The organism is Klebsiella sp. GG_Kp175 (assembly GCF_040062325.1).
Classification (GTDB): Bacteria; Pseudomonadota; Gammaproteobacteria; order Enterobacterales; family Enterobacteriaceae; genus Klebsiella; species Klebsiella quasipneumoniae.
On sequence record NZ_JBEAFX010000001.1, the window covers coordinates 563,812 to 620,198 of the forward strand.

The window sequence follows — 56,387 nt, forward strand, 5'->3', positions numbered from 1 at the left end:
TGGGCTTATGTCATCGGCCAGATCCCGGGCGGCTGGCTGCTCGACCGTTTCGGTTCGAAGCGCGTCTATTTCTGGTCGATCTTCATCTGGTCGATGTTTACCCTGCTGCAGGGCTTCGTCGACATCTTCAGCGGCTTTGGCATTATCGTCGCGCTGTTTACCCTGCGTTTCCTCGTTGGCCTGGCCGAATCGCCGTCGTTCCCGGGTAACAGCCGTATCGTGGCCGCCTGGTTCCCGGCGCAGGAGCGCGGCACGGCGGTGGCGATCTTCAACTCCGCTCAGTACTTTGCCACCGTTATCTTCGCGCCGATCATGGGCTGGCTGACGCATGAGGTGGGTTGGTCGCACGTCTTCTTCTTTATGGGCGGCCTGGGGATTGTGATTAGCTTTGTCTGGCTGAAAGTGATCCACGATCCGAACAACCATCCGGGAGTAAACAAGAAGGAACTGGAATATATCGCCGAAGGCGGCGCCCTGATCAACATGGATCAAAAGAGCAGCGCGCAGAAGGTGCCGTTCAGCGTCAAAATGGGCCAAATCAAGCAGCTGATCGGATCGCGGATGATGATCGGCATCTATATCGGTCAGTACTGCATTAACGCCCTGACCTATTTCTTTATTACCTGGTTCCCGGTTTACCTGGTGCAGGCGCGCGGCATGTCGATCCTCAAAGCGGGGTTTGTCGCCTCCGTTCCGGCGGTGTGCGGGTTCGTCGGCGGGGTGCTGGGCGGGGTGATCTCTGACTGGTTAATGCGTCGCACCGGCTCTCTGAACATTGCCCGCAAAACGCCGATAGTACTGGGGATGCTGCTCTCCATGACCATGCTGATGTGTAACTATGTCAACGTGGAGTGGATGGTGATTGGCTTTATGGCGATGGCCTTCTTCGGCAAAGGGATCGGCGCGCTTGGCTGGGCGGTGATGGCGGATACCGCGCCGAAAGAGATTAGCGGTCTTTCCGGCGGCCTGTTCAACATGTTCGGCAATATCTCCGGTATCGTCACCCCGATCGCTATCGGCTATATCGTCGGCACCACCGGCTCGTTCAACGGGGCGCTGGTTTACGTCGGCATCCATGCCCTGGTGGCAGTGCTGAGCTACCTGGTGCTGGTGGGCGACATCAAACGTATTGAACTGAAACCTGTAGCGGGACGTTAATCATGACTACCCAATCCAGCCCGATTATCACAGAGATGAAGGTCATTCCGGTGGCCGGACACGACAGCATGCTGCTGAACATCGGTGGGGCGCATAACGCCTGGTTTACCCGCAATATCGTGGTGTTGACCGATAACGCCGGCAACACCGGCGTGGGCGAAGCCCCTGGCGGTGAGGTTATCTACCAGACGCTGCTGGCGGCGATCCCGCAGGTGGTAGGTCAGGAGGTCGCCAGACTGAATCGCGTGGTGCAGCAGGTACACAAAGGCAATCAGGCGGCGGATTTCGACACCTTTGGCAAAGGGGCGTGGACCTTTGAACTGAAAGTCAACGCGGTAGCGGCGCTGGAGGCCGCGCTGCTCGATCTGCTCGGCAAGGTGCTCAATGTGCCGGTCTGCGAGCTGCTGGGGCCGGGCAAGCAGCGTGATGCCGTCACCGTGCTGGGCTACCTGTTCTATATCGGCGATCGGCAGAAAACCGACCTTGGTTATCTGGACCATACGCCGGGCGATCACGAATGGTATCGCCTGCGCCACCAGCAGGCGTTGAGCAGCGAAGCGGTGGTGCGCCTGGCGGAAGCCGCTCAGGATCGCTACGGTTTCAAAGATTTTAAGCTGAAGGGCGGCGTGCTGCCCGGCGAGCAGGAAATTGACACCGCCCGGGCGCTGAAAAAGCGCTTTCCGGACGCGCGCATCACCGTCGATCCTAACGGCGCATGGCTGCTGGATGAGGCGATCGCCCTGTGCAAAGGGCTGCAGGATGTTCTGACCTACGCCGAAGATCCGTGCGGCGCCGAGCAAGGTTTTTCCGGCCGGGAGGTGATGGCCGAGTTCCGCCGCGCCACCGGGCTACCGGTCGCCACCAATATGATCGCCACTAACTGGCGCGAGATGGGTCATGCGGTGATGCTCAACGCCGTCGATATTCCGCTGGCGGACCCGCACTTCTGGACGCTCTCCGGCGCGGTACGAGTGGCGCAGCTGTGCGACGAATGGGGGCTGACCTGGGGCTGCCATTCCAACAACCATTTTGATATTTCCCTGGCGATGTTTACCCACGTCGGCGCCGCGGCGCCGGGTCAGCCCACCGCCATCGACACCCACTGGATCTGGCAGGAAGGCGAGGCGCGCCTGACCAAAAATCCGTTGCAGATTATTAACGGCAAGATTGCCGTGCCAGACGCGCCGGGACTCGGCGTGGAACTTGACTGGGAGCAGGTGCGCAAAGCCCATGAGGCCTATAAAGCGCTGCCGGGCGGCGCACGCAACGACGCGGGCCCGATGCAGTACCTGATCCCCGGCTGGACATTCGACCGCAAACGTCCCGTTTTCGGCCGCCACTAATTACAAAAGGATGATGCTATGACGACTTTCTCTTCCACGCCCGTTGTCACCACCATGCAGGTGATCCCGGTTGCCGGCCATGACAGTATGCTGATGAATCTGAGCGGGGCCCACGCTCCGTACTTCACCCGCAATATCGTGATTATCAAAGATAACGCCGGCCATACCGGCGTCGGTGAAATTCCGGGGGGCGAAAAAATTCGCCAGACTCTGGAGGATGCCATTCCGCTGGTGGTGGGCAAAACGCTGGGCGAGTATAAAAACGTGCTCGGTGCGGTGCGCAATCAGTTCGCCGACCGTGACGCCGGCGGCCGCGGCCTGCAGACCTTTGACCTGCGCACCACCATCCACGTGGTGACCGGAATCGAAGCGGCGCTGCTGGACCTGCTGGGCCAGCACCTTGGGGTCAACGTCGCCTCGCTGCTCGGCGATGGACAACAGCGCAGCGAAGTTGAAATGCTGGGCTACCTGTTCTTTATCGGTAACCGCCACGCCACGCCGCTGGCCTATCAGAGCCAGCCGGATGAACAATGCGAGTGGTATCGCCTGCGCCATGAAGAGGCGATGACGCCGGATGCGGTGGTCCGCCTCGCGGAAGCGGCGTATGAAAAATATGGCTTCAACGACTTTAAGCTGAAGGGCGGCGTGCTGGCCGGTTTTGAAGAGGCCGAAGCGATCGGCGCCCTGGCGAAGCGCTTCCCGAATGCCCGCGTGACCCTCGATCCGAACGGCGCCTGGCTGCTTGAAGAAGCCATTCAGATTGGCAAGCAGCTGAAGGGAGTGCTGGCCTATGCGGAGGATCCGTGCGGCGCTGAGCAGGGCTTCTCCGGCCGCGAAGTGATGGCGGAGTTCCGTCGCGCGACGGGCCTGCCGACCGCCACCAATATGATCGCTACCGACTGGCGGCAGATGGGCCATACGCTCTCCCTGCAGTCGGTGGATATCCCGCTGGCGGACCCGCACTTCTGGACCATGCAGGGATCGGTTCGCGTGGCGCAGATGTGCCATGAGTTTGGCCTGACATGGGGTTCGCACTCTAATAACCACTTCGACGTGTCGCTGGCGATGTTCACCCACGTTGCGGCTGCGGCGCCGGGCAAGATCACCGCTATCGATACCCACTGGATCTGGCAGGAGGGCAATCAGCGTCTGACCAAACAACCGTTTGAAATTAAAGGCGGAATGGTGCAGGTGCCGAGCACGCCGGGTCTGGGGGTTGAGCTGGATATGGACCGCGTAATGCTGGCAAATGAGCTATATAAGAAACATGGTCTTGGCGCCCGCGATGATGCGATGGCGATGCAGTACCTGATCCCGGGCTGGACCTTTGACAACAAGCGTCCATGCATGGTGCGCTAAAAGGCCGCCGGCCTCTGCGGGGGCCGGCATTGCGCGATAGCCACAAGGGTTAGCTCAGAGTAAGGACTGCAGATGAAAATAGTGATCGCACCGGATTCCTGGAAGGAGAGCCTGAGCGCGCTGGAAGTAGCCAGTGCGATAGAGCAAGGCTTTCGCGAGATTTATCCTGACGCGGAATATGTCAGGCTGCCGGTTGCCGACGGCGGGGAAGGGACGGTGGAAGCCATGGTGGCGGCGACCGGCGGGCATCAGGTTCCGCTGACGGTGACCGGGCCGCTGGGGGAGCCGGTAGAGGCATTTTATGGGCTGTCCGGCGATCGCCAGTGCGCCTTTATCGAAATGGCGGCGGCCAGCGGGCTGGAAAGCGTTCCCCCGGCGCAGCGTAACCCGCTGCTGACCACCTCCTGGGGCACCGGGGAGCTCATCCGCCATGCGCTGGACGCTGGTGTGCGGCAGATCATTATTGGCATTGGCGGCAGCGCGACCAATGACGGCGGCGCCGGCATGGCGCAGGCGCTGGGGGCGAAACTGCTGACCGCCGACGGTCAGCAGATCGCGCCAGGGGGCGGTGCGCTGGAGACGCTGGCGCGCATCGATCTTAGCGAGCTGGATCCACGGCTGGCAGATTGTCGGATTGAAGTGGCCTGCGACGTTACCAACCCGTTGACCGGCCCGCAGGGCGCCAGCGCGGTATTCGGCCCGCAAAAAGGGGCGACGGCGCAGATGATTGACCGGCTTGACGGCGGCCTGCGGCACTATGCCCGGATCATCGCCCGTGATTTAGATTGCGACGTGCTGAGCCTGGAAGGCGGCGGCGCGGCGGGCGGGATGGGCGCGGCGCTGTATGCGTTTTGCGGCGCTCAGCTGCGCCCGGGCATTGAGATTGTCACCGATGCGCTGCAGCTGGCGGAGCGGGTGGCGGATGCTGATTTAGTGATCACCGGGGAAGGGCGTATCGACAGTCAGACTATCCACGGTAAGGTGCCGGTGGGGGTGGCCCGGGTGGCGAAGCGATTTAACGTACCGGTGATCGGGATTGCCGGCAGCCTGACCGCCGATGTCGGCGTCGTGCATCAGCACGGGCTGGATGCGGTATTCAGCGTGTTGTACACCATCTGCACTCTGGATGAAGCGCTGGCCAATGCTGCCGCCAATCTGCGGATGACGGCGCGAAACGTCGCCGCGGTTTTGCAGATGGGCGGTAAGCTGTAATTGAGGGATCCCGGCTGGCGCGGCTTCCCGGGAATGTCTCAGTATTTGTAGCCCGGATAAGGTGCGTAGCACCGCGATCCGGGAACCATCCCCGGTGGCGCTTACGCTTACCGGGGCTACCAACCGAATACCGGACCGTAGGGCGTAGCCCGGATGAGGCGCATAGCGCCGCTATCCGGGGTTTACACCCCCATCCGGCACGATTCGCGCGCCACATTGTCCATCTCATCTAACAGCTCAAGCAGCTCCGGCTCCAGATCCTCGGCGGCGGTGCCTGCGCGCAGCTGGCTCTCCAGGGTGTGGCACAGCTTTTTCAGCCGCGGCACGCCGCTGTAGCTGCAGCTGCCATGCAGTTTGTGGATCAGATCCACCAGCCCTTCCGGCTGCTCGCCAACCAGTTGCTCTTCCACTTTGTTACGTACCTCCGGCATAAAAGCGATCAGCATCTGCAGCATCTCCCTCGCCAGATCTGGCTTCATCGCCGCCTGGCGCAGCGCCAGCTGCCAGTCGAGCGTCTGGTTATGGTCGATGACCGGCTCTGTGGGCGGTATCGCCGCCGGGGCGATGCTGTGTACTCCGGGCTGATAGCGCAGCAGCAGGGCGTGCAGTTTCTCTTCTTCGATCGGCTTCGCCAGATAGTCGTTCATGCCGGCGCTCAGGAGCTTCTCGCGCTGGCCCTCCAGGGCGTGTGCGGTGACGGCGATAACCGGCGTTAGCTGGTGATGCGGCAGATGATGGATAAGCTCACAAGCGCGGATGCCGTCCATATCCGGCATCTGAATATCCATCAGGATCAGATCCATCTGCAGTTGCTTGGCCTTGTCCACCGCCTGCTGGCCGCTGTCGCAGAGGATCACCTGCTGCACAAGGTCATCCAGCAGGGCGCCAATGAGCTTCAGGTTTGCCGGGTTGTCGTCGACGGCCATCACGGTCATCGGCAGCTTATGGCTGTCGGCCTGCGTCAACGGCGCGGAGGCTGTCGCATGATTGGTGGCCACCAGCGCTGGCAGTAAACGGGTGGTGGTGAGCGGTTTCAACAGGCAGGCGGCGACGCCATCGCGTTTCAGTGCTTCGGCGCTAACCTGGGCATGACACGGCAGAGCCAGCAGTACGTTGTCTGACATCGCGCAGGCTTTGGCCAATTTTTCCCGGTGCGGTGACAAATCGCGCATTGAGACCGGGATACCGACCAGCAGAATGTCGTACTGGGCTTCCGCTAGCGAGGAGAAGGTGGGGCTGTAGATCACCTCCAGCGGCGTGGCGGCCAGCATCTCCAGCGTGCACTGCGCCGCCGTCGCGTTGGCTTCCACATAGGCCAGACGCTTGCCCGCCAGCCCGTCGGTATTCAGCATATCCGGGATGGCGTTCGGGTTGAGATCGAGGTTGATATGGAACCAGAAGGTGGAGCCGCGGTTCGGCTGACTGTGAAACGAGATATCGCCGCCCATCTCCTTGACCAGACGCTGGGTGATCACCAGCCCGAGCCCGGTGCCGCCGTGGCGGCGTGAAATACTGGCATCGGCCTGACGGAAGGCCTGGAACAGCCGGGACTGATCGCGCTCGGGGATGCCGATGCCGGTATCGTGGATCTGAATTTCGATCTGCACCCGCGAATTACTGATGGCCCGCTGCTCCACCAGCACGTCGATATTACCGTGCTCGGTAAATTTGATGGCGTTGCCCACGAGGTTGGTCACAATCTGCTGCAGACGCAGCGGGTCGCCGATGACGTTATCCGGCACGTTGTTCTTAATGTTCAGCGTCAGCTCCAGCCCCTTATCATGCGCGGAATGCGCCAGCAGGGTGACCACCTCATCAAGCGAGGTGCGCAGCAGGAACGGAATGCTCTCCAGGATGAGTTTCCCCGCCTCCAGCTTGGAAAAGTCGAGCACGTCGTTGATGATCGCCAGCAGATTATTGGCCGAGCGTTCGATGGTGGTCAGGTGGTCGCGCTGCGTGGCGTTGAGATCGGTTTTCAGCGTCAGGCGGGTAAAGCCGATCACCCCATTGAGCGGGGTGCGCAGTTCGTGGGACATATTGGCCAGGAATTCAGACTTAATGCGCGCCGCCTCCTGGGCGCGCTTTTTCGCCAGGTCCAGTTCGACGTTCTGAATCTCCATCTGCTCAAGGGTTTCCCGCAGATCGGAGGTGGCCTGGTCGACGTTGTGCTGCATCTCCTCATGGTACGCCGCCAGCGACATGGCCATCGAGTTGATGCCGTTTTTCAGCATATCCAGCTCGCCGAGCATAAAGCCCTCGACCCGACTGTCCAGCTGCCCACGGCGGATGCGGTCGACGGTATTGACCATATTGCGGATAGGGCCGGTGACGTCGCGCATCAGGCGCCAGCCGAAGATCAGCGCAATGCCGATGCAGAACAGCATCATCACGCTGGAGATGAAAATCTCTTTGTACTGCTGCAGGCGGACCGATTTCAGATCCAGCTCCAGCGCGACGTAGCCCAGCATATTGCCCGGCATTTTGGCATCGGATTCGGGGGATTCATCCGGCGAATAACTTTCCGAGACGATCGGCGTGCGCAGGATCATCATGTCGCCGTCGCGGATGACGCTGAGACGACGGGGAAACGCCTCGCCTTTTGGGATCTGCAGGTCGCTGGGGTTGAGCTGGTAATTGGAGGTGACAAACAGGCGGTTATGCGAATCGTACACCGAGATGGCCCGCACGATCTCCGAGTGGCGACGATGCAGAACGCTGATCAACTGGCCGATGGATTCGCGGTTTTGCAGATTCATGCCATATTCGCTGGAGACCGCCAGCGGCTCAATAATGCTGGTGCCGGCGTCCTCCAGCTGACGTTGCAGGTCGTTATAACGGTGAGCGACAAAGAAAACACTGAGCAACAGCCCTATCAGGACGGTTGGCGCCAGAATCAGAATCATCATGCGAGCACGCAGGCTGTAGTTGGTCATGCGGTTCCATTATGGGAGAATATAGACATCATCGTTCGGTGCGCGTCGGTGCGCGTCGGTGCGCTTCGCGGCGCTGCCGCTCTGAACGAGCTCGTTTTATTTGATTGAGACAACTCTCTACGATGGCGCAATTCTACTCTGCAAAACGGCGTGTGACGACGCGCCAGATCATAACCGTTACAGTCAACGACCTCGATCCCTTTGGCCAGGGCGTGGCCCGCCACCAGGGGAAAGCGCTGTTCGTCGGCGGCGTGCTGCCGCAGGAGCAGGCTGAGGTGGTGCTGGTGGAAGACAAAAAGCAGTACGCCCGCGCTCAGGTAAAACGCCGTCTGACCGACAGCCCGCAGCGCCAGGCGCCGCGCTGCCCCCATTTTGGCGTTTGCGGCGGTTGCCAACAGCAGCATGCCAGCATCACGCTTCAGCAGCAAAGTAAACGCGCCGCGCTGGCGCGCCTGATGAAGCGCGAGGTGGATGAGATCATCGCCGGCGAGCCGTGGGGGTATCGCCGTCGCGCGCGCTTAAGCTTGAATTATCAGCCAAAGACCCAACAATTGCAGATGGGTTTTCGTCAGGCCAGCGACAAAGCGATCGTCGAGGTGGTGCAGTGCCCTGTTTTGGTGCCCCAACTTGAGGCGCTGCTGCCCGCCGTGCGCGAGTGCTTAAGCGCGCTGAGCGCATTACGCCACCTTGGCCACGTCGAGCTGGTGCTGGCGGACAACGGCCCACTAATGGTGCTGCGCCATACCGCTGCGCTGCCGGCCGCTGACAGGGAAAAACTGGAACGTTTTTCGCAAACTCACGGTCTTTCCCTGTACCTCGCGCCGCAAAGCGAGATACTGGAACATATTCACGGCGAAGCGCCATGGTATACCTCAGACGGACTACGCTTAGTGTTCAGTCCGCGGGATTTTATCCAGGTCAACGACGGCGTGAATCAGCAGATGGTGCGTACCGCGCTGGCGTGGCTGGATCTGCAGCCCGAAGACCGGGTGCTGGATCTGTTCTGCGGGATGGGCAATTTTACCCTGTCGCTGGCGACTCGCGCCGCCCACGTGGTCGGGGTGGAAGGGGTGCCGGCGCTGGTGGAGAAGGGGCGGGAAAATGCCGCCCTCAATGGTTTATCCAATGTCACCTTCTTCCATGAAAATCTGGAAGAGGATGTCACCCGCCAGGCCTGGGCGAAGCACGGCTTTGATAAAGTGCTGCTGGACCCAGCCCGCGCCGGCGCGCCGGGCGTGATGCCGCATATTATAAAACTGGCGCCGCGGCGGGTGGTGTATGTTTCCTGCAACCCGGCGACGCTGGCGCGAGACAGCGAAACCCTGTTGCAGGCTGGATATCAGATTCAACGCCTGGCGATGCTGGATATGTTCCCGCATACCGGTCATCTGGAATCAATGGTGTTGTTTGAGCGCAGGCTTACATAAGGTCATTCACAACGTCGCAGAAGAGCCGCCCCGGCCATCAATGCTGACGCGACCTGCAGGATGACATGTAGAAAGTTGAGGCTTGCCGACTTCGGCAGGCCGGTCCCTTAAGGAGAGGACAATGGTTGCGGTAAGAAGTGCACATCTTAATAAAGCTGGTGAATTTGACCCGAAGAAATGGATCGCGAGTCTGGGGATTTCCAGCCAGCAGTCGTGTGAGCGCTTAGCCGAAACCTGGGATTATTGTCGCGAAAAAACGCAAGGACACCCGCTGGCGGACCTGCTGCTGTGGCGGGGCGTCGAAATGGTGGAGATCCTCTCCACCCTAAGTATGGATATCGATACCCTGCGCGCGGCGCTGCTGTTCCCGCTGGCCGACAGCGAAGTCGTCAGCGAAGCGGTTATGCAGGAGAGCGTGGGTAAATCGGTCGTGACCCTGATTCACGGGGTACGGGACATGGCCGCCATCCGTCAGCTGAAAGCTACTCATACCGACTCAGTATCTTCCGAGCAGGTGGATAACATTCGCCGCATGCTGCTGGCGATGGTGGACGATTTCCGCTGCGTGGTTATCAAGCTTGCCGAACGTATCGCGCATCTGCGCGAGGTCAAGGACGCGCCGGAAGATGAGCGCGTGCTGGCGGCGAAAGAGTGCACCAATATCTATGCTCCCCTGGCGAACCGCTTAGGTATCGGCCAGCTGAAGTGGGAGCTGGAAGATTACTGCTTCCGCTACCTGCACCCGGCAGAGTACAAGCGTATTGCCAAACTGCTCCACGAACGCCGTATCGACCGCGAGCATTATATCGACGAGTTCGTCGGCCACCTGCGGGCAGAAATGAAAGCCGAAGGGGTCAAGGCCGAGGTCTATGGTCGGCCGAAGCATATCTACAGCATCTGGCGCAAAATGCAGAAAAAACACCTCGCCTTTGACGAGTTGTTTGACGTTCGCGCGGTGCGCATCGTGGCCGAGCGGTTGCAGGATTGTTATGCCGCGCTGGGGATCGTTCATACTCACTACCGTCATCTGCCGGATGAGTTCGATGATTACGTGGCCAACCCGAAACCCAACGGCTACCAGTCTATCCACACCGTGGTGCTGGGGCCGAGCGGCAAGACGGTGGAGATTCAAATCCGCACCCGGCAGATGCATGAAGACGCCGAGCTGGGCGTGGCCGCGCACTGGAAGTACAAAGAGGGCGCGGGAGCGGGTACCAGCGGCGGTCGCGGCTATGAGGACCGTATCGCCTGGCTGCGCAAGCTGATTGCCTGGCAGGAAGAGATGGCCGACTCCGGCGAAATGCTCGACGAAGTGCGCAGCCAGGTCTTTGACGACCGGGTGTATGTCTTTACGCCGAAAGGCGACGTGGTGGACCTGCCGGCGGGGTCGACGCCGCTCGATTTTGCCTACCATATCCACAGCGACGTCGGTCATCGCTGCATCGGCGCTAAAATCGGCGGCCGCATCGTGCCGTTTACCTATCAGCTGCAGATGGGCGATCAGATCGAAATTATTACCCAGAAGCAGCCGAACCCGAGCCGCGACTGGCTCAACCCTAACCTCGGCTACGTTACCACCAGCCGCGGACGCTCCAAAATTCACGCCTGGTTCCGTAAGCAGGATCGCGACAAAAACATTCTTGCCGGCCGGCAGATCCTTGATGACGAGCTGGAACATCTGGGCATCAGCCTGAAGGATGCGGAAAAGCACCTGCTGCCGCGCTACAATTTCAACGAGCTCGATGAACTGCTGGCGGCCATCGGCGGCGGCGATATCCGTCTCAACCAGATGGTCAACTTCCTGCAGGCGCAGTTCAATAAACCGAGCGCCGCCGAGCAGGATGCGGCAGCGCTGAAGCAGCTGCAGCAGAAAACCTATGCTCCGCAGAACCGCACCAAGGATAATGGCCGGGTGGTGGTGGAAGGGGTTGGCAATCTGATGCACCATATTGCCCGCTGCTGCCAGCCGATCCCGGGCGATGAGATCGTCGGCTTTATCACTCAAGGGCGCGGGATTTCCGTGCATCGCGCCGACTGCGATCAGCTCGCTGAACTGCAGTCGCATGCCCCGGAGCGCATCGTCGATGCGGTATGGGGCGAAAGCTACTCGGCGGGATATTCGCTGGTGGTCAGGGTGGAGGCGAACGATCGCAGCGGGTTACTGCGCGATATCACCACCATCCTCGCCAATGAGAAGGTGAACGTGCTGGGCGTTGCCAGCCGCAGCGATACCCGTCAGCAGCTGGCCACCATCGATATGACCATCGAGATTTACAACCTGCAGGTGCTGGGCCGGGTGCTCGGTAAGCTGAACCAGGTGCCCGATGTGATCGACGCGCGTCGTCTGCACGGCGGTTAATTCGTCTCCAGGCCGGATAAGGCGAAGCCGCCATCCGGCAATTTCGCAACGTCGGATAAGGTCGAAAGGCCTTATCCAGCCGACTTTTTTTTTGAATTTCCAGGATTGTCACATGACTCAAATTGACCGCTTGCTCGGCATCATGCGCCGCCTGCGCGACCCGGAAAACGGCTGCCCGTGGGATAAAGAGCAGACCTTTGCCACCATCGCTCCCTATACCCTCGAAGAAACCTATGAAGTGCTGGACGCTATTTCGCGAGAGGATTTTGACGACCTGCGCGGTGAGCTGGGCGATCTGCTGTTCCAGGTGGTGTTCTATGCGCAGATGGCGCAGGAAGAGGGACGTTTTAACTTTGACGATATCTGCGCCGCCATCAGCGACAAGCTGGAGCGCCGCCATCCCCATATCTTCGCTGATGCCACCGCGGGAAACAGCAGCGAAGTCCTGGCCCGCTGGGAGCAGATCAAAAGCGCGGAGCGGGCGGAAAAAGCCCAGAACTCGGCGCTGGACGACATTCCGCATAGCCTGCCGGCGTTGATGCGCGCGCATAAAATCCAGCGTCGCTGCTCGGCGGTCGGTTTTGACTGGACCTCGCTGGGCCCGGTGCTCGACAAAGTGCATGAAGAAATTGATGAAGTGATGCATGAAGCGCAGCAGGCGGTGGTGGATGAAGCGAAACTGGAAGAGGAAGTGGGCGATCTGCTGTTCGCCACGGTGAATTTATCCCGCCATTTAGGGGTCAAAGCCGAGGTGGCGCTGCAAAAAGCGAACCGCAAATTCGAGCGGCGCTTTCGCGAAGTCGAGCGCATTGTCGCCGCCCGCGGCCTGGAAATGACCGGCGTCGACCTCGATACCATGGAAGAAGTATGGCAACAGGTAAAACGCCAGGAAACTGATCTCTAACGAGTTTTCGTGATCAAGCGCGATTTGTGTGATTTTATAAATAACAAGCGCTTGATTTACGTCAAAAACATTTCGCCAAAAGCGTCTATTTTCTCTTTCCGTTATGTCGTTGAAACACCATGTAGCCTGCCTCTTCGAGTTGTTCGGGTCGCAACACAGGTGCAACTTGAAGAACGAAGGGGAGGGGAAGAATGAAAGTTTGTGGCGTCACGCATGTTCGGGTATACTACTTTCCCGTCCTGGTTATTCCATCGTTTTACCCTAACTTCTCAGGTTCAGCATGACAACGAACTATATTTTTGTGACCGGCGGGGTCGTATCCTCTCTGGGTAAAGGCATTGCCGCAGCCTCCCTGGCAGCCATTCTTGAAGCCCGTGGTCTCAACGTGACCATCATGAAACTGGATCCGTATATCAACGTCGATCCGGGCACCATGAGCCCAATCCAGCATGGGGAAGTGTTCGTTACTGAAGACGGCGCAGAAACCGATCTGGACCTGGGCCACTACGAGCGTTTCATCCGCACCAAGATGACTCGTCGCAACAACTTCACCACCGGTCGAATCTACTCCGACGTGCTGCGTAAAGAGCGCCGTGGCGACTATCTGGGCGCAACCGTACAGGTTATTCCGCACATCACCAACGCCATTAAAGAGCGCGTACTGGCTGGCGGCGAAGGCCATGACGTGGTGCTGGTGGAAATCGGCGGTACCGTAGGCGATATCGAATCCCTGCCGTTCCTCGAAGCTATTCGTCAGATGGCGGTAGAGATCGGCCGCGAGCATACCCTGTTTATGCACCTGACTTTAGTGCCGTACATGGCCGCCGCCGGTGAAGTCAAAACCAAACCGACTCAGCACTCCGTGAAAGAGCTGCTCTCCATCGGTATTCAGCCTGACATCCTGATTTGCCGCTCCGATCGCGCGGTTCCGGCCAACGAACGGGCGAAAATTGCTTTGTTCTGTAACGTTCCGGAAAAGGCTGTTATTTCTCTGAAAGACGTCGATTCCATTTATAAAATTCCAGGCCTGTTGAAATCTCAGGGGCTGGACGATTATATTTGTAAACGATTCAGCTTAACTTGTCCGGAAGCAAACCTGGCCGAATGGGAACAGGTAATCTATGAAGAAGCCAATCCGGCAGGCGAAGTCACCATCGGCATGGTCGGTAAGTACATTGAACTGCCGGACGCCTACAAGTCGGTGATTGAAGCGCTGAAACACGGTGGTCTGAAAAACCGCGTTACCGTCAACATCAAGCTGATCGATTCGCAGGATGTGGAAACGCGCGGCGTCGAAATCCTCAAGGATTTAGATGCTATCCTTATCCCGGGCGGCTTCGGCTACCGCGGTGTGGAAGGTAAGATCGCCACCGCGCGCTATGCGCGTGAGAACAATATTCCTTATCTGGGCATTTGCCTGGGTATGCAGGTTGCGCTGATTGAATTCGCGCGCAACGTAGCGGGTATGGAAAACGCCAACTCGACGGAATTTGTGCCAGACTGTAAATACCCGGTTGTGGCCCTGATTACCGAATGGCGTGACGAAGATGGCAACGTTGAAGTCCGCTCTGAGAAGAGCGATCTGGGCGGCACCATGCGCCTGGGCGCGCAGCAGTGCCAGCTGGATGAGGATTCTCTGGTACGCCAGCTGTACGGCGAGCCGACCATCACCGAGCGCCATCGTCACCGCTACGAAGTCAACAACATGTTGTTGAAACCGATTGAAGCTGCCGGTCTGCGCGTTGCGGGCCGTTCCGGGGATGATCAGTTGGTCGAGATCATCGAAGTGCCGAACCATCCGTGGTTTGTGGCCTGCCAGTTCCACCCGGAGTTTACTTCGACGCCGCGTGATGGACACCCGCTGTTTGCCGGCTTTGTGAAAGCCGCCAGCGAGTACCAGAAACGCCAGGCGAAGTAAAAAGAGTTAGAACGGCAATGCACCCATCCGGGTGCATTGTTTGTCTGGAGTTTTAGTTTAACTTGTACTGAGGAAAACCTAATGTCCAAAATCGTTAAAGTCATCGGTCGTGAAATCATCGACTCCCGTGGTAACCCGACTGTTGAAGCCGAAGTACACCTGGAAGGTGGTTTCGTCGGTATGGCAGCTGCTCCGTCAGGTGCTTCTACTGGTTCCCGCGAAGCGCTGGAACTGCGCGATGGCGACAAATCCCGTTTCCTGGGTAAAGGCGTAACCAAAGCTGTTGCTGCGGTAAACGGCCCGATCGCTCAGGCAATCCTGGGCAAAGATGCCAAAGATCAGGCTGGCATCGACAAGATCATGATCGACCTGGACGGTACTGAAAACAAATCTAACTTCGGTGCGAACGCAATCCTGGCCGTTTCTCTGGCGAACGCCAAAGCAGCTGCTGCCTCCAAAGGCCTGCCGCTGTACGCGCACATCGCTGAACTGAACGGCACTCCGGGCAAATACTCCATGCCGGTTCCGATGATGAACATCATCAACGGCGGTGAGCACGCTGACAACAACGTCGACATCCAGGAATTCATGATTCAGCCGGTTGGCGCGCCGACCCTGAAAGAAGCAGTACGCATGGGTTCTGAAGTGTTCCATCACCTGGCGAAAGTGCTGAAGTCCAAAGGCATGAACACTGCCGTTGGTGACGAAGGCGGCTACGCGCCGAACCTGGGTTCCAACGCCGAAGCGCTGGCTGTTATCGCTGAAGCGGTTAAAGCAGCAGGCTACGAGCTGGGCAAAGACATCACCCTGGCGATGGACTGCGCAGCGTCTGAATTCTACAAAGACGGTAAATACGTTCTGGCCGGCGAAGGCAACAAAGCGTTCACCTCTGAAGAGTTCACTCACTTCCTGGAAGAGCTGACCAAACAGTACCCGATCGTCTCCATCGAAGATGGCCTGGACGAATCTGACTGGGAAGGTTTCGCTTACCAGACCAAAGTACTGGGCGACAAAATCCAGCTGGTTGGTGACGACCTGTTCGTAACCAACACCAAGATCCTGAAAGAAGGCATCGAAAAAGGCATCGCTAACTCCATCCTGATCAAATTCAACCAGATCGGTTCTCTGACCGAAACTCTGGCTGCTATCAAGATGGCGAAAGACGCTGGCTACACCGCTGTCATCTCTCACCGTTCTGGCGAAACTGAAGACGCGACCATCGCCGACCTGGCTGTGGGTACCGCTGCAGGCCAGATCAAAACCGGTTCTATGAGCCGTTCTGACCGCGTTGCTAAATACAACCAGCTGATTCGTATCGAAGAAGCGCTGGGTGAGCAAGCGCCGTTCAATGGTCGTAAAGAGATCAAAGGCCAGGCTTAATCCTGTCCTGATGAAATAACCATGCCAGCCTTCGGGCTGGCATTTTTTTTATACCTGCGGCCATTATTTAAAGTCGACGGCCATTTGCTGAGGGATCGACAGCCCGCGGGTGGTTTCCACGCAGCGGTCGATGTAATCGGTAAAGCGCGGCGGTTTTGGCATCCCCATGCTCAGCAGCTTGTCGTTGCTAAAGCGCACGTTCAGCGTGGCGAACGCGCCATATAAGCGCATCGCTTTCAGCATCAGTCGCTCATTGCACGGCCCAAAAATTCCTTTCAGTTCGCGACGCATTTTGACCAGCGTTTCATAACTCACCTGGGCGTACTTATCTCCCACCGGCGCCTGCTCCAGCGCCAGGGCCATCGCCCGGTCGATGTCGGCAAACTTCACGCTGTTCTCCTCACCGGCAGAGATATGCACTACCTCGCCATGGGCCAGCGGCTGGTTAAGCAGCATCAGCAGGGCGTCGGCGCAGTAGTCCACCGGGATAACATCGATCCGGTCCTCCATCGCGCACATAAATTTCTGCAGCATCAGCCCCATGCTGAACACCCAGAAAATACTGCTGGAAGGCCGGCAGCCGTGATGAGTATGGCCCACCACAATAGAAGGGCGGGCAATGACCAGCGGTAGCGTAGGGCAGTGCTGCTGCATCAGTTGCTCGATGGCCGATTTCGAGTGGGTATATTCCACCAGATGCTCGGCGCGCTGCCGAAATTCCGCGCTCTCGGCGACCAGCGAATCCGGCTCCGGTGAGCAGGACATTGCGGTGCCGACGTGGAGAAAACGCTGCAGACCCGCCACCTGCGCCATCCGTTGCGCCAGACGCAGCGTACCCGTAACGTTAACCTTCCAGATGAGCGGGTTGCTGCCAAACGAGGCGACAGCGGCGCAGTTGAGAACATGGGTGACTTGCTCAAGCCGCGGATCGTTAAGAAAATGCTCCGGAGAGGCGAGATCGCCCAGCAGGATCTGCTGCGGTCGCAGCATCGCCAGTTTCTCCTCGGCGATGTTGAACTTACGCATGTTTTCCTTGACCCGTTCCAGGCCTGCCTCGGGGCTGTTGGCACGCACCAGTAGCAGCAGATCTAATTGGCTATCCTGATGGAGTATTTTCTCTAACGCCGCGCCGCCCAGAAAACCGGTGACGCCGGTAATGAATAATGTGGTCATAAACGCTATCTCATTATGGTTGGTCTGCGGGATTCTAGGAGGGCCAAAGTAAACGACGATTAAATAAAAAATGGCGGGCAGCAGGACTTTATTAAGAGGGGCTTAAGCTTATTTTCGGCGGCGGATTGGATTCGACTCTCAGACCAGGTAAATAATTCACTCTTTCATGTATCAATTTGTACATGCATGTATTTAAACATGTTTTTATTTTTCCGCTGACGTTTTTTATGTTCTGGTATATAACACGAAAAACATCTTCTGTTACATCTTTCTTCGCTGCAGTACGCTCCGCTGTTTATTTAAATCCTTACCACACTAATGAAATAAACGAAAACAGATGCATACTTTTAATTAACAATGAATAACGTCCGGGGTGAGAAAGCGACCCCGTGAGGGAAAAACGATCGCAGCGCAGGACAAGACCTGGACAGTGAAATCTGCGATAATAAGCGTTTATCACCCTAAACAGAGATGACTATGCAGTACCCGATTAACGAGATGTTCCAGACCCTGCAAGGCGAGGGTTACTTCACCGGCGTGCCTGCCATTTTTATTCGTCTGCAGGGATGCCCGGTAGGATGCGCGTGGTGTGACACCAAGCATACCTGGGACAAACTGGCCGATCGGGAAGTGTCGTTGTTCAGCATCCTGGCGAAAACCAAAGAGAGCGATAAGTGGGGGCCGGCAAGCAGTGAAGATCTGCTGGCGATTATCGGTCGTCAGGGGTGGACTGCCCGCCACGTGGTCATTACCGGCGGTGAGCCCTGCATTCACGACTTAACGCCGTTAACCTCGCTTCTGGAACAAAACGGCTTTAGCTGTCAGATTGAAACCAGCGGCACCCATGAAGTGCTTTGCAGCCACAACACCTGGGTGACGGTTTCCCCGAAGGTCAACATGCGCGGCGGGTATGACGTGCTGTCTCAGGCCCTGCAGCGGGCGGATGAGATCAAGCATCCGGTAGGGCGCGTCCGCGACATCGAAGCGCTGGACGAACTGCTGGAAACGCTGAGCGATGACAAACCGCGGATCATCGCCCTGCAGCCGATCAGTCAGAAAGAAGACGCGACGCGCTTGTGTATCGACACCTGCATCGCCCGTAACTGGCGCCTGTCCATGCAGACGCATAAATATCTGAATATCGCTTAAATATTTCGCCGGGTGGGCCATCGCCACCCGGCGTACCGGCTATGCGTTAGACCAGCTTTGAATGGTGTCAACGTTCTGCAGATCGCCGTGGATGACCTGATACGACTTCTTCAAAATGACATCGGTATACTGGGTTAACTCTCTGAAAATCCCTTTATTTAGCGCCTCATAGCGTCTGGCGTTTCGTTCAACCGGCATAAATACATCTTTCACCCTGACCATATTGTCGATGGCTGCTTCATAGGAAGGATACAGACCCAACCCCACTGCCGTGTTGATTGCGGCGCCAAGGCTTGCGCAGCCGTTAATAGCGTTGCGTCGGGCCGGAAGGTTGAATACATCGGCAAAGATTTGCATAAACAGGTCGCTGTTCGATCCCCCGCCGGTGATGATGATATGTTTAGCGAAGTGGTTCATTTCATTGCACATATTGTCGTAGTTATTCTTCAACGTCAGCGCAACGCTCTCCAGTATAGAGCGGTAAATCCAGGCATAGTCCATGCTGGAGTCAAAGCCGATCATAATACCGCGTTTGTAGGGTTCCCACGGGTTGGTCAGCCAGTCCAGTACGGTCATCAGGCCGTTACAGCCAGGAGGCACCGCTGAGGCCTTTTGATTGAGCAGATCTTCCGCTGAGAGTCCCTGTGCTTTGGCATCCTGAATCAAGGAGTCGCCCAACATGTCCCGCAGCCAGCTGACGGTCCACATCCCTTTACGAATACCGTACCCTTCATACAACAACGTTTCCGGAATGGAAGACATAATTGGCCAGTACGCAACCGGATCCTTCGGCAGTTGCTTTCCGTTCATCATTAGCGCGATATAGGTGCCTAACGAAATAACCGCCGTTTCATCATCCAGAAGCCCTGCGCCAAGTGCTTCGACCGGCTTATCGCTGGTGGTACAGACAACGGGCAACCCAGCCGGGAAGCCGGTGGCGAGAGCCGCCTGTGCGGTAAGATGGCCTAAGATTGTCCCCGGCATCTGCACATCAAAGAGCATGTGACGCGGGATATTAAACTTCTTCATCACCGCGTCATCATCGCTCCATGACCAAGATTTATAATCAACGGGCCACTGACCAAAGTAGTTGGCGATATTGTCTTTAAACTCGCCGGTTAAGCGGTGCGACAAATAGCCTGAAAATGACGTGACCCAGGCCACTTCTGGATTAGTGTGTTCGTAAGGCCGGGTAACGCGGGCGTCCTGCCAACTGATTAGCGGTTCTGCAGGCGTGCCGTCTGCTTTAAGCAACGCGCGACAGCAGCGGATAGAGCCGAGTCCGACACCGACAATGTCTTCTCTGCGGCCTGTAAACTGACTCATAAGATCTTTTGCGGCGTAACAGAGGGAAGTCCACAAATCGTCGTCAGGATGTTCAGCCGTGTTGGCGTCCGGGGTATGCATCGGCTGCAGCAGACCTTTGCCCTCGCAAACCACGTTTCCCTGCAGATCGTACATCACGACTTTGGTACTCTGGCTTCCACCGTCGATTCCAATGATGTATTTCTTGAGCATTGTTATTCTCCTTTAAATTTGCATCATCACTCGCCAGTGGTTTCAGCGGCCAGCGAGGTCTTGTTTTCTGGTGTGGCATCGGCGCCGCGGATTTTCCTGAATAGCAGGAAGGTAAAGAGGATCACCATGCACAGCGCGGCTAAGCCCATCAGCCACATATTGCGGTAGGCTTCTTCGGCAGGGAGGGTGTCCTGCCAGTGGCCAACAATCGGATAGACAAAAACGTCTGGCAGGAAGCCAATCACTGAGCAGATACCGACGGTCGTTCCCATGATGTAGCTGGGGGTTCTTGCTTCACCGGGACACGCCCAGTAAAGCCCGCGAGAGGCGTAGCAGGTGAATCCCAGCAGCAGAATCAGGCCGATCCCCATGGCAACGGACTGCGGATGAGAATTGGTCGCCAGCAGCGCGATAAGCGCCAGTACCCCAACGATCGACAGCAACTGAATGACGCGGGTCGGTGATTTTACCTTGCTATAAGTCGTGATAATGCCGCCCAGCGGGCCGCAGATGGCACGGAAAATTTTGTTAATGACAATTCCCATATAGCTCGCGGCCACCAGCGACATACCGTACATTTCCGTCAGATAGTTGGTGGAGTAGCTGAGAATGGCGTAGATAGTGAAGACGCCAAAAATCACCATGCTGCAGTACCAGGTGGTGCTGATGCGCAGGACAGCCAGAATGTCGCTTAACTGGAACGCTTTTTTTTCTTCTTTCGCAGTATTGCTATGCTGAGGGGCATCGCTGACGAAGAACCAGCACAATATACCCAACAGGATATAAACCACGCTGTAGATAATGATTACCGCTTTCAGGCTGTTACTGTCATCGGGGGCGAAGCGGGAGAATGCCCACATGGTAAATACCGCCAGCGACATGACGCCTACGCCGCGCAGCCCCTCCATCCAGCCCATAATTTTTCCCTGCTCGCTGTGGTCGCCAAGTAAAGATGCGGCTTTAATTGATACCGACCACAGCATCAGAATCGTGGTGATAGCGAAGGCGACCTGAATGCATAGCATGACCCACAGAGGCGGATAGGTTGCCATTAAGAAACCGAGAAGACCGGTAATAATCATTGCTGAAGTAATCATTTTTCGATGGGAAAATTTATCAGCAATAACTCCGCTGGGAGCGTAAAGAATAATGGCAGCAATACCAAAAGTGCTCATGATTAAGCCAATTTCGGTATTGCTGAATCCCATAAATTTAGCCATGGGGATCTGAAAGATGTATCGCAAATAGGCAAGGTCAAAGCTGACACCACCGCTAAAGCTAATAATGGCAAGGGTTATCCAACGGCGATATGAAGTCTGTTGCATATCGTAATCTCATTTTAATATACCCTTCATACTTCAAGTTGCTGATGCGTTGGCTGCGTTCACTCACCCGAATCACTTACTACAGTAAGCTCATCGGGATTCGTTAACTTGCTGCCTTCCTGCAACTCGAATTATTTTTGGTATAGGCGAAAAAAAGAGAAAAGTAAACCGCCTTTTTCAGGTGGATTACTTTTCTCTGGTCTCTAGTAATTGTGCTTAGGAATAGCATGTCAGCCTGAAGTTTAGTGTGAGAGTAATCACGCTTCACAATTTTAACCGTATTTCTAAAGCGAAATAATCATCTGTGATTGTGATCACATTAGAGGCGCAAGCGCTATGCTAAAAATTACTTCAGTTACCAGAGATAATGAGAAAGGTGACTTCCCTCTCGCAGGGGAAGTTGCCTTTCTTTTTTTTTGCCTAAAGGAATTTGGAGCCAAACTATGTCGATCGAATCTCTTGATGCGTTCTCAATGAATTTCTTCTCATTGCAAGGTAAAACGGCGATTGTCACCGGGGGCAATAGCGGCCTGGGGCAGGCCTTTGCTATGGCTCTGGCGAAAGCAGGCGCCAACTTATTTATCCCAAGCTTTGTTCAGGACAACGGCGAAACCAGGAAAATCATTGAAAAGCAGGGTGTTGAGGTTGAATTCATGCAGGTGGATATCACTGAGAAAGGGGTACCTGGAAAGATTATCGCTGCCTGCTGCGAGCGTTTTGGTACGGTGGATATTCTGGTCAATAACGCCGGGATTTGTAAACTAAATAAGGTCTTGGACTTCGGCCGCGCGGATTGGGATCCGATGATTGATGTTAACCTGACGGCAGCTTTCGAACTGAGTTATGAAGCGGCTAAAATCATGATTCCGCAAAATAGCGGAAAAATCATTAACATTTGCTCCTTATTCTCTTATCTTGGCGGCCAATGGTCTCCCGCTTATTCTGCAACAAAACATGCGCTTGCCGGTTTCACCAAGGCTTATTGTGATGAACTCGGTCAATATAATATTCAGGTTAACGGTATTGCTCCTGGTTATTATGCGACGGATATTACATTAGCTACCCGGAGTAATCCAGAAACTAATCAGCGGGTACTGGACCATATTCCGGCAAATCGATGGGGTAATACTCAGGACCTGATGGGCGCTGCTGTATTCCTGGCCAGTCAGGCATCAAATTATGTTAACGGTCATCTGTTGGTCGTTGATGGTGGTTATCTGGTTCGTTAATTTGTAATCGGTGGTTTCTGTTTTTATTATTCCGAATTAATTATCAGGAAGGAATGACTATGTCTTTATCCCGAGAAGCAATTGTTGATCAATTAAAAGAAATTGTTGGCTCCGATCGCGTTATTACTGATGAGGCTGTTTTAAAACGAAATAGTATCGACCGTTTTCGTAAATATGCTGACATTCATGGCGTCTTTACTCTGCCGCTGCCTGCCGCGGTCGTTAAGCTAGGTTCAACCGAACAGGTTTCTAATGTGTTGGCGTTTATGAACCAGCATAAGATCAATGGAGTCCCTCGCACTGGCGCATCGGCAACGGAAGGTGGTCTGGAAACCGTGGTTGAGAATTCCGTAGTGCTGGACGGCGCCGGGATGAACCACATCCTGAATATCGATATTGAAAACATGCAGGCGACCGCGCAGTGCGGTGTACCGCTAGAGGTGTTGGAGAATGCACTGCGGGCTAAAGGCTACACCACCGGGCATTCGCCGCAGTCGAAACCGCTGGCGCAGATGGGGGGCCTGGTGGCGACCCGCAGCATTGGTCAATTTTCCACGCTTTACGGCGCAATTGAAGATATGGTTGTCGGTCTCGAGGCTGTGCTGGCGGATGGTACCGTTACTCGTATCAAAAACGTCCCGCGCCGCGCCGCCGGGCCGGATATACGCCACATCGTCATCGGTAACGAGGGCGCCCTGTGTTATATCACTGAAGTGACGGTGAAAATCTTCAAGTTCACGCCGGAAAATAACCTTTTCTACGGCTATATTCTCGACGATATGAAAGTCGGATTTAATATCCTCCGGGAAGTCATGGTGGAAGGGTATCGCCCGTCAATTGCCCGTCTGTATGATGCAGAAGATGGCACCCAGCACTTTACCCATTTTGCCGATGGCAAGTGCGTACTGATCTTTATGGCGGAGGGCAATCCGCTGATCGCCAAAGCGACCGGGCAGGGGATTGCGGAAATCGTTGCACGTTACCCGCAGTGCCAGCGTGTGGACAGCAAGCTGATTGAAAACTGGTTTAATCACCTGAACTGGGGCCCGGAAAAAGTGGCTGCCGAGCGCGTGCAGATCCTGAAAACCAGCAATATGGGCTTTACTACGGAGGTTTCGGGCTGCTGGAGTTGTATCCACGAGATCTATGAAAGCGTTATCCATCGGATTCGCACGGAATTCCCGCACGCGGACGATATCACCATGCTGGGCGGTCACTCTTCTCATAGCTATATCAACGGTACCAACATGTACTTTGTGTATGACTACAACGTGGTGGGCTGCAAGCCGGAAGAGGAAATTGATAAGTATCACAATCCGCTGAACAAGATCATCTGCGAAGAGACGATTCGCCTCGGCGGCTCCATGGTGCATCACCACGGGATTGGTAAACATCGCGTTCACTGGAGCAAGCTGGAGCACGGTAGCGCATGGCCGCTGCTGGAAGGCCTCAAAAAACAGTTTGATCCAAACGGTATCATGAATACCGGAACTATCTATCCAATTGAAAAATAATAGTATCTGCCATGCTTCGGGTTACGCGGGCACTTCGCGTAGCCCGAACCACAGTACGGTTTCTCAACCGGGAAGCCGTTTTACCGGACCATGAAGGGGTAGAAATGAACACTTCACCGGTGCGAATGGATGATTTACCGCTTAACGGTTTTCACTGCCGTATTGCCGCGCTGACTTTCGGCGCGCATCTGGTTGATGGCTATGTCCTCGGCGTGATTGGTTATGCCATCATTCAACTTACCCCCGCCATGCAACTGACGCCTTTAATGGCGGGCATGATTGGTGGAGCGGCTCTTCTGGGGCTTTTTATCGGCAGCCTCATTCTGGGTTGGGTCTCGGATCACATCGGTCGCCAGAAAATTTTCAATTTTAGCTTTATGCTGATTACCGTCGCTTCATTTCTTCAGTTTTTCGCTACCACACCCGAGCAGCTCATTGGTTTACGCATACTGATAGGTATTGGCCTGGGGGGAGATTACTCCGTGGGCCACACGCTGCTGGCCGAATTTGCCCCACGTCGTCATAGAGGCATTTTGCTCGGCGCATTTAGCGTGGTGTGGACCGTCGGTTATGTACTGGCAAGTCTGGCTGGTCATCATTTTATTAGTGAAAGTCCTGATGCCTGGCGCTGGTTGCTGGCCTCGGCGGCTTTGCCAGCGCTGCTGATTACGCTGTTACGCTGGGGAACACCTGAATCGCCGCGCTGGCTAATGCGTCAGGGAAGGTTCGCGGAAGCGCATGCCGTGGTGCACCGCTGTTTTGGTATGCACGTACAGTTGGGTGATGAAGTAACAAAAGAAACGAATAAACATATCAGCGCTCTGTTCTCGTCGCGTTACTGGCGGCGTACCGCATTTAACAGCATCTTTTTTGTTTGCCTGGTCATTCCCTGGTTTGTTATCTACACCTGGCTTCCGACCATTGCTGAAACCATTGGTCTTGAAGACGCGCTCACCGCCAGCCTGCTGCTGAACGCGCTATTAATCGTTGGTGCGCTATTGGGCCTGGTTTTAACTCATCTGTTGGCCCATCGCCATTTCTTATCAGGCAGCTTTCTGCTGCTCGCGGCGACATTACTCGTGATGGCTTGCTTACCTCCGGGTAGTCAATGGACGCTACTGCTTTTTGTCTTATTCAGTACCACGATTTCTGCTGTCAGCAATCTGGTGGGCATCTTACCGGCGGAAAGCTTTCCCACAGACATTCGTTCGCTGGGCGTTGGATTTGCCACCGCCATGAGCCGGCTCGGCGCCGCCATCAGTACCGGCCTGTTGCCCTGGATCCTCGCGCAGTGGGGGATGACGGTTACGCTGCTGCTACTGGCCGGGATCTTGCTGATTGGCTTTGCGGTGACCTGGTTATGGGCACCTGAGACAAAAGCGCTGCCGCTGGTGGCGGCCGGAAGTGGCGACAAAAGACAAGGAGGTACAAATGAACATTCTATTGGCGTTTAAAGCGGAGCCGGATGCCGGCATGCTGGCGGAAAATGACTGGCAGGCCGCTACGCAGGATCTCTGCGGGCCGGATGTTTCACTATTGCGCAGTACTATCGGTGCCGATGAACAAGCTGCAGCTGGGCTGCTGCTGGCCCAGCGTAATGCTGGTTGCGAGATGAGCTTGACTGCATTGAGCATTGGCGACGAGCGTGCGCTGCACTGGTTGCGCTACTTTGCCGCGTTAGGGTTCGAGCAGCCGGTTCTGCTGGACGCCGCGGGGGATTTACGTTTTGCACCGGCGTTTATTGCCCGGCACATTGTCGACTGGCAGCGTCAATACGCTCATGAACTGATTGTAACCGGCTGTCAGAGCGCTGAAGGACAGAATAGCCAGACGCCATTTTTGCTGGCGGAAATGCTGAGCTGGCCCTGTTTCACCCAGGTCGAACGTTTCACTATTGAACCGCCTTTCGTTATTGTCGAGCAGCGAACAGCATCCGGTGTCCGACGCTGTCGGGTTCGGTTACCCGCGGTGATTGCGGTCAGGCAGTGCGGTGAAGTGGTGTTGCCGGTTCCCGGTATGCGCCAGCGTCTGGCAGCGGCAAAGGCGGAGATTGTACGCCTGGAGGTGGCTTTAGAAGCGACACCGGCGATCACGTGCTTGCGTCTGGCCCGCCCGGAACAGCGGCGCAATGCCGTTATAGTTGAAGGCGCAACGGCACAGGAGAAAGCCATAAAGCTATGGGATAACTACCTACGCCAAAGGATACAGCCATGAAGATAGCTATAGTCATGACTCAGGGCGAGTGTGCGCAGCTGGCAGGTTGGCTGGCGACGAACGATCTCGGACCAGCAGAGCTCGAGCAGTGGCTCCTCGATGGAGCATCAGAGGTGGCTGAGCAAGTCCTCGATGCGTTGGTTACTCAATGGCAGCAGACGCCAGTCGATATGTTGCTATTTCCGGCGGGCATCGCAGGCGATGAGCTGGCTTCGCGGCTGGCATGGCGTCTACAGGGTGGCAGCGTATGTCAGGTGCTATCAGTGAATGCGCAAGAGGGGTGGGTGACCAAGTCTCACTGGGGGAATGCACTGATGGCAACGCTGGAAGTGGCGGCAAGGCCACTTTGTCTGTCGCTGGCGCGCCAGCCTGGAGTTAAAGCCTCTGCCGGGCTTCCTGCCGATCTGACGATACGCCACATCATCCCGGCAGCCCGGCCTGACTGGCTGGCCAGCGTTGAAAACATCGAACGTTCGGGGACTCATCCCCTGCAAACAGCGCATCAGGTGCTGATTGTCGGGCAAGGTGGTGAGAAGATCGATGCTGACAGCGTAGCGGCTATGGCGAGGAGTCTGGGGATGGAAGTCGGCTATAGCCGCGGGCGAATCATGAACGGCGGCTATGATGTGGAACGCCAGATTGGCATTTCAGGTCATCTGCTGGCGCCAGATATCTGTATCGTGGCGGGAGCATCCGGTGCGGCAGCATTAATGGCGGGAGTCAAAGATAGCCGGTTTATTGTGGTGATTAATCATGATCCTAACGCGCCGATATTTACCCAGGCGGATGTTGGCATTGTCGATGACTGGCCGACAGTACTTGAAGTGCTGGCCGCCTGTGCAGATACATAATTTCGGATGGCGGCCAGCCTACGAGGTTGTGCGATTTGTAGGCCCGGTAAGGCGTTAGCCGCCACCGGGCAGAACGGTGTATAGCTCAACTAAGATGCTTCGCTAATTTCCATACCGTCGTGTTGGTGGTTGAAAGAGCCGCCACACCAGCCTTCATCGCATTACGTGCATCCTCTTCATCGCAGACCAGTCCGCCGGCAATCAGCGGCTGGCGTATTTTCTCCGTGACCCAACCCAGTACTTTGGGCATACAACCGGGGAGAATTTCAATGCAATCAGGATTCGATTGCGCGACCTGCTTATCAATATTGTGAAAGGAGATGGAGTCGACGATAAACAGGCGATGGATGCAGAAAAAACCTTCCGCTCTGGCCGCTTTGAGCATCGGCGCTTTGGTGCTGATGATGCCGTCCGCTTCGGTAACCAGCTTCAAAAACTGAATCACCACCTCTTTATTGGAAGCGCCTTCCAGTAAATCGACGTGCACAAACGCATATTTACCGGCGTTTTTGATTTTCTTAACGATATTGCTGATGGTGCAGATATTGCCGTACAGCACGGAGATAAACTGGCATTCGGAATCAATGGCTAACTGCAGGCTGGCGTTATCTTTCACGGCCGCAATAACCGGATTTTGTCGTAGCAGGTGTAGCAGGGGCATGGTGTGTCCTTTATCGTTTTATTACCCAAAGCGGAATGTAATACCAAATCCTGACTCAGGATAGCGCCATTCTTTCAGCGTTGCTTTATCACAGAGCAGTCGGCAAGTGCCACACTCCAGACAGCTCCGGTAGTCGACGCGCAACTCACCCTCCGCCGTCCGTGAGAAAAGTCCGGCGGGGCAAGCTTTGATGAGTTGCTCCGCGATCTCCTCGTTCGGCGATGCGGACGGAACAATATGCGAGCTGCCGGCGGGACGCCAGACATTGCGGGCTACAGACATCGTAAACTCCTGAGCAGATCGCCTGCCAGATGGCGCAGGCCGTGACGGCGAAGATGACGCCAGACTATCTGGCGCAGCGGCGGAATGGGGTGCTCACCCTGTTGCCAAAGTTCGCGAGAGATATCCTCCATCAGCGCCGGCCATCGGCGATACCAGCCGGGACGCTGTAACAGCGCGGGGAGATGCTGGTAGCGCTGGAGAACCTCCCACAGCAGACTGTGCTTAATATCCTGGCGATACTGTGGAAACAGGTCTTGTGGCGCACTTTGCTGGCAAGCTTTAATCAAGGTTTGCGCTGCCGCCTGCGCGCCGATTAGCGCCATATCCATGCCGCGCACGGTAAAACCGGTATTTATACAGGTACGCAGGGCGTCGCCAACCAGTAGCCAGCCTTCTCCGGCATACTGTACGGGCATGCTATGCAGGCCGCCTTCAGGCACCAGGTGCGCGCCATATTCCAGGGTTTCACTTCCGCGCAGCAGTGGACGTAGGGCTGGGTGTGATTTGAGCTGTTCCAGCAACTCGGCAGCCGGGACGGGGCCTTGTCCCAGCGAAGAGAGCGGGCACACGATACCGAATGAGAGCGTATCCTGATTGGTATAGAGGAATGCGCCGCCAGGTAAATCTCCGCATACGCCGCCGGTGAAGAGCATCGCGGCACCTTCTTTATCTGTAAGGTGGAAGCGATCCTCCAGCGTTTTTTGCTCCAGCGACAGGACCACTTTGATACCTAACGCCATGGATGATGGTGAAGGGCGGGGAAGTAAACCATGACGCTCGGCCAGCTCGCTATTCGCCCCTTCTGCCACCACAACGTAGCGGGCGCGTAGGGTGTCATTATCGCAAATCACGCCGCAAACCCGGCCATTTTCACGATACAGCGCCTCAACCGTCGCGCCGGTAATACACTGGACACCTTCGGCTTCGGCCTGACTGACAAACCACGGATCAAAGCGGGCGCGCAGTAAACTCCAGGAATCGCCGTTGGGCTGTAGGCTGGAATACATCGTTGCGCCATGGTCGGTTAACAGGGCCAGGCTTTCGTGGGTGATACGGCGTTCAAGTGGTGCGGAGCGTTGAAAATGGGGAAGAAGTTCGGCGAGCGCATGGCAATACAATCGCCCTCCAGAAAGATTTTTACTCCCGGGACGTTCGCCGCGCTCAAGCAGCAGGACGGAAAGCCCTTCCCGCGCGCAGCGTAAAGCACAAGCGGTGCCCGCTACCCCTGCACCGATAATAATAATATCAAAATCGTCAGCCATTTTGCGTCCCAGGTATCCAGAACGCATAAGCTAACATATCGTTATTTAAGGAATATTGACCGCCAACACAAACGCTTTAATCACTCGCCGCGATAGACGCAGCCGGCGGTGCAGGTCTCTTTCACCATCACGGCGCTCAGCAGCGGCACCCGCGGTTTCATCTCATCCCAGATCCATTTGGCCAGCACTTCGCTGGTAGGGTTTTCCAGACCGGGGATATCGTTCAGATAATAGTGGTCCAGGCGATCGTAGGTCGGCTTGAAGGCGGCCTTCAGCTCGGCGAAATCCATGATCCACCCGGTATGGGGATCGACTTCACCGGTTATCTCCAGACGCACCATAAAGGAGTGGCCATGCAGGCGACCGCATTTGTGTCCTTCCGGGACGTGCGGCAGGTGGTGGGCGGCTTCGAAGGTGAAATCTTTAAACAGCGTGGTGGACATCATTGACTCTCAACAGGACGAAAAAAACCGCCGTAGGGTACCGGAAAGTACATTTTTTCGCATTAACTAAAACGGCCCTGAACAGAAAATCGACACATTTATCTGGGTTAAGTCCATAAAGTTTCGATATTTCAGATGGTTATTTAATCGATTTTGTTGTTAATAACTACAACTAAAACCGGTTAGTCCATTTGGTTATTTATTATTTCCATCCCTTCTTTAATTGTTACTATGCCCGCCGTTAACCTTCTATTCTCTTCTGTTTTTGTCGCGCTGACAGGGTGCGAATAACAGCTTTGCTTACTGGAACAAACGACGCATGACGACACAGGCCCCACCTTCCAACTTGCTGCCGCTCAACCCGGAGCAACTGGCGCGCCTTCAGGCGGCCACCACTGACTTCACGCCCACTCAGCTCGCCTGGGTGTCTGGCTATTTCTGGGGCGTGCTGAATCAGCACTCTGGCGCAGCGGCAGCCGCTCCCGCCCCGGCCGCCGAGGTCCCGACGATCACGCTGATTTCCGCCTCGCAAACCGGCAACGCTCGCCGCGTCGCCGAAGCGCTGCGTGACGATCTGCTGGCGGCGAAGCTGAACGTGAAGCTGGTGAATGCAGGTGATTATAAATTCAAACAAATTGCTGCTGAAAAACTGCTGGTGGTCGTGACCTCCACCCAGGGGGAAGGTGAGCCGCCGGAAGAAGCGGTCGCATTGCATAAGTTTCTGTTCTCTAAAAAAGCGCCGAAGCTGGACGGAACCGCATTCGCCGTCTTTGGCCTCGGCGATACCTCTTATGAATTCTTCTGCCAGTCCGGCAAAGATTTCGACAGCAAGCTGGCCGAACTTGGCGCGGAACGCCTGCTCGATCGCGTCGACGCCGACGTTGAATATCAGGCTGCGGCCGCTGAATGGCGCGCGCGCGTCGTTGAGGTGCTGAAGGCCCGTGCGCCGGTCGCCGCGCCCGCTCAGCTGGCCGCCAGCGGCGCAGTGAACGACATACATACCAGCCCATACACCAAAGAGGCTCCGCTGACGGCGACCCTGTCGGTCAACCAGAAAATCACCGGCCGCGATTCAGAAAAAGATGTACGCCATATCGAAATTGACCTCGGTGATTCCGGTCTGCGCTATCAGCCGGGCGACGCGCTGGGCGTCTGGTATCAAAACGATCCTCAGCTGGTGAAAGAGCTGGTGGAGCTGCTGTGGCTGAAAGGCGACGAGCCGGTAACCGTCGAGGGCAAAACCCTGCCGCTGGCGGAAGCCCTGCAGTGGCATTTTGAGCTGACGGTCAACACCGCCGCTATCGTTGAGAACTACGCCACCCTGACCCGCAGCGAATCGCTGCTGCCGCTGGTGGGCGATAAAGCTCAGCTGCAGCAGTATGCCGCCGCGACGCCGATCGTCGATATGGTCCGTTTCTCCCCGGCGCAGCTGGACGCTGAGGCGTTAATCGGTCTGCTGCGCCCGCTGACGCCGCGTCTGTACTCCATTGCCTCCTCGCAGGCGGAAGTGGAGAGCGAAGTGCATGTCACCGTGGGCGTGGTGCGCTATGACATTGAAGGCCGCGCCCGGGCTGGCGGCGCCTCCAGCTTCCTCGCCGACCGCGTGGAAGAGGATGGCGAAGTCCGCGTCTTTATCGAGCACAATGACAACTTCCGTCTGCCGGCTAACCCGGAGACGCCGGTGATCATGATTGGCCCGGGCACCGGTATTGCGCCGTTCCGCGCCTTCATGCAGCAGCGCGCAGCGGACGGGGCGCCAGGTAAGAACTGGCTGTTCTTCGGCAACCCGCACTTCACTGAAGATTTCCTCTATCAGGTGGAGTGGCAGAGCTATGTAAAAGAGGGGCTGCTGACCCGTATCGATCTGGCCTGGTCCCGCGATCAACAACAAAAAATCTATGTGCAGGACAAACTGCGTGAGCAGGGGGCCGAGCTGTGGCGCTGGATCAATGATGGCGCCCACATTTATGTCTGCGGCGACGCCAATCGTATGGCGAAAGACGTGGAACAGACTTTACTGGAAGTGATTGCCGAATACGGCGCGATGGACGCCGAAGCGGCGGACGAATTTTTAAGTGAGCTGCGCGTTGAGCGCCGTTATCAGCGAGATGTCTACTAATGAGCGAAAAACATCCGGGGCCTTTAGTGGTCGAAGGTAAACTGACCGATGCCGAGCGTATGAAGCTCGAGAGCAACTACCTGCGCGGCACCATTGCGGAAGATTTAAACGACGGTCTGACCGGCGGTTTTAAAGGCGATAACTTCCTGCTGATCCGTTTCCACGGTATGTACCAGCAGGACGATCGCGATATCCGCGCGGAACGCGCCGCTCAGAAGCTGGAGCCGCGCCATGCAATGCTCCTGCGCTGCCGTCTGCCGGGCGGGGTGATCACCACCACCCAGTGGAAGGCGATCGATAAGTTTGCCGCCGAGAACACCATTTACGGCAGTATTCGCCTGACCAACCGGCAGACTTTCCAGTTCCACGGCATTTTGAAAAAGAACGTCAAGCCGGTGCATCAGATGCTGCACTCGGTGGGGCTGGACGCGCTGGCCACCGCCAACGATATGAACCGTAACGTGCTGTGCACCTCCAACCCGTACGAGTCGCAGCTGCACGCCGAGGCCTACGAGTGGGCGAAAAAGATCTCCGAGCATCTACTGCCGCGCACCCGCGCCTATGCCGAAATCTGGCTGGATCAGAAAAAGGTCGCCACCACTGACGAAGAACCGATCCTCGGTCAGACCTATCTGCCGCGTAAGTTTAAAACCACGGTGGTGATCCCGCCGCAGAACGATATCGATCTGCACGCTAACGACATGAACTTCGTGGCGATCGCCGAAAACGGTAAGCTGGTGGGCTTTAACCTGTTGGTGGGCGGCGGTCTGTCTATCGAACACGGTAACAAAAAAACCTACGCCCGCACGGCGAGCGAATTCGGTTATCTGCCGCTGGAGCATACTCTGGCGGTGGCGGAAGCGGTCGTGACCACCCAGCGCGACTGGGGTAACCGTACCGACCGTAAGAATGCGAAAACCAAGTACACCCTTGAGCGCGTTGGCGTCGAAACCTTCAAGGCGGAAGTGGAGCGCCGGGCAGGTATTAAGTTTGAGCCGATCCGCCCCTACGAATTCACCGGCCGCGGCGACCGCATCGGCTGGGTGAAGGGGATTGATGATAAATGGCACCTGACGCTGTTTATTGAAAACGGCCGCATTCTGGATTATCCGGGGCGCCCGCTGAAAACCGGTCTGCTGGAGATTGCTAAGATCCATCAAGGTGAATTCCGCATCACCGCCAACCAGAACCTGATCGTCGCCAGCGTACCGGAAGATCAGAAGGCGCGGATCGAGAAGCTGGCGCGGGATCATGGACTGATGAATGCCGTCACCCCGCAGCGCGAAAACTCGATGGCCTGCGTCTCCTTCCCGACCTGCCCGCTGGCGATGGCTGAAGCCGAGCGTTTCCTGCCGTCGTTTATCGACAAGGTGGAAGGGGTGATGAGCAAGCACGGCGTGAGCGATGAGCATATCGTCACCCGCGTCACCGGCTGCCCGAACGGCTGCGGTCGCGCGATGCTGGCGGAAGTGGGGCTGGTGGGGAAAGCGCCAGGTCGCTATAACCTGCACATCGGCGGTAACCGCAGCGGCACCCGCATCCCGCGGATGTACCGGGAGAACATTACCGAGTCGGAAATTCTCGACTCGCTAGACCAACTGGTAGGGCGCTGGGCGAAAGAGCGCGAAGCGGGTGAAGGCTTCGGCGACTTTACGGTGCGTGCGGGCATCATTCGCCCGGTGCTCGATCCAGCCCGCGATTTCTGGGAGTAACATCCTGGTGCCCGGTGGCGCGTAGCGATCCGGGCCTGTAAAACCCGTAGGCCGGGCAAACGCAGTGCCGCCCGGCAAAACAGGCAAACGAGGTTCTTATGTCCGTACTCGATCTAAACGCGCTTAATGCATTGCCGAAAGTGGAACGCATTCTGGCACTCGCGGAAACCAACGCCCAGCTGGAAAAGCTCGACGCCGAAGGGCGTGTGGCCTGGGCGCTGGAAAACCTGCCGGGAGACTATGTGCTGTCGTCAAGCTTTGGCATTCAGGCGGCGGTGAGTTTGCACCTGGTGAACCAGATCCGCCCGGACATTCCGGTGATCCTTACCGATACCGGTTACCTGTTCCCGGAAACCTACCAGTTTATTGATGAGCTGACGGATAAACTCAAGCTGAACCTGAAGGTCTACCGCGCGGCTGAAAGCGCGGCCTGGCAGGAGGCGCGCTACGGCAAGCTGTGGGAGCAGGGCGTTGAGGGCATTGAGAAATACAATGAGATCAACAAGGTTGAACCGATGAACCGGGCGCTGAAAGAGCTCAACGCGCAGACGTGGTTTGCCGGTCTGCGCCGCGAGCAGTCGGGCAGCCGGGCTACGCTTCCGGTGCTGGCGGTCCAGCGCGGGGTGTTCAAGGTGTTGCCGATTATCGACTGGGATAACCGGACGGTGTATCAGTACCTGCAAAAGCACGGGCTGAAATACCATCCGCTGTGGGATCAGGGCTATCTGTCGGTAGGCGATACCCACACCACCCGCAAATGGGAGCCGGGCATGGCAGAAGAAGAGACCCGGTTCTTCGGGCTTAAACGCGAGTGCGGATTGCACGAGGGTTAATAGCGCCTCCTGAGGGAAGGGGGGGCATGAGAACACGCGGGTGATGCCGCGTGTTCATTTGCAGCCGTCAGCTTTTCTTCTCCACCTTCGCCAGCTCTTTCACCAGCGGCAGCATCACTTTCACGACATCGCGCCCGCGATGCTCGATCCGTCCCGGCAGCGCGTGGTCGATATACTGCTGATTATCCAGCTGCACGTCATGCCAGCTGATGCCCTGCGGGAAGCTGCGCGATTTGCTCCGCTGCTGATAGCCATCTTTCTTGCCTAATGACCAGTTGGTCGCTTCCACCGACAGCACCGGGATCCCCGCGTTGTCGAAGACGCTGGCGTCATTACAGCAGCTGGTGCCTTTCGGGTAAGCCGGATTGAGTCCCGGATTGGTGTAGGCGGCAATGCCTTTGCTGCGGGCGATAGCCAACGCGCGATCGCGGGTCAGCTTGCGTACCGAGGCCGGCGTGCGGCGGCCGCTGTTGAAGTAAAGCTTATCGCCCACCACCAGGTTATCGAGATTGATCACCAGCAGGGTATTTTTCTTTTCCGCCTCGCTCATCCGCTGCAGCAGGTTTTGCGCGCCGAGACGACCTTCCTCTTCGCCGCTGGTGGCGATAAAGCGAATGCCATAGCGGGTGGGGACGTTCTTTAAATGCTCCGCCAGCTCCAGCATCACCCCGAGCCCCATCGCGTTGTCGTCAATTCCCTGCAGCGTCAGGCCGCCGAGGTTATTTTCGACGTCTTTATCGCTCTGCGGCGCGTAGGTATCAAGGTGGGCCATGATGATGATTTGCTGGCGAGACTGGCCTTCATGGGCGGCGATCACCGTACTGCCGGTGGCGTTATGCCAGTTTTTACGCTGGTTGCTGTCGGTATAGATGTAGCGGGTATTGAAGCTCCGCACGTCGCTCTGATAGCCCATCCGGGCGAACTGCTGGCGCAGATAGTCAGCTGAGAGCATTTCCGGGGGCGTTCCGGTCATGCGTCCCGGGAAGACGGTGGCGATATGGCGAGCCTGACTACTGGCGGTGTCGCCCAGCGCGCAGAAGGCGGGGGCGGCGGCGAAAACAAAACCGGTGCCGAGCGCCAGCGGAAGCAGACGGCGGCACAACGCGGAAAACATAAGGGGTCCTTACACGAACGAGACAATTTGACGCGTACAGTATGAAACTGTGACCGCGGTTAAACAATTTCAATTGCTCTTAAATAGCGGAAAAATAGCGTGTTAAGCACTTTTTGATATTTGGATTTCCATCGCGTTATTCCTTTGCGTCACAACTCATTCCATTTCGTAATTTCATTTGCTCTAAGGCGCACCCTATAGTCGCAGTATCGCTGATTGTAAGAGAGTTGTTACCCCGTGGATTACTTGCCCCTTTTTGCCGAACTGAAACAAAGGCCCGTACTGGTGATCGGCGGCGGTGAGATTGCCGAGCGCAAGATCAAGTTCCTGCTGCGAGCCCAGGCGCAGGTGCAGGTGGTCGCCGGGACGTTGTCTCCGGCGCTGGCCGATCTGGCGGCGCGCCAGGCGCTTAGCTGGCGGGCGACGGAATTTAGCGACGCTCTGGTGGACGATGTCTTTCTGGTGATTGCCGCCACGGAGGACGAGGCGCTTAACCAGCGGGTGTTTGCGGCGGCTAACGCGCGCTACCGACTGGTCAACGTAGTGGATAACCAGGCGCTGTGCTCGTTTGTTTTCCCTTCTATCGTCGACCGTTCGCCGCTGCTGGTGGCGATCTCCTCCAGCGGGAAAGCGCCGGTGCTGTCGCGCATTCTGCGCGAAAAAATCGAAGCGCTGCTGCCGACGAACCTCGGGCGTCTGGCGGAATCGGCGAGCTACTGGCGCAACCATCTGAAAACCCGTCTGACGACCACCGAAGCGCGTCGCCGCTTTTGGGAGCGGGTCTTTACCGGTCGCTTCGCCAGCCTGATGGTGGCGGGCAACGCTGCGGAGGCGGAAAAGGCGCTGCAGGATGAGCTGGATAAGCCCGAACGCGAAACGGGTGAAATTATTCTGGTAGGGGCCGGACCGGGCGATGCCGGGCTGCTGACCCTGCGTGGCCTGCAGGCGATCCAGCAGGCGGACGTGGTTTTCCACGATCATCTGGTGACCCAGCCGATTCTCGAGCTGGTGCGCCGCGATGCCGAGCTGGTTTGCGTCGGCAAACGCGCCGGCGAGCACTCGGTGCCGCAGCATGAAACCAATCAGCTGCTGGTGGAGGCGGCGAAGGCGGGGAAAACCGTCGTGCGCCTGAAGGGCGGCGATCCGTTTATTTTTGGCCGCGGCGCAGAAGAGCTGCAGGCTGCCGCCGAGGCGGGGATCCCGTTCCAGGTGGTGCCTGGCGTCACCGCAGCCGCCGGCGCGACGGCCTACGCCGGTATTCCGCTGACCCATCGCGATTATGCGCAAAGCGCCGTCTTTGTCACCGGGCACTATAAGCCGGACAGCGCCCCCTTCGACTGGTCGCTGCTGGCGAAGAGCCAACAAACGCTGGCGATCTACATGGGCACCATGAAGGCGGCGGAAATCAGCGCCCAGCTGATCGCCCACGGTCGCGACAGCGACACGCCGGTGGCGGTGATATCCCGCGGTACCCGCGACGATCAGCAGACGATAACCGGCACATTGCAACAACTCGAACACCTGGCGAAAGACGCCCCGATGCCCGCCCTGCTGGTGGTCGGCGAAGTGGTGCAGCTGCATCAGCAGCTCGCCTGGTTTCAACATACATCATCCGCCGAGGGGTTTAACTCTTCGGTGGTCAATCTGGCTTAAGGAACGGTTATGGACCAAAAACGACTCACTCACCTGCGGCAACTGGAGGCGGAAAGCATCCATATTATTCGTGAGGTGGCCGCCGAATTTTCTAACCCGGTGATGATGTACTCCATCGGGAAAGATTCCAGCGTAATGCTGCATCTGGCGCGCAAAGCGTTTTATCCGGGAACCCTGCCGTTCCCGCTGCTGCACGTCGATACCGGCTGGAAATTCCGTGAGATGTATGAGTTCCGCGACCGTACCGCCAAAGCCTATGGCTGCGAGCTGCTGGTGCATAAAAACCCGGAAGGGGTGGCGATGGGCATTAACCCGTTCGTCCACGGCAGCGCCAAGCATACCGATATCATGAAAACCGAAGGGCTGAAGCAGGCGCTGAACAAATACGGCTTTGACGCCGCATTCGGCGGCGCGCGCCGTGATGAGGAGAAATCCCGCGCCAAAGAGCGCATCTACTCCTTCCGCGACCGCTTCCACCGCTGGGACCCGAAAAACCAGCGTCCGGAGCTGTGGCACAACTACAACGGCCAGATTAACAAAGGCGAAAGCATCCGCGTCTTCCCGCTCTCCAACTGGACCGAGCTGGATATCTGGCAGTACATCTATCTGGAAAACATCGAAATCGTGCCGCTGTATCTGGCCGCTGAGCGCCCGGTGCTGGAGCGCGACGGCATGCTGATGATGATCGATGACGACCGTATCGATCTGCAGCCGGGCGAAGTGATTGAAAAGCGGATGGTGCGTTTCCGTACCCTCGGCTGCTGGCCGCTGACCGGCGCAGTGGAGTCTGAAGCGCAAACGCTGCCGGAAATTATTGAAGAGATGCTGGTATCCACCACCAGCGAACGTCAGGGGCGCGTCATTGACCGCGACCAGGCCGGCTCGATGGAGCTGAAGAAACGTCAGGGGTATTTCTAAGGAGCCGCCATGAACACGACCATTGCCCAACAAATTGCTAATGAAGGCGGCGTAGAAGCTTATCTGCACGCGCAACAGCACAAGAGCCTGCTGCGTTTTCTGACCTGCGGCAGCGTCGATGACGGTAAAAGCACCCTGATTGGCCGTCTGCTGCACGATACCCGCCAGATCTATGAAGATCAGCTCTCTTCGCTGCACAACGACAGCAAGCGCCACGGCACCCAGGGCGAAAAACTGGACCTGGCGCTGCTGGTGGATGGCCTGCAGGCCGAGCGCGAGCAGGGCATCACCATCGACGTGGCCTATCGCTATTTCTCCACCGAGAAGCGCAAATTTATCATCGCTGACACCCCGGGGCACGAGCAGTACACCCGCAATATGGCCACCGGCGCGTCCACCTGCGATCTGGCGATCCTGCTGATCGACGCGCGCAAAGGCGTGCTGGATCAGACCCGCCGTCACAGCTTTATCTCCACCCTGCTGGGCATTAAACACCTGGTGGTGGCGGTCAACAAAATGGATCTCGTCGAGTTTAGTGAAGCGCGCTTCAACGAGATCCGTGAAGCTTACCTGACCTTTGCCGAGCAGCTGCCGGGCAACCTCGATATCCGCTTTGTACCGCTGTCGGCGCTGGAGGGCGATAACGTCGCCAGCCAGAGCGCGAACATGCCGTGGTACAGCGGCCCGACCCTGCTGGAAGTCCTCGAAACCGTGGAGATCCAACGGGTAGTAGAGAGCCAGCCGCTGCGCTTCCCGGTGCAGTATGTTAACCGTCCGAACCTCGATTTCCGCGGCTTCTCCGGTACGGTCGCCTCCGGCACCGTGCAGGTCGGCCAGCGCCTGAAGGTGCTGCCGTCGGGCGTCGAATCGAGCGTAGCGCGGATCGTCACCTTCGACGGCGATCTGCAGGAAGCCGCCGCCGGGGAAGCCATTACCATTGTGCTGAAAGATGAAATCGACATCAGCCGCGGCGACCTGCTGGTTGACGCGCAAGCCACGCTGCCGGCGGTGCAAAGCGCCAGCATCGACGTAGTATGGATGGCCGAGCAGGCGTTGACCCCGGGGCAGAGCTACGACATCAAAATCGCCGGTAAGAAGACCCGCGCCCGCGTGGACGCTATCCGTTACCAGGTGGATATTAACAACCTGACCCAGCGTGAAGTTGAGTCTCTGCCGCTGAACGGCATCGGGCTGGTGGAGCTGACCTTTGACGAACCTTTAGTGCTGGATCCGTATCAGCAAAACCCGGTGACCGGCGGGCTTATCTTTATCGATCGTCTGACCAACGTCACCGTCGGCGCCGGGATGGTCAACGAGCCGCACCTGCAGGCGTCGACGTCGGCATCGCAGTACAGCGCTTTCGAGCTGGAACTGAACCAGCTGATCCGCAAACACTTCCCGCACTGGGACGCCCGCGACCTGCTGGGAGGCAAATAATGGCCCAGCATGACGAAAACGTCGTCTGGCATGCCCACCCTGTGACCCAGCAGCAGCGGGAACAGCATCACGGCCATCGCGGCGTGGTGCTGTGGTTTACCGGCCTTTCGGGGTCGGGTAAATCCACCGTCGCCGGGGCGCTGGAGGAAGCCTTGCATGAGCGCGGCGTCAGCACCTATCTGCTGGACGGCGATAACGTGCGTCATGGCCTGTGCAGCGACCTGGGATTCAGCGATGAGGATCGCAAAGAGAACATTCGCCGCGTCGGTGAAGTGGCCAGGCTGATGGTCGATGCCGGGCTGGTTGTATTGACGGCATTTATATCTCCGCACCGCGCAGAGCGACAGATGGTGCGCGAGCGCCTGGGGGAGGGACGCTTTATCGAAGTGTTCGTCGATACCCCGCTGGCCATTTGCGAGGCGCGGGATCCGAAAGGATTGTATAAGAAGGCGCGGGCAGGGGAATTACGCAATTTTACCGGCATAGACTCGGTCTATGAGGCACCGGAAAAGGCGGAAATTCATCTGGATGGTGAACAATTGGTAACAAATTTGGTGCACCAACTATTAGACCTGCTGCAACAGAGCGATATTATCAGATCCTGAAACGGCAGCGGCATCGAGGGGTGCCGGTTGCCCGGTCTACAGGATTCGATATGCGCAATACCCAGAACCTCAGTATTATTCGTTCAGAACCGCCTCCGGCGACCGGCGACGAGACCACCTGGTCTTTGTCGGGCGCTGCCGTGGGCTTTATTTCATGGCTGCTGGCGCTGGGTATTCCCTTCCTTCTCTATGGCAGTAATACACTTTTCTTCCTCCTCTACACCTGGCCATTCTTCCTTGCGTTGATGCCAGTGGCGGTGGTGGTCGGTATTGCGCTGCACTCTCTGCTCAATGGCAAACTGCTCTATAGCGCCAGCGCGACCATCCTGACCGTCGGGCTGATGTTTGCGCTACTCTTCCTCTGGCTGTTGGGATAACCCGTTTCTGGTATGAATCAAGCATGGGTATCAGCGGCAAAAATATGGTACAGTCCCCGCGTTACGCGGCATCGTCCGCGCGCCCCGGTAGCGTACCCGGGCGAGTTTTGGGATGATGATGCCGTTTTTCAGGGGGCAGGATGGGTAAACTAACGCTGCTATTATTAGCTTTGCTGGTCTGGCTACAGTATTCGCTGTGGTTCGGTAAAAACGGCCTGCATGACTACACGCGGGTTAACGACGACGTCACCGCCCAGCAGGCGACTAACGCCAAATTAAAAGCACGCAACGATCAGCTGTTTGCCGAAATTGACGACCTCAACGGCGGTCAGGAAGCGATCGAGGAGCGTGCGCGCAATGAACTCAGCATGACCCGCCCGGGCGAAACCTTCTATCGTCTGGTACCGGATGCGTCTAAACGCAACCAGGCATCGGGGCAACAGCAGAACAATCGATAACCAGGCCCAGGATTACGACATGGCAGCCACTTTTCCGGGCATTTGCGCCGTGGTGCCGGCAGCCGGTTTTGGCCGCCGCATGCAAACGGAATGCCCGAAACAATATCTCTCAATCGGTAACAAAACGATTCTCGAACATGCGGTCGCCGCGCTGCTGGCGGATCCGCGCGTCCAGCGCGTGGTGATTGCCGTCAGCCCCGGCGATCGGCGCTTCAGCCAGCTGCCGCTGGCCCAGCACCCGCAAATTACCGTCGTGGATGGCGGCGCCGAGCGCGCCGATTCGGTACTCGCCGGCCTGCAGGCGTTACCGGAAGCGCAGTGGGTGCTGGTGCATGACGCCGCGCGCCCCTGCCTGCATCAGGATGACCTCAGCCGCCTGCTGGCACTCTGTGAAACCAGCCGCGTCGGCGGGATCCTCGCGGCCCCGGTGCGCGACACCATGAAGCGCGCCGAGCCGGGCAAAACCGCCGTCGCCCATACCGTCGATCGTAATGACCTGTGGCACGCGCTCACCCCGCAATTTTTCCCTCGCGAGCTGCTGGTGGATTGCCTCACCCGGGCGCTGAACGAGGGGGCCACCATCACCGATGAAGCCTCGGCGCTGGAGTACTGTGGATTCCATCCGCAGCTGGTCGCCGGACGCGCTGATAATATTAAAGTGACGCGCCCGGAAGATCTGGCGCTGGCGGAATTTTACCTCACCCGTTCCCGACACCAGGAGAAAGCTTAATGCGAATTGGACATGGTTTTGACGTACACGCTTTTGGCGGTGAAGGCCCAATCATCATTGGCGGGGTGCGCATTCCTTATGAAAAAGGGCTGCTGGCCCATTCCGACGGCGACGTCGCGCTGCATGCGCTGACCGACGCGCTGCTGGGCGCCGCGGCGCTCGGCGATATTGGCAAGCTGTTCCCGGATACCGATCCGGCGTTTAAAGGCGCCGACAGCCGCGAACTGCTGCGCGAAGCGTGGCGCCGCATTCAGGCCAAAGGCTATACGCTCGGCAACGTCGACGTCACCATTATCGCCCAGGCACCGAAAATGCTGCCGCATATCCCGCAGATGCGTGTCTTTATCGCTGAAGATCTCGGCTGCCATATGGACGACGTCAACGTGAAAGCGACCACCACCGAGAAGCTGGGCTTCACCGGCCGCGGGGAAGGGATCGCCTGCGAAGCGGTCGCGCTGCTGCGTAAGGCCGACAAATGATCGCCTTTGACCAACTGACCTGGCTGCACGGCAAGCCGCAGAGCAGCGGGCTGCTGAAAGCCAATCCGGAAGATTTTCTGGTAGTGGAAGACCTGGGCTTTGCCCCGGACGGCGAAGGCGAGCACGTGCTGGTGCGGATCCTTAAAAACGGCTGCAATACGCGCTTTGTCGCCGACGCACTGGCGAAATTCCTCAAAATCCATGCCCGTGAAGTGAGCTTCGCCGGGCAAAAAGATAAGCACGCCGTCACCGAGCAGTGGCTGTGCGCTCGGGTGCCTGGCAAAGAGATGCCGGATCTGAGCAAATTTCAGCTTGAGGGCTGCCAGGTACTGGAATATGCCCGCCATAAGCGTAAGCTGCGATTAGGCGCGCTGAAGGGCAACCAGTTTACCCTGATCCTGCGCGAGGTAAGCGATCGCCAGGAGGTGGAGACGCGTCTGCAGGCCATCGCTGAACGGGGCGTGCCGAACTATTTCGGCGCTCAGCGCTTCGGCATTGGCGGCAGTAACCTGCAGGGCGCGCTGCGCTGGGCGGAGAGCGGTGCGCCGGTGCGCGATCGCAATAAGCGCAGTTTTTGGTTGTCGGCGGCCCGCAGCGCGTTGTTTAATCAGCAAGTCAGTATTAGATTAAAAAAAACGGAATTTAATCAGGTTGTTGATGGCGATGCGCTACAATTAGCGGGGCGTGGGAGCTGGTTTGTCGTCACACCGGAAGAACTCGAGGTTTCGCAGGCGCGGGTGCACAACCGCGAACTGATGATCACGGCTGCGCTACCGGGCAGCGGCGACTGGGGAAGCCAGCGCGACGCCCTGGCCGCCGAGCAGGCCGCCATCGCCGAGGAAACCTCGCTGCAGACACTGTTGGTGCGGGAGAAAGTCGAGGCGGCGCGCCGGGCGATGCTCCTCTATCCGCAGCAGTTGAGCTGGAACTGGTGGGATGATGTAACCGTTGAACTGCGTTTCTGGCTGCCGGCGGGCAGCTTCGCCACCAGCGTGGTCAGGGAGCTTATCAATACAACGGGTGACTATGCGAATATTGCTGAGTAACGATGACGGGATCCATGCGCCGGGGATACAGACCCTGGCGAAGGCCTTAAGGGAGTTTGCCGAGGTCCAGGTGGTTGCACCCGATCGTAACCGCAGCGGGGCTTCGAATTCGCTGACGCTGGAATCGTCATTGCGCACCTTTACCTATGAAAATGGCGATATCGCCGTCCAGATGGGGACGCCGACGGACTGCGTCTATCTTGGCGTGAACGCGCTGATGCGCCCGCGCCCGGACATCGTCGTTTCCGGCATCAACGCCGGACCCAACCTGGGCGATGACGTCATTTACTCCGGCACCGTGGCGGCGGCGATGGAAGGCCGCCATCTGGGGTTCCCCGCGCTGGCCGTGTCGCTCAATGGCTATCAACACTACGACACCGCCGCGGCGGTGACCTGTACTCTCCTGCGCGGACTCAGCCGTGAACCGCTGCGCACCGGGCGGATCCTCAACGTCAATGTCCCGGACCTGCCCCTTGATCAGATCAAAGGCATCCGCGTGACCCGCTGCGGCAACCGCCATCCTGCCGACCAGGTGATTCCGCAAAAGGATCCGCGCGGCAATACCCTGTACTGGATAGGCCCGCCGGGCGATAAGCGTGACGCCGGGCCGGGCACCGATTTTGCGGCAGTGGATGAAGGCTATGTTTCCGTTACGCCATTGCACGTCGATTTAACCGCCCATCAGGCGCATGAGGTGGTCACCGATTGGCTGGAACGTGTCGGGGTTGACAGGCAATGGTAAGTAAACGTGTTGAAAGTTTGTTGAATCAACTGCGCACGCAGGGCATCGTCGATGAACGTGTCCTCGAGGCGATCGCGCGCGTCCCGCGCGAAAAGTTTGTTGATGAAGCCTTTGAACATAAAGCGTGGGAAAACACCGCGCTGCCGATTGGCCAGGGGCAAACCATCTCCCAGCCGTACATGGTGGCGCGGATGACCGAGCTGCTGACGTTGACGCCGGAGTCGCGGGTGCTGGAGATCGGCACCGGTTCCGGTTACCAGACGGCCATCCTGGCGCATCTGGTGCATCACGTTTGCTCGGTAGAGCGAATTAAGAGTTTACAGTGGCAGGCGCGTCGTCGCCTGAAACAACTTGATTTACATAATGTTTCAACCCGTCATGGCGATGGGTGGCAAGGTTGGCAGGCGCGGGCGCCGTTTGATGCCATTATTGTGACGGCGGCGCCGCCGGAAATACCGACCGCGCTGCTGGCGCAGCTGGATGACGACGGCGTGCTGGTACTGCCGGTTGGCGAGGAGCATCAGTTTCTCAAACGGATCCGTCGCCGGGGCAACGAATTTATCATTGATACCGTCGAGGCCGTTCGCTTTGTTCCCCTGGTGAAAGGGGAGCTGGCCTGAGACCCGGATTATTCCAGGTTTTTTTTGCCTGACTTTAGGCGTAGGGTGGACACATTTTTCAGTGTCCTGGCCGGGCGTCGCCCGGTAAGCAAGATATTGGCAGTTAACATATTCCTGGGGGATAAATGAGCGCGGGAAGCACCAAATTTACCGTCAGCCGTATTGCGGCTCTTTCACTGGTTTCACTCTGGCTGGCCGGATGTACCAACACCAATAATCCGCCTGCGCCGGTCAGCTCTGCCGGCGGCGCCGCCTCTTCCAGCACCAACTCCGGCATGTTGATTACGCCGCCATCCTCCGGCGTCAAGTCTGCTCCTCAGGCGCAGCCGATCCAGCCGGTACAGACCCAGACCATTCAGCCGCAGCCAATGGCGCAGGAGCCGGTGCAGACGGTGAATGGCAAGATCGTTTACAACCGCAAATATGGCGATATTCCGAAAGGTAGCTATACCGGCGGCAGTACCTATACGGTCAAACGCGGCGACACGCTGTTCTATATCGCCTGGGTCACCGGCAACGATTTCCGTGACCTGGCGCAACGCAACAATGTCCCGGCCCCGTACGCCCTGAACGTCGGCCAGGTGCTGCAGGTCGGCAACGCTTCAGGCCAGCCGATCACCGGTGAAAATGCCGTTTCTCAGGCCAGCGCAAGGGCGAGCGGCGGTGCGACGGCCACCACAACTTCTGCACAAAAATCGACCGCGGTGGTTGCTTCACAACCGACTATTACGTATTCTGAATCCTCAGGTGAACAAAGTGCTACCAAGATGTTGCCTAATAATAAACCAGCGACCACGACCTCGACGGTCGTCGCGCCGGTGACGGCACCAACAACGGTGAGCACAACCCAGCCGACTGCAAGCAGTACGTCAACCAGTTCGCCGATCTCATCATGGCGCTGGCCGACTGATGGCAAAGTTATCGAGAACTTTAGTGGCGCGGAAGGCGGCAATAAAGGTATCGACATTGCAGGCAGTAAGGGACAGGCTATTGTCGCGACCGCCGATGGGCGCGTCGTCTATGCCGGTAACGCACTGCGCGGCTACGGTAATCTTATTATCATCAAACACAACGATGATTACCTGAGTGCCTACGCTCATAACGATACCATGCTGGTTCGGGAGCAACAGGAAGTCAAAGCGGGGCAGAAAATCGCTACCATGGGTAGCACCGGAACCAGCTCAACAAGATTACATTTTGAAATTCGTTACAAGGGGAAATCCGTCAACCCGCTGCAGTACTTACCGCAGCGATAATTTGGCAAAGTACGGATAAGCGAAGCATTAGCTAACAGGCGCCAGGGCGGTGTCTATGCGCCTCTCGCAGAGAGGAGTAGGGGAAATCGTCCTGGCGTCTTTTGTTGATGCGCCGTGGAAGGTGCTTTGCTCAGGGATCACGGGTAGGAGCCACCTTTATGAGTCAGAATACGCTGAAAGTTCATGATTTAAATGAAGACGCGGAATTTGATGAGAACGGAATTGAGGTTTTCGACGAGAAGGCCTTAGTAGAAGAGGAACCCAGTGATAGCGATCTGGCTGAGGAAGAGCTGTTGTCGCAAGGCGCAACGCAACGCGTGCTTGACGCCACTCAGCTTTATCTTGGAGAGATTGGTTATTCCCCACTGCTGACCGCGGAAGAGGAAGTCTATTTCGCGCGTCGCGCACTGCGTGGTGATGTCGCTTCACGCCGTCGCATGATTGAAAGCAACCTGCGTCTGGTGGTGAAGATTGCCCGTCGTTACAGCAATCGTGGTCTGGCGCTGCTGGATCTGATTGAAGAAGGTAACCTCGGCCTGATCCGCGCCGTTGAGAAGTTTGACCCGGAACGTGGGTTCCGTTTTTCGACCTATGCGACCTGGTGGATCCGCCAGACCATTGAACGGGCGATCATGAACCAAACCCGTACGATCCGTTTGCCGATCCACATTGTCAAAGAGCTGAACGTCTATCTGCGTACCGCGCGCGAGTTGTCCCATAAGCTGGACCACGAGCCGAGCGCGGAAGAGATTGCCGAACAGCTGGACAAACCGGTCGATGACGTCAGCCGTATGCTGCGTCTGAACGAGCGCATCACCTCGGTGGATACCCCGCTGGGTGGCGATTCAGAAAAAGCGCTGCTGGATATTCTGGCCGATGAGAAAGAGAACGGCCCGGAAGACACCACGCAGGACGATGATATGAAACAAAGCATCGTTAAATGGCTGTTCGAACTGAACGCCAAGCAGCGTGAGGTTCTGGCGCGTCGTTTCGGTCTGCTGGGTTATGAAGCCGCCACCCTGGAAGATGTGGGCCGTGAAATTGGCCTCACCCGCGAGCGTGTGCGTCAGATCCAGGTGGAAGGTCTGCGTCGTCTGCGGGAAATTCTGCAGGGGCAAGGACTGAATATCGAAGCGCTCTTCCGCGAATAAGATCTTTTCTCTCAAAAAGGCCCCCTCGAAAGTCGGGGCCTTTTTCTTTGCGCTAGCCGCGGCGGGTTTCCTGCAGATGGCGCCAGACAATTCTCCCTTCCGCTTGCTGAAAAATCGCCGTCGACCAGCGTACGTTCTCACTGCCATCCGCCAGCGTTTGGCGTTCACGGTATAGCACGGCGGCGCCGTCGTGCCACTCGCTGATGATTTTCGTCTGATCCACCACGATGTGTAATCCCGGACGGCTTGCGCCCGCCTCGTGAAAAAAACGGCTCACCGTCGGGTAGTCCATCTTCTCGCCGCTCAGAGGGATCATAGTGAATTCGGCGGCAAAACGGCTCATCAGCGCCTCAGCGTTCCCTTCCCCCTGGCTTAACCAGCGTTCGATAAGGACATGGGCGTCGAGGACTTCCTGCAGATACGGGTTCATGACTTCTCCAGAGTGGTATGCAGGCGATGGATAATCGCCCGATTATTCAGCCGCAGGCAACACAGCAGCGGCAACAGGGTTATGGCGGCGGCGCAGCTAAACGCGCCTTGCCAGGCGTAGGCCGGCGGGAATACCCTCAGCAGCAGAGCGAGCAGCGCGCTGCCGGCAAAGAAGCTGAGCTGGCGGTTAAGGTTCCACAGCGCGCTGGCGTCAGGCATCTCTTCGCCAGGCGTATGCAGGAAAGCGCTGCTTTGCGCGGTGCTGCTGCATAAGCTGCCTCCGCCGCCCATCAGCGTAAAGGCCAGAATCAACAGCGCCAGCGGGCTGTGCGCATCGACCTGCAGCAGCAGCAGGATCCCTGCCGCCTGAAGCAGGCAGCCGACTATCACCAGAGGCCGCGGTCCGAAGCGGTTGAAATACCTGCCGGTAAAGGTGATGGCGACAAACGAGGCCAGCGACCAGGGCACCATCAGGGCGCCAATGGCCCCCGGCGCCATCCCGGTGACGCGTTGCAGGTAGAACATTCCCACGACGTTGACGCCAATAAACATTCCCGGTACGCAGAGATAAATAAGCATGGCGAAGCGCAGGAGAGGATCGGCCAGCAACGACAGCGGGAGCAAGCGGGCCGGCCGGACAGGGGCGGAGGTGTCGTTCAGCCATCGCGCCGCCAGCATAAAGGTAAGCAGGGCGACAGGCAGGCTGGCGAAAAAGACCCAGCGCCAGCTGAAGGCCTGGACTAGCAGACCGCCGATCGCCGGCGAGCAGGCGGGCGCCAGCAGGCCGACCAGCATCACCGCCGCCGATAGCTTCGCCCGCTCCTGCGGCTGAAACAGCGGCCAGGTCAGCGCCTGACCGAGGGGGATTAGCAGCCCGCCGCCCATCCCCTGCAACGTCCGCCAGAAAATCAGCGCACCCAGGCTGTGGGCCAGCCCTGATGCCAGCGCGCCGAGGCTGAACAGCCCCAGCGAGAGTAAAAACAGCCGTTTTGGTCCACAGCGCTGGCTGAGCCAGGCGCTGAACGGCACGACGACCGTCAGGCCAAGAATATAGGCATTGCTGACCCACGCCAGCTGCGAGACGGATACCGCCAGCGCGTGGCTGATAGCCGGGAAGGCGATGCTGGCGATAAACATATTGATTAAGTCGAGAAAAAAGCCGAACAGAAAAACGGTGGCAACGCGGTGGCGATAGGTCATGATTCACTCCCTCAGACAGGCGGCTACTGTAAACCCGGCGCCACGGGGGATAAACGGGGTGAATCGGGATATACTGTCTGAATATTTTTGACAATCATCCGGACGACGATGCTAAACCTTCAGCGCGTGACCATGTTTATCGCCGTGGTGGACGCCGGCAGCTTCACCCAGGCCGCCGCGGCGCTGGGGCAGACCAAAGCGGTGGTCAGCTTTAACGTAAGGCAACTGGAAAATGAGCTGGGGGTGACCCTGCTGCTGCGTTCGACGCGCCGTCTGCGGCTCACTGACGCCGGGGCGCTGTTCTATCAGCGTGGGGTGGCGCTGCTGAAAGCGGCGGAAAATCTGCAGGATGAGGTTCGGGCCAGCCATAGCGGTTTAAGCGGAGAGCTGCGGATCACCACCACGCCGGAGTATGGCGCACAGGTTATCATCCCGGCGCTGGCGGCGTTTTCCCGTCATCATCCGGCGTTACGGGTGCGGCACGTCTCGTCCTCCCATCATGCGGATCTTATCTCCGAACGATTTGACGTGGCGATACGCCTCGGCACGTTGGCCGATTCCCGCTACCGGGCGACGCGGATTGCCAGTTTTGCGATCCTGCCCGTCGCCTCACCGGCCTGGCTGGCAAGCCATCCGCTGCAGACGCTGTCCGATCTGGCGCAAGCTGACTGGATTATTCACGAGCGTCTGCCGGCGCCGCTGCGCTGGCAGCTGCGAACGGATGAACAGGCAGAGGTGGATTTTACGATAGTCAACGCGCCACGGTTTTCAGCCGACAGCGCCACGGCGCTAATGAGCTTTGCTCTGGCCGGATGCGGCGTCGCTTTGCTGCCTGCCTGGCTGGTGGCCGGGAAACTGGCGCAGCGGGAGCTGGTGGCTGTCCTGCCGGAATACCATTTCCCGCCGCAGGGCGTGTATGCCCTTTATCCCGATGCGCAGCATATGCCGACCCGGGTGCGGGCGTTTATCGACTTTCTGCGTGAGCAGCTCGACTAGGCGCTTGCTCAGGGAACCATCATCTTACGCACCAGCCGGGAGAACTGCTCGCGTTCATCATCGCTCAGGCGGCCGAGAAACTCGTCATCGACCTCATTGCCTTGCGGAATGGAACGGTTAAGCAGCGCCTCGCCTTCGTCGGTCAGAAAGACAAAACGGCGGCGTTTATCGGCCGGATCGTGCTCCCGGCGCACCAGGCCGCGCGCTTCCATCCGGCTGAGCATCTCCGCCAGCGTGGCCTTAGTACTGACCGCCGCTTCAATCAGCACCACCTGTTCGATCCCCGGCTGCTCGGCAACCGAGCGCATCACCGCATACTGAGGCTTAGTCAGGTCCGGTAACGCCTGCTGCCAGCGGGCGGTATGTTGTTGAAAAAGCTGGCGCAGCAGGTGGAATGCTTCGTTTCGTAACTCCATGAATACTCCGTAACAAAACTGTCACCTCTATGATAGCTGTTTGTACGCCTTTTTATACCTTTTCCCTGTTTGATTAAAAATGCGCACGTATACGAACGATCTTGTTATTTGAATCAGGAGGGGGTAATTTAAACATAAAGTTCGTGTACGAACAAAGTGAATGAGGTGTGGAATGAAACTGATTATTGGGATGACGGGGGCCACCGGGGCTCCGCTTGGGGTGGCATTGCTGCAGGCGCTGCGCGATATGCCGGAGGTGGAAACCCATCTGGTGATGTCGAAATGGGCCAAAACCACCATCGAGCTGGAAACGCCGTGGACGGCACGGGAAGTGGCCGCGCTGGCGGACTTTTCCCACAGCCCGGCCGACCAGGCCGCCACCATCTCATCAGGTTCATTTCGCACCGACGGCATGATCGTGATTCCCTGCAGTATGAAAACGCTGGCAGGCATTCGCGCAGGCTATGCCGAGGGGCTGGTGGGCCGCGCGGCGGACGTGGTGCTTAAAGAGGGGCGCAAGCTGGTGCTGGTCCCGCGGGAAATGCCGCTCAGCACGATCCATCTGGAGAACATGCTGGCGCTGTCCCGGATGGGCGTGGCGATGGTGCCGCCGATGCCGGCTTACTACAACCACCCGGAAACGGTTGACGATATCACCAACCATATTGTGACCCGGGTGTTGGATCAGTTTGGCCTCGACTACCACAAGGCGCGCCGCTGGAACGGCTTGCGTACGGCAGAACAATTTGCACAGGAGATCGAATAATGGCTTTTGATGATTTGCGCAGCTTTTTGCAGGCGCTGGATGACCAGGGACAACTGCTGAAAATCAGTGAGGAGGTGAACGCTGAGCCAGACCTGGCGGCGGCAGCCAATGCCACCGGACGCATCGGCGACGGCGCCCCGGCGCTGTGGTTCGATAATATTCGCGGCTTTACCGATGCCCGGGTGACGATGAACACCATCGGCTCGTGGCAGAACCATGCCATCTCGCTGGGCCTGCCGCCCAACACGCCGGTGAAAAAGCAGATTGATGAATTCATCCGCCGTTGGGATAACTTCCCGGTGACGCCAGAGCGCCGCGCCAACCCGGCATGGGCGGAAAACACCGTGGATGGCGATGATATCAACCTGTTCGATATTCTGCCGCTGTTCCGCCTCAACGATGGCGACGGCGGGTTCTACCTCGACAAAGCCTGTGTCGTTTCGCGCGATCCGCTTGACCCTGACAACTTCGGTAAGCAAAACGTCGGTATCTACCGTATGGAAGTGAAAGGCAAGCGTAAGCTCGGCCTGCAGCCGGTGCCGATGCACGATATCGCCCTGCATCTGCATAAAGCGGAAGAGCGCGGGGAAGACCTGCCGATCGCCATTACCCTCGGTAACGACCCGATTATCACCCTGATGGGCGCCACGCCGCTGAAATACGATCAGTCAGAATATGAAATGGCCGGCGCGCTGCGCGAGAGCCCGTATCCCATCGCCACCGCGCCGCTGACCGGCTTTGACGTGCCCTGGGGTTCGGAAGTGATCCTCGAAGGGGTGATTGAAGGCCGTAAGCGTGAGATAGAGGGGCCGTTCGGTGAGTTTACCGGCCACTACTCCGGCGGTCGTAACATGACGGTAGTGCGCATCGACAAAGTCTCGTATCGCAGCAAACCGATTTTTGAATCGCTCTATCTCGGTATGCCGTGGACCGAAATCGACTATCTGATGGGCCCGGCCACCTGCGTGCCGCTGTATCAGCAGCTGAAGGCAGAGTTCCCGGAAGTGCAGGCGGTCAACGCTATGTACACCCACGGTCTGCTGGCGATTATCTCCACCAAAAAACGCTACGGCGGTTTTGCCCGCGCGGTGGGTTTGCGGGCGATGACCACTCCCCACGGCCTCGGCTATGTGAAGATGGTGATCATGGTTGATGAAGACGTTGACCCGTTCAACCTGCCGCAGGTGATGTGGGCGCTCTCCTCGAAGGTTAACCCGGCGGGAGACCTGGTGCAGTTGCCGAACATGTCGGTCCTTGAACTTGACCCAGGCTCCAGCCCGGCGGGCATCACCGACAAGCTAATTATCGACGCCACCACCCCGGTTGCGCCGGACCTTCGCGGCCACTACAGCCAGCCGGTGCAGGATCTGCCGGAAACCAAAGCCTGGGCTGAAAAACTGACCGCCATGCTGGCCAACCGTAAATAAGGAGAAGAAGATGATTTGTCCACGTTGCGCCGATGAAAAGATTGAAGTCATGGCAAAATCGCCGGTGAAAGGGGTCTGGACTGTGTATCAGTGCCAGCACTGCCTTTATACCTGGCGGGATACCGAGCCGCTGCGCCGCACCAGCCGCGAGCACTATCCGGAAGCGTTCCGGATGACGCAGAAAGATATTGATGAGGCGCCGCAGGTACCGCACGTCCCGCCGCTATTGCCGGAAGATAAGCGTTAATGAAAAGAGCCTGCTAAGGGCTTATCCTGTTAAGGCTATTTTACCTGCCATTTTAAAACTGGGTCGTGCGCAAACTGCCTGCGACCATCATGCCGACTGGGATAATCTCTCCGTCGGCTTTTTTATATTTCGCAAAATGATAAAAGTTATTTACTCATTAAATCCAGAAATTATGTAAAGGGGTAATATAATGGGGCGCTTTTGCGAGTCGGCTTCCAGATCAATATAAAATCCGTCTGATTAATTCCTTGCAGATAAATTTCACGCCCTGACGAGTATAGAATAGCGGCGGGTGCTTGAGGCTGTCTGGCCTTGAGCAAGACCAGGACCCCAGACAGACGAAAGCCCCAGGAGATATTTCTATCAACTGAGGCTAGCGAATGAACATAGACAATTCAGATGTTAGTCTCTTCTTTGCAGGGAGGCAAGATATGCTGACAAAATATGCCCTTGTGGCAATCATCGTACTGTGTATTACGGTACTGGGATTTACGCTGTTGGTGCACAGCTCGCTATGCGAGCTGAGTATTAAAGAGCGTAGTATTGAGTTTAAAGCTGTTCTCGCTTACGAATCGAAGAAGTAGCATCCGCGCGGGGGCAACCCCGCGTATTGGTTGTCAGGACGCATCCTCTTGCACCCATTTTTAGTTTGTTAAAACGGCAGCGCGGAGCGGCGCTGCCGTTTTTGACCTTAATAAGGCGATTGGGGTGCTAGACCAGACTTTTCAGACGATAAATCCACTCCAGCGCCTGACGCGGGGTCAGGGAGTCCGGATCAAGATTCTCCAGCGCCTCAACCGCAGGCGAGGTCTCTTCCGGGGCGGCGAGCAGCGACATCTGCGTGCCGTCGACCTGGGTCGCCGCCGCGTTGGGCGAAATACTCTCCAGCTCGCGCAGTTTCTGCCGCGCGCGCTTGATCACCTCTTTCGGCACCCCGGCCAGCGCGGCGACCGCCAGGCCGTAGCTCTTGCTGGCCGCGCCATCCTGCACGCTGTGCATAAAGGCGATGGTGTCGCCATGCTCCAGCGCGTCGAGATGGACGTTGGCGACGCCTTCCATTTTCTCCGGCAGCTGAGTGAGCTCGAAGTAGTGGGTGGCGAACAGCGTCAGCGCCTTGATTTTGTTGGCGAGATTTTCCGCACAGGCCCATGCCAGCGACAGACCGTCGTAGGTGGACGTGCCGCGGCCAATCTCATCCATCAGCACCAGGCTGTGTTCGGTGGCGTTGTGCAGGATATTGGCGGTTTCAGTCATCTCCACCATAAAGGTCGAGCGGCCGCTGGCCAGGTCATCCGCCGCGCCGACGCGGGTAAAGATGCGATCGATGGGGCCTATCTCCACCTTCTGCGCCGGGACGTAGCTGCCGATATAGGCCAGCAGCGCAATTAGCGCGGTCTGGCGCATATAGGTACTTTTACCGCCCATGTTCGGCCCGGTGATGATCAGCATCCGCCGCTGCGGCGCCAGCTGCAGCGGGTTGGCGATAAACGGCTCTTTCAGCACCTGCTCGACCACCGGATGGCGGCCTTCGCTGATGCGAATGCCCGGCTTATCGCTAAAGGTCGGGCAGCAGTAGTTGAGGGTTTCCGCGCGTTCCGCCAGGTTGACCAGCACGTCCAGCTCGGCCAGCGCGCTGGCGCTCGCCTGCAGGTCGGCAAGATGCGGCAGCAGCAGGTCGAACAGTTCGTCATAAAGCTGTTTTTCCAGCGCCAGCGCCTTGCCCTTGGAGGTCAGCACCTTATCTTCGTATTCCTTCAGCTCAGGAATAATGTAGCGTTCGGCGTTTTTCAGCGTCTGGCGACGCACGTAGTGGATCGGCGCGAGGTGGCTCTGGCCGCGGCTGATCTGGATATAGTAGCCGTGGACGGCGTTGTAGCCGACCTTCAGGGTATCGAGGCCCAGCCGCTCGCGCTCGCGGATCTCCAGCTTATCGAGATAATCGGTGGCGCCATCGGCCAGCGCCCGCCACTCGTCCAGCTCTTCGCTGTAGCCCGGGGCGATAACCCCGCCGTCGCGGACCAGCACCGGCGGCGCGTCGATCACCGCGCGCTCCAGCAGTTCGCGCAGTTCGCTAAACTCGCCCATTTTCTCGCGCAATTTTTGCACCGGCTGGCTGTCAACGTCGGCCAGCTGCTCGCGCAGCAGAGGCAACTGCTGCAGGGCATGACGCATGCGGGCTAAATCGCGTGGACGGGCGGTACGCAGCGCCAGACGCGCCAGAATACGTTCCAGATCGCCGACCTGGCGCAGCACCGGCTGCAGCTCGGTATAGCGCTCCTGCAGCGCGCCGATGGTCTGCTGGCGCTCCACCAGCACGGCGGTATCGCGGACCGGCATATGCAGCCAGCGCTTGAGCATCCGGCTGCCCATCGGCGTCACCGTGCAGTCGAGCACCGAGGCCAGCGTGTTATCGGTGCCGCCGGCGAGATTCTGGGTGATCTCCAGATTACGGCGGGTGGCGGCATCCATAATAATGCTGTCCTGCTGGCGTTCCATGGTGATGGAGCGAATATGCGGTAGCGAGGTGCGCTGGGTGTCTTTGACATACTGCAGCAGGCAGCCGGCGGCGCACAGGCCGCGGGGGGCGTTTTCCACGCCGAAGCCAACCAGATCGCGGGTGCCGAACTGCAGGTTAAGCTGCTGGCGCGCGGTGTCGATTTCAAATTCCCACAGCGGGCGACGGCGCAGACCGCGGCGGCCTTCGATCAGCGACGATTCGGCAAAATCTTCCGCATACAGCAGCTCCGCCGGATTAGTGCGCTGCAGCTCTGCCGCCATGGTTTCGCGGTCGGCCGGTTCGCTCAAGCGGAAGCGGCCGGAGCTGATGTCCAGCGTCGCGTAGCCAAAGCCTTTGCTGTCCTGCCAGATGGCGGCCAGCAGGTTGTCCTGGCGCTCCTGCAGCAGCGCTTCATCGCTGATGGTGCCCGGCGTGACGATACGCACCACTTTACGCTCGACCGGCCCTTTGGTGGTGGCCGGGTCGCCTATCTGCTCGCAAATGGCTACCGACTCGCCCTGATTAACCAGTTTCGCAAGATAGTTTTCCACCGCGTGGTGGGGGATGCCGGCCATGGGAATGGGTTCGCCCGCGGAGGCGCCGCGCTTGGTCAGCGAGATATCGAGCAGCTGCGACGCGCGTTTCGCATCGTCATAAAACAGCTCGTAAAAATCCCCCATCCGGTAAAACAGCAGAATGTCAGGATGTTGCGCCTTCAGCTTGAGATACTGCTGCATCATCGGCGTGTGGGCGTCGAGATTGTCAATTGTGCTCATGGGGTGTTATCCAGATCCCTGATTTGAAATGGCGGCGATTTTGTTGTTTTCGTCGTTATCACATGGATGAGACATGATAACGGAGATGGGCAGGCGAGGGAAACTGACGAACGCGCGCGGCGCGATCCGGATTCCAGTTGCAGAGGGGGATGAGTCATCAAAAGCCAGCATCAGGATGTGCAGTTACCGGTTCAAAAAAGCCCTATCCGATATTTCCCTGGATAAGCCTTAACGGCAGCAGTTAGCAACGATCCTTGATATACTGAAACCATCAGGTGAATGAAAAGGGAGATGCCATGAGTCACAACAAAAAAGATCAGGCCACATACGCCAGACCTTCCCGCGCTGACATCGTTCGTTCTGTTGCGACATCAACCGCGGTCGAGACAGGGCAACCCTCAGCCAGAGTTGAAGAGAGTCTTGAAGCCGCGCGCAAAAAATATGCGCATCTTCGTCTTGCCTAATCCCTTCTTAAGGCCATGCTGACCCAGTGTTTCATCGGTCGATAGTCCAGAGTCAAACCTGCATGGATAGCCGATATATACTGGGTTTTGTTTTGTTCCCAGCTTTGATAATTCAGCGGTTTATAGCCAGCCTGCACCGCCATCACATCAGCTAATAATCGTGATAAACGCCCGTTACCCTCTCTGAATGGATGGATGAGGATCAATTCAACATGTGTGACTGCGATAGCTTCTGTGAGCTGCAATTCACTCATGCCTGAACAAGGCGTATAATGAGCAAGGTATTTCTTATCAAAATCGTTTAG

The 56,387-nt window shown here is 57.5% G+C and carries 52 protein-coding genes (2 of these 52 only partly in view); 37 read left to right on the forward strand and 15 right to left on the reverse strand.

The window, feature by feature from the left end; genetic code table 11:
- The 4 genes from ABLU73_RS02870 to ABLU73_RS02885 all read left to right on the forward strand — a co-directional run.
- On the forward strand, positions 1–1,158 hold the 3' portion of the coding sequence (locus tag ABLU73_RS02870) for an MFS transporter (RefSeq protein WP_004205562.1). The gene continues 195 nt to the left of window position 1, outside the view; the window shows 1,158 of its 1,353 coding nt (coding positions 196–1,353); the start codon falls outside the window, past its left edge; its stop codon occupies positions 1,156–1,158.
- A 2-nt stretch (positions 1,159–1,160) separates the two neighbouring features.
- Entirely contained in the window at positions 1,161–2,501 is a 1,341-nt protein-coding gene (locus tag ABLU73_RS02875) for an enolase C-terminal domain-like protein (RefSeq protein ID WP_023319020.1), read from the forward strand.
- Positions 2,502–2,519: 18 nt separating this feature from the next.
- Entirely contained in the window at positions 2,520–3,860 is a 1,341-nt protein-coding gene (gene gudD, locus ABLU73_RS02880) for a glucarate dehydratase (protein ID WP_264923714.1), read from the forward strand.
- A 72-nt stretch (positions 3,861–3,932) separates the two neighbouring features.
- The gene (locus tag ABLU73_RS02885; protein WP_004205570.1) at positions 3,933–5,072 is read left to right on the forward strand and encodes a glycerate kinase; all 1,140 of its coding nucleotides are present in this window, start codon (positions 3,933–3,935) and stop codon (positions 5,070–5,072) included.
- A 182-nt stretch (positions 5,073–5,254) separates the two neighbouring features.
- Here the strand turns inward: ABLU73_RS02885 and barA are convergent, their stop codons facing one another.
- Positions 5,255–8,005: a two-component sensor histidine kinase BarA gene (gene barA, locus ABLU73_RS02890; RefSeq protein ID WP_004205572.1), complete on the reverse strand. Its 2,751-nt coding sequence runs from the start codon at positions 8,003–8,005 to the stop codon at positions 5,255–5,257.
- A 122-nt stretch (positions 8,006–8,127) separates the two neighbouring features.
- Here barA and rlmD point away from each other — a divergent pair, with 122 nt between their 5' ends.
- The 5 genes from rlmD to eno all read left to right on the forward strand — a co-directional run bounded on the left by rlmD (position 8,128) and on the right by eno (position 15,993).
- On the forward strand, positions 8,128–9,432 hold the full coding sequence (gene rlmD / locus ABLU73_RS02895) for a 23S rRNA (uracil(1939)-C(5))-methyltransferase RlmD (protein ID WP_264923713.1): 1,305 nt from the start codon (positions 8,128–8,130) through the stop codon (positions 9,430–9,432).
- Between the two features lie 121 nt (positions 9,433–9,553).
- On the forward strand, positions 9,554–11,791 hold the full coding sequence (gene relA, locus ABLU73_RS02900) for a GTP diphosphokinase (RefSeq protein ID WP_004205575.1): 2,238 nt from the start codon (positions 9,554–9,556) through the stop codon (positions 11,789–11,791).
- Between the two features lie 112 nt (positions 11,792–11,903).
- Positions 11,904–12,695: a nucleoside triphosphate pyrophosphohydrolase gene (gene mazG / locus ABLU73_RS02905; RefSeq protein WP_094311392.1), complete on the forward strand. Its 792-nt coding sequence runs from the start codon at positions 11,904–11,906 to the stop codon at positions 12,693–12,695.
- A gap of 280 nt (positions 12,696–12,975) precedes the next feature.
- Positions 12,976–14,613 (forward strand): glutamine hydrolyzing CTP synthase, encoded by a 1,638-nt coding sequence (gene pyrG, locus ABLU73_RS02910; RefSeq protein ID WP_004205579.1) that lies wholly within the window; start codon positions 12,976–12,978, stop codon positions 14,611–14,613.
- An 81-nt stretch (positions 14,614–14,694) separates the two neighbouring features.
- Positions 14,695–15,993: a phosphopyruvate hydratase gene (gene eno / locus ABLU73_RS02915; protein ID WP_002915213.1), complete on the forward strand. Its 1,299-nt coding sequence runs from the start codon at positions 14,695–14,697 to the stop codon at positions 15,991–15,993.
- A gap of 63 nt (positions 15,994–16,056) precedes the next feature.
- On the opposite strand, the gene ABLU73_RS02920 is transcribed toward eno, so the two are convergent.
- Positions 16,057–17,166, reverse strand: coding sequence for an SDR family oxidoreductase (locus ABLU73_RS02920; protein WP_004205581.1), 1,110 nt, complete (start codon positions 17,164–17,166; stop codon positions 16,057–16,059).
- Positions 17,167–17,643: 477 nt separating this feature from the next.
- On the opposite strand from ABLU73_RS02920, the gene queE reads away from it, so the two are divergent.
- Complete coding sequence (gene queE / locus ABLU73_RS02925; protein WP_004205582.1) at positions 17,644–18,315, forward strand: 7-carboxy-7-deazaguanine synthase QueE; 672 nt, start codon at positions 17,644–17,646, stop codon at positions 18,313–18,315.
- A gap of 39 nt (positions 18,316–18,354) precedes the next feature.
- On the opposite strand, the gene ABLU73_RS02930 is transcribed toward queE, so the two are convergent.
- Both ABLU73_RS02930 and ABLU73_RS02935 read right to left on the reverse strand, forming a co-directional pair.
- Positions 18,355–19,833, reverse strand: a complete 1,479-nt coding sequence (locus ABLU73_RS02930) for an FGGY-family carbohydrate kinase (protein ID WP_062913560.1) — start codon at positions 19,831–19,833, stop codon at positions 18,355–18,357.
- A 26-nt stretch (positions 19,834–19,859) separates the two neighbouring features.
- Positions 19,860–21,158 carry an MFS transporter gene (locus ABLU73_RS02935; RefSeq protein ID WP_062913559.1) on the reverse strand — a complete coding sequence of 433 codons (1,299 nt, stop codon included), beginning with the start codon at positions 21,156–21,158 and terminating at the stop codon, positions 19,860–19,862.
- A gap of 443 nt (positions 21,159–21,601) precedes the next feature.
- On the opposite strand from ABLU73_RS02935, the gene ABLU73_RS02940 reads away from it, so the two are divergent.
- From ABLU73_RS02940 to ABLU73_RS02960, 5 genes are all read left to right on the forward strand, one after another.
- A complete protein-coding gene (locus ABLU73_RS02940; protein ID WP_062913558.1) occupies positions 21,602–22,387 on the forward strand; it encodes an SDR family oxidoreductase in 786 nt (261 codons plus the stop codon).
- Positions 22,388–22,446: 59 nt separating this feature from the next.
- Positions 22,447–23,901, forward strand: a complete 1,455-nt coding sequence (locus ABLU73_RS02945; RefSeq protein ID WP_061153504.1) for an FAD-binding oxidoreductase — start codon at positions 22,447–22,449, stop codon at positions 23,899–23,901.
- A gap of 104 nt (positions 23,902–24,005) precedes the next feature.
- Entirely contained in the window at positions 24,006–25,355 is a 1,350-nt protein-coding gene (locus ABLU73_RS02950) for an MFS transporter (protein WP_062913557.1), read from the forward strand.
- Positions 25,333–26,115, forward strand: coding sequence for an electron transfer flavoprotein subunit beta/FixA family protein (locus ABLU73_RS02955; protein ID WP_062913556.1), 783 nt, complete (start codon positions 25,333–25,335; stop codon positions 26,113–26,115). The genes ABLU73_RS02950 and ABLU73_RS02955 overlap by 23 nt, the downstream gene beginning before the upstream one ends.
- Positions 26,112–26,966, forward strand: coding sequence for an electron transfer flavoprotein subunit alpha/FixB family protein (locus tag ABLU73_RS02960; protein WP_062913555.1), 855 nt, complete (start codon positions 26,112–26,114; stop codon positions 26,964–26,966). Before ABLU73_RS02955 ends, ABLU73_RS02960 begins: the two co-directional genes overlap by 4 nt.
- An 85-nt stretch (positions 26,967–27,051) precedes the next feature.
- Here the strand turns inward: ABLU73_RS02960 and ABLU73_RS02965 are convergent, their stop codons facing one another.
- From ABLU73_RS02965 to queD, 4 genes are all read right to left on the reverse strand, one after another.
- Positions 27,052–27,627 carry a glycerol-3-phosphate responsive antiterminator gene (locus ABLU73_RS02965; RefSeq protein WP_061153508.1) on the reverse strand — a complete coding sequence of 192 codons (576 nt, stop codon included), beginning with the start codon at positions 27,625–27,627 and terminating at the stop codon, positions 27,052–27,054.
- A gap of 21 nt (positions 27,628–27,648) precedes the next feature.
- On the reverse strand, positions 27,649–27,909 hold the full coding sequence (locus ABLU73_RS02970) for a ferredoxin family protein (protein WP_264923712.1): 261 nt from the start codon (positions 27,907–27,909) through the stop codon (positions 27,649–27,651).
- Complete coding sequence (locus tag ABLU73_RS02975) at positions 27,900–29,171, reverse strand: FAD-dependent oxidoreductase (RefSeq protein ID WP_062913553.1); 1,272 nt, start codon at positions 29,169–29,171, stop codon at positions 27,900–27,902. The genes ABLU73_RS02970 and ABLU73_RS02975 overlap by 10 nt, the downstream gene beginning before the upstream one ends.
- 80 nt (positions 29,172–29,251) lie before the next feature.
- Complete coding sequence (queD, locus tag ABLU73_RS02980) at positions 29,252–29,617, reverse strand: 6-carboxytetrahydropterin synthase QueD (RefSeq protein ID WP_004174641.1); 366 nt, start codon at positions 29,615–29,617, stop codon at positions 29,252–29,254.
- A 316-nt stretch (positions 29,618–29,933) separates the two neighbouring features.
- Here queD and cysJ point away from each other — a divergent pair, with 316 nt between their 5' ends.
- From cysJ to cysH, 3 genes are all read left to right on the forward strand, one after another.
- Entirely contained in the window at positions 29,934–31,733 is a 1,800-nt protein-coding gene (cysJ, locus tag ABLU73_RS02985; RefSeq protein WP_004205584.1) for an NADPH-dependent assimilatory sulfite reductase flavoprotein subunit, read from the forward strand.
- A complete protein-coding gene (gene cysI / locus ABLU73_RS02990; protein WP_004205585.1) occupies positions 31,733–33,445 on the forward strand; it encodes an assimilatory sulfite reductase (NADPH) hemoprotein subunit in 1,713 nt (570 codons plus the stop codon). The genes cysJ and cysI overlap by 1 nt, the downstream gene beginning before the upstream one ends.
- Before the next feature lie 98 nt (positions 33,446–33,543).
- Complete coding sequence (gene cysH, locus ABLU73_RS02995; protein ID WP_004205586.1) at positions 33,544–34,278, forward strand: phosphoadenosine phosphosulfate reductase; 735 nt, start codon at positions 33,544–33,546, stop codon at positions 34,276–34,278.
- A gap of 67 nt (positions 34,279–34,345) precedes the next feature.
- Here cysH and ABLU73_RS03000 read toward each other — a convergent pair whose 3' ends face one another.
- Positions 34,346–35,392: an aminopeptidase gene (locus ABLU73_RS03000; protein ID WP_017899183.1), complete on the reverse strand. Its 1,047-nt coding sequence runs from the start codon at positions 35,390–35,392 to the stop codon at positions 34,346–34,348.
- A gap of 246 nt (positions 35,393–35,638) precedes the next feature.
- On the opposite strand from ABLU73_RS03000, the gene cysG reads away from it, so the two are divergent.
- From cysG to ABLU73_RS03055, 11 genes are all read left to right on the forward strand, one after another.
- A complete protein-coding gene (gene cysG / locus ABLU73_RS03005; protein ID WP_264923785.1) occupies positions 35,639–37,045 on the forward strand; it encodes a siroheme synthase CysG in 1,407 nt (468 codons plus the stop codon).
- Between the two features lie 9 nt (positions 37,046–37,054).
- Positions 37,055–37,963, forward strand: a complete 909-nt coding sequence (cysD, locus tag ABLU73_RS03010) for a sulfate adenylyltransferase subunit CysD (protein ID WP_002915160.1) — start codon at positions 37,055–37,057, stop codon at positions 37,961–37,963.
- Between the two features lie 9 nt (positions 37,964–37,972).
- Entirely contained in the window at positions 37,973–39,400 is a 1,428-nt protein-coding gene (gene cysN / locus ABLU73_RS03015; protein ID WP_004205589.1) for a sulfate adenylyltransferase subunit CysN, read from the forward strand.
- On the forward strand, positions 39,400–40,005 hold the full coding sequence (gene cysC / locus ABLU73_RS03020) for an adenylyl-sulfate kinase (protein WP_002915158.1): 606 nt from the start codon (positions 39,400–39,402) through the stop codon (positions 40,003–40,005). Before cysN ends, cysC begins: the two co-directional genes overlap by 1 nt.
- A gap of 50 nt (positions 40,006–40,055) precedes the next feature.
- Positions 40,056–40,382, forward strand: coding sequence for a DUF3561 family protein (locus ABLU73_RS03025; protein ID WP_004205590.1), 327 nt, complete (start codon positions 40,056–40,058; stop codon positions 40,380–40,382).
- Between the two features lie 140 nt (positions 40,383–40,522).
- Positions 40,523–40,840 carry a cell division protein FtsB gene (gene ftsB, locus ABLU73_RS03030; protein WP_002915156.1) on the forward strand — a complete coding sequence of 106 codons (318 nt, stop codon included), beginning with the start codon at positions 40,523–40,525 and terminating at the stop codon, positions 40,838–40,840.
- 19 nt (positions 40,841–40,859) lie between these two features.
- Positions 40,860–41,570, forward strand: coding sequence for a 2-C-methyl-D-erythritol 4-phosphate cytidylyltransferase (gene ispD / locus ABLU73_RS03035; protein ID WP_017899180.1), 711 nt, complete (start codon positions 40,860–40,862; stop codon positions 41,568–41,570).
- A complete protein-coding gene (gene ispF / locus ABLU73_RS03040) occupies positions 41,570–42,049 on the forward strand; it encodes a 2-C-methyl-D-erythritol 2,4-cyclodiphosphate synthase (RefSeq protein ID WP_004181093.1) in 480 nt (159 codons plus the stop codon). The genes ispD and ispF overlap by 1 nt, the downstream gene beginning before the upstream one ends.
- A complete protein-coding gene (gene truD, locus ABLU73_RS03045; protein WP_032456525.1) occupies positions 42,046–43,095 on the forward strand; it encodes a tRNA pseudouridine(13) synthase TruD in 1,050 nt (349 codons plus the stop codon). Before ispF ends, truD begins: the two co-directional genes overlap by 4 nt.
- The gene (gene surE / locus ABLU73_RS03050; RefSeq protein WP_004205600.1) at positions 43,076–43,837 is read left to right on the forward strand and encodes a 5'/3'-nucleotidase SurE; all 762 of its coding nucleotides are present in this window, start codon (positions 43,076–43,078) and stop codon (positions 43,835–43,837) included. Before truD ends, surE begins: the two co-directional genes overlap by 20 nt.
- Complete coding sequence (locus tag ABLU73_RS03055) at positions 43,831–44,457, forward strand: protein-L-isoaspartate(D-aspartate) O-methyltransferase (RefSeq protein WP_004205602.1); 627 nt, start codon at positions 43,831–43,833, stop codon at positions 44,455–44,457. The genes surE and ABLU73_RS03055 overlap by 7 nt, the downstream gene beginning before the upstream one ends.
- Before the next feature lie 103 nt (positions 44,458–44,560).
- Here the strand turns inward: ABLU73_RS03055 and ABLU73_RS03060 are convergent, their stop codons facing one another.
- Complete coding sequence (locus tag ABLU73_RS03060; RefSeq protein WP_224052236.1) at positions 44,561–44,692, reverse strand: peptidase; 132 nt, start codon at positions 44,690–44,692, stop codon at positions 44,561–44,563.
- On the opposite strand from ABLU73_RS03060, the gene nlpD reads away from it, so the two are divergent.
- Both nlpD and rpoS read left to right on the forward strand, forming a co-directional pair.
- The gene (nlpD, locus tag ABLU73_RS03065; RefSeq protein ID WP_224052234.1) at positions 44,634–45,713 is read left to right on the forward strand and encodes a murein hydrolase activator NlpD; all 1,080 of its coding nucleotides are present in this window, start codon (positions 44,634–44,636) and stop codon (positions 45,711–45,713) included. The two genes, ABLU73_RS03060 and nlpD, sit on opposite strands and share 59 nt — an antisense overlap.
- A 158-nt stretch (positions 45,714–45,871) precedes the next feature.
- Entirely contained in the window at positions 45,872–46,864 is a 993-nt protein-coding gene (gene rpoS / locus ABLU73_RS03070) for an RNA polymerase sigma factor RpoS (protein WP_002915106.1), read from the forward strand.
- 52 nt (positions 46,865–46,916) lie between these two features.
- On the opposite strand, the gene ABLU73_RS03075 is transcribed toward rpoS, so the two are convergent.
- Both ABLU73_RS03075 and ABLU73_RS03080 read right to left on the reverse strand, forming a co-directional pair.
- Complete coding sequence (locus ABLU73_RS03075) at positions 46,917–47,294, reverse strand: hypothetical protein (protein ID WP_064189527.1); 378 nt, start codon at positions 47,292–47,294, stop codon at positions 46,917–46,919.
- A complete protein-coding gene (locus ABLU73_RS03080) occupies positions 47,291–48,493 on the reverse strand; it encodes an MFS transporter (RefSeq protein WP_065878732.1) in 1,203 nt (400 codons plus the stop codon). The genes ABLU73_RS03075 and ABLU73_RS03080 overlap by 4 nt, the downstream gene beginning before the upstream one ends.
- A gap of 108 nt (positions 48,494–48,601) precedes the next feature.
- On the opposite strand from ABLU73_RS03080, the gene ABLU73_RS03085 reads away from it, so the two are divergent.
- The gene (locus tag ABLU73_RS03085) at positions 48,602–49,489 is read left to right on the forward strand and encodes a LysR family transcriptional regulator (protein WP_017899176.1); all 888 of its coding nucleotides are present in this window, start codon (positions 48,602–48,604) and stop codon (positions 49,487–49,489) included.
- Between the two features lie 8 nt (positions 49,490–49,497).
- On the opposite strand, the gene ABLU73_RS03090 is transcribed toward ABLU73_RS03085, so the two are convergent.
- Positions 49,498–49,905 carry a MarR family transcriptional regulator gene (locus ABLU73_RS03090; RefSeq protein ID WP_004205611.1) on the reverse strand — a complete coding sequence of 136 codons (408 nt, stop codon included), beginning with the start codon at positions 49,903–49,905 and terminating at the stop codon, positions 49,498–49,500.
- Between the two features lie 172 nt (positions 49,906–50,077).
- Between ABLU73_RS03090 and ABLU73_RS03095 the strand changes: the two genes are divergently transcribed.
- The 4 genes from ABLU73_RS03095 (at position 50,078) to ABLU73_RS03110 (ending at position 52,929) form a co-directional block, all read left to right on the forward strand.
- Positions 50,078–50,671, forward strand: coding sequence for a non-oxidative hydroxyarylic acid decarboxylases subunit B (locus ABLU73_RS03095; protein WP_002915099.1), 594 nt, complete (start codon positions 50,078–50,080; stop codon positions 50,669–50,671).
- The gene (locus tag ABLU73_RS03100; RefSeq protein WP_004205612.1) at positions 50,671–52,098 is read left to right on the forward strand and encodes a non-oxidative hydroxyarylic acid decarboxylases subunit C; all 1,428 of its coding nucleotides are present in this window, start codon (positions 50,671–50,673) and stop codon (positions 52,096–52,098) included. The genes ABLU73_RS03095 and ABLU73_RS03100 overlap by 1 nt, the downstream gene beginning before the upstream one ends.
- Positions 52,099–52,108: 10 nt before the next feature.
- Positions 52,109–52,345, forward strand: coding sequence for a non-oxidative hydroxyarylic acid decarboxylases subunit D (locus ABLU73_RS03105; RefSeq protein WP_004205613.1), 237 nt, complete (start codon positions 52,109–52,111; stop codon positions 52,343–52,345).
- A gap of 431 nt (positions 52,346–52,776) precedes the next feature.
- Complete coding sequence (locus ABLU73_RS03110) at positions 52,777–52,929, forward strand: Hok/Gef family protein (protein WP_025999150.1); 153 nt, start codon at positions 52,777–52,779, stop codon at positions 52,927–52,929.
- A 127-nt stretch (positions 52,930–53,056) separates the two neighbouring features.
- Here ABLU73_RS03110 and mutS read toward each other — a convergent pair whose 3' ends face one another.
- Entirely contained in the window at positions 53,057–55,618 is a 2,562-nt protein-coding gene (gene mutS / locus ABLU73_RS03115) for a DNA mismatch repair protein MutS (protein ID WP_023290813.1), read from the reverse strand.
- A gap of 296 nt (positions 55,619–55,914) precedes the next feature.
- Here mutS and ABLU73_RS03120 point away from each other — a divergent pair, with 296 nt between their 5' ends.
- Positions 55,915–56,082 carry a hypothetical protein gene (locus tag ABLU73_RS03120; RefSeq protein ID WP_162838135.1) on the forward strand — a complete coding sequence of 56 codons (168 nt, stop codon included), beginning with the start codon at positions 55,915–55,917 and terminating at the stop codon, positions 56,080–56,082.
- Here ABLU73_RS03120 and ABLU73_RS03125 read toward each other — a convergent pair.
- Positions 56,079–56,387, reverse strand: partial view of a Fic family protein gene (locus ABLU73_RS03125; protein WP_017899169.1) — the 3' end only. The gene runs 309 nt beyond the window's last position; only the last 309 of its 618 coding nucleotides appear in the window; the start codon falls outside the window, past its right edge; its stop codon occupies positions 56,079–56,081. The two genes, ABLU73_RS03120 and ABLU73_RS03125, sit on opposite strands and share 4 nt — an antisense overlap.

What these genes read in the sequence shown, in the direction of transcription:
- ABLU73_RS03055 (WP_004205602.1), top strand. Translation starts at nt 43,831, where the DNA reads ATGGTAAGTAAACGTGTTGAAAGTTTGTTGAATCAACTGCGCACGCAG.
- queD (WP_004174641.1), bottom strand. Translation starts at nt 29,617, where the DNA reads ATGATGTCCACCACGCTGTTTAAAGATTTCACCTTCGAAGCCGCCCAC.
- ABLU73_RS02955 (WP_062913556.1), top strand. Translation starts at nt 25,333, where the DNA reads ATGAACATTCTATTGGCGTTTAAAGCGGAGCCGGATGCCGGCATGCTG.
- ABLU73_RS03105 (WP_004205613.1), top strand. Translation starts at nt 52,109, where the DNA reads ATGATTTGTCCACGTTGCGCCGATGAAAAGATTGAAGTCATGGCAAAA.
- ABLU73_RS02950 (WP_062913557.1), top strand. Translation starts at nt 24,006, where the DNA reads ATGAACACTTCACCGGTGCGAATGGATGATTTACCGCTTAACGGTTTT.
- ABLU73_RS03025 (WP_004205590.1), top strand. Translation starts at nt 40,056, where the DNA reads ATGCGCAATACCCAGAACCTCAGTATTATTCGTTCAGAACCGCCTCCG.
- ABLU73_RS02920 (WP_004205581.1), bottom strand. Translation starts at nt 17,166, where the DNA reads ATGACCACATTATTCATTACCGGCGTCACCGGTTTTCTGGGCGGCGCG.
- ABLU73_RS03080 (WP_065878732.1), bottom strand. Translation starts at nt 48,493, where the DNA reads ATGACCTATCGCCACCGCGTTGCCACCGTTTTTCTGTTCGGCTTTTTT.
- ispF (WP_004181093.1), top strand. Translation starts at nt 41,570, where the DNA reads ATGCGAATTGGACATGGTTTTGACGTACACGCTTTTGGCGGTGAAGGC.
- ABLU73_RS03110 (WP_025999150.1), top strand. Translation starts at nt 52,777, where the DNA reads ATGCTGACAAAATATGCCCTTGTGGCAATCATCGTACTGTGTATTACG.
- ABLU73_RS03120 (WP_162838135.1), top strand. Translation starts at nt 55,915, where the DNA reads ATGAGTCACAACAAAAAAGATCAGGCCACATACGCCAGACCTTCCCGC.
- cysD (WP_002915160.1), top strand. Translation starts at nt 37,055, where the DNA reads ATGGACCAAAAACGACTCACTCACCTGCGGCAACTGGAGGCGGAAAGC.
- ABLU73_RS03090 (WP_004205611.1), bottom strand. Translation starts at nt 49,905, where the DNA reads ATGGAGTTACGAAACGAAGCATTCCACCTGCTGCGCCAGCTTTTTCAA.
- ABLU73_RS02930 (WP_062913560.1), bottom strand. Translation starts at nt 19,833, where the DNA reads ATGCTCAAGAAATACATCATTGGAATCGACGGTGGAAGCCAGAGTACC.
- gudD (WP_264923714.1), top strand. Translation starts at nt 2,520, where the DNA reads ATGACGACTTTCTCTTCCACGCCCGTTGTCACCACCATGCAGGTGATC.
- mutS (WP_023290813.1), bottom strand. Translation starts at nt 55,618, where the DNA reads ATGAGCACAATTGACAATCTCGACGCCCACACGCCGATGATGCAGCAG.
- relA (WP_004205575.1), top strand. Translation starts at nt 9,554, where the DNA reads ATGGTTGCGGTAAGAAGTGCACATCTTAATAAAGCTGGTGAATTTGAC.
- pyrG (WP_004205579.1), top strand. Translation starts at nt 12,976, where the DNA reads ATGACAACGAACTATATTTTTGTGACCGGCGGGGTCGTATCCTCTCTG.
- ABLU73_RS02885 (WP_004205570.1), top strand. Translation starts at nt 3,933, where the DNA reads ATGAAAATAGTGATCGCACCGGATTCCTGGAAGGAGAGCCTGAGCGCG.
- rpoS (WP_002915106.1), top strand. Translation starts at nt 45,872, where the DNA reads ATGAGTCAGAATACGCTGAAAGTTCATGATTTAAATGAAGACGCGGAA.
- cysH (WP_004205586.1), top strand. Translation starts at nt 33,544, where the DNA reads ATGTCCGTACTCGATCTAAACGCGCTTAATGCATTGCCGAAAGTGGAA.
- ABLU73_RS02975 (WP_062913553.1), bottom strand. Translation starts at nt 29,171, where the DNA reads ATGGCTGACGATTTTGATATTATTATTATCGGTGCAGGGGTAGCGGGC.
- ABLU73_RS03000 (WP_017899183.1), bottom strand. Translation starts at nt 35,392, where the DNA reads ATGTTTTCCGCGTTGTGCCGCCGTCTGCTTCCGCTGGCGCTCGGCACC.
- ABLU73_RS02945 (WP_061153504.1), top strand. Translation starts at nt 22,447, where the DNA reads ATGTCTTTATCCCGAGAAGCAATTGTTGATCAATTAAAAGAAATTGTT.
- ispD (WP_017899180.1), top strand. Translation starts at nt 40,860, where the DNA reads ATGGCAGCCACTTTTCCGGGCATTTGCGCCGTGGTGCCGGCAGCCGGT.
- cysJ (WP_004205584.1), top strand. Translation starts at nt 29,934, where the DNA reads ATGACGACACAGGCCCCACCTTCCAACTTGCTGCCGCTCAACCCGGAG.
- ftsB (WP_002915156.1), top strand. Translation starts at nt 40,523, where the DNA reads ATGGGTAAACTAACGCTGCTATTATTAGCTTTGCTGGTCTGGCTACAG.
- cysI (WP_004205585.1), top strand. Translation starts at nt 31,733, where the DNA reads ATGAGCGAAAAACATCCGGGGCCTTTAGTGGTCGAAGGTAAACTGACC.
- cysC (WP_002915158.1), top strand. Translation starts at nt 39,400, where the DNA reads ATGGCCCAGCATGACGAAAACGTCGTCTGGCATGCCCACCCTGTGACC.
- cysN (WP_004205589.1), top strand. Translation starts at nt 37,973, where the DNA reads ATGAACACGACCATTGCCCAACAAATTGCTAATGAAGGCGGCGTAGAA.
- ABLU73_RS03085 (WP_017899176.1), top strand. Translation starts at nt 48,602, where the DNA reads ATGCTAAACCTTCAGCGCGTGACCATGTTTATCGCCGTGGTGGACGCC.
- rlmD (WP_264923713.1), top strand. Translation starts at nt 8,128, where the DNA reads ATGGCGCAATTCTACTCTGCAAAACGGCGTGTGACGACGCGCCAGATC.
- ABLU73_RS02970 (WP_264923712.1), bottom strand. Translation starts at nt 27,909, where the DNA reads ATGTCTGTAGCCCGCAATGTCTGGCGTCCCGCCGGCAGCTCGCATATT.
- surE (WP_004205600.1), top strand. Translation starts at nt 43,076, where the DNA reads ATGCGAATATTGCTGAGTAACGATGACGGGATCCATGCGCCGGGGATA.
- ABLU73_RS02960 (WP_062913555.1), top strand. Translation starts at nt 26,112, where the DNA reads ATGAAGATAGCTATAGTCATGACTCAGGGCGAGTGTGCGCAGCTGGCA.
- ABLU73_RS03095 (WP_002915099.1), top strand. Translation starts at nt 50,078, where the DNA reads ATGAAACTGATTATTGGGATGACGGGGGCCACCGGGGCTCCGCTTGGG.
- eno (WP_002915213.1), top strand. Translation starts at nt 14,695, where the DNA reads ATGTCCAAAATCGTTAAAGTCATCGGTCGTGAAATCATCGACTCCCGT.
- ABLU73_RS03075 (WP_064189527.1), bottom strand. Translation starts at nt 47,294, where the DNA reads ATGAACCCGTATCTGCAGGAAGTCCTCGACGCCCATGTCCTTATCGAA.
- ABLU73_RS02940 (WP_062913558.1), top strand. Translation starts at nt 21,602, where the DNA reads ATGTCGATCGAATCTCTTGATGCGTTCTCAATGAATTTCTTCTCATTG.
- ABLU73_RS03100 (WP_004205612.1), top strand. Translation starts at nt 50,671, where the DNA reads ATGGCTTTTGATGATTTGCGCAGCTTTTTGCAGGCGCTGGATGACCAG.
- mazG (WP_094311392.1), top strand. Translation starts at nt 11,904, where the DNA reads ATGACTCAAATTGACCGCTTGCTCGGCATCATGCGCCGCCTGCGCGAC.
- ABLU73_RS02935 (WP_062913559.1), bottom strand. Translation starts at nt 21,158, where the DNA reads ATGCAACAGACTTCATATCGCCGTTGGATAACCCTTGCCATTATTAGC.
- ABLU73_RS02965 (WP_061153508.1), bottom strand. Translation starts at nt 27,627, where the DNA reads ATGCCCCTGCTACACCTGCTACGACAAAATCCGGTTATTGCGGCCGTG.
- queE (WP_004205582.1), top strand. Translation starts at nt 17,644, where the DNA reads ATGCAGTACCCGATTAACGAGATGTTCCAGACCCTGCAAGGCGAGGGT.
- barA (WP_004205572.1), bottom strand. Translation starts at nt 8,005, where the DNA reads ATGACCAACTACAGCCTGCGTGCTCGCATGATGATTCTGATTCTGGCG.
- ABLU73_RS02875 (WP_023319020.1), top strand. Translation starts at nt 1,161, where the DNA reads ATGACTACCCAATCCAGCCCGATTATCACAGAGATGAAGGTCATTCCG.
- truD (WP_032456525.1), top strand. Translation starts at nt 42,046, where the DNA reads ATGATCGCCTTTGACCAACTGACCTGGCTGCACGGCAAGCCGCAGAGC.